The 55,422-nt window shown below is 42.4% G+C and carries 59 protein-coding genes and 8 pseudogenes (2 of these 67 cut by a window edge); 24 read left to right on the top strand and 43 right to left on the bottom strand.

From position 1 onward, the window contains the following. From MAE_RS19400 to MAE_RS19375, 6 genes are all read right to left on the bottom strand, one after another. Positions 1 to 142 carry the start of a XisH family protein gene (locus MAE_RS19400; RefSeq protein WP_004162693.1) on the bottom strand. Its footprint begins 215 nt before the window's first position, so only the first 142 of its 357 coding nucleotides appear in the window; the start codon lies at positions 140 to 142; the stop codon falls past the left edge of the window. A 108-nt stretch (positions 143 to 250) separates the two neighbouring features. Next, positions 251 to 1,690, bottom strand: coding sequence for a hypothetical protein (locus tag MAE_RS19395; RefSeq protein WP_012267084.1), 1,440 nt, complete (start codon positions 1,688 to 1,690; stop codon positions 251 to 253). Between the two features lie 141 nt (positions 1,691 to 1,831). Continuing rightward, positions 1,832 to 2,311, bottom strand: coding sequence for a hypothetical protein (locus MAE_RS19390; protein WP_012267083.1), 480 nt, complete (start codon positions 2,309 to 2,311; stop codon positions 1,832 to 1,834). Between the two features lie 237 nt (positions 2,312 to 2,548). Beyond that, entirely contained in the window at positions 2,549 to 2,827 is a 279-nt protein-coding gene (locus MAE_RS19385) for a hypothetical protein (RefSeq protein ID WP_004161315.1), read from the bottom strand. Between the two features lie 518 nt (positions 2,828 to 3,345). Then, on the bottom strand, positions 3,346 to 3,603 hold the full coding sequence (locus MAE_RS19380; protein WP_004162697.1) for a hypothetical protein: 258 nt from the start codon (positions 3,601 to 3,603) through the stop codon (positions 3,346 to 3,348). 25 nt (positions 3,604 to 3,628) lie between these two features. Next, positions 3,629 to 3,946 (bottom strand): hypothetical protein, encoded by a 318-nt coding sequence (locus MAE_RS19375; RefSeq protein WP_004162698.1) that lies wholly within the window; start codon positions 3,944 to 3,946, stop codon positions 3,629 to 3,631. Positions 3,947 to 4,138: 192 nt separating this feature from the next. On the opposite strand from MAE_RS19375, the pseudogene MAE_RS32620 reads away from it, so the two are divergent. Next, positions 4,139 to 4,402: pseudogene (locus MAE_RS32620) on the top strand (transposase family protein); the annotation flags it as partial. On the opposite strand, the gene MAE_RS34175 reads toward MAE_RS32620, so the two are convergent. Then, entirely contained in the window at positions 4,378 to 4,518 is a 141-nt protein-coding gene (locus tag MAE_RS34175) for a hypothetical protein (RefSeq protein ID WP_164516975.1), read from the bottom strand. The pseudogene MAE_RS32620 and the gene MAE_RS34175 overlap by 25 nt on opposite strands. A gap of 79 nt (positions 4,519 to 4,597) precedes the next feature. Between MAE_RS34175 and MAE_RS27965 the strand changes: the two are divergent. Both MAE_RS27965 and MAE_RS27960 read left to right on the top strand, forming a co-directional pair. Further along, positions 4,598 to 5,224: pseudogene (locus MAE_RS27965) on the top strand (transposase); the annotation flags it as partial. A gap of 198 nt (positions 5,225 to 5,422) precedes the next feature. Next, positions 5,423 to 5,743 (top strand): annotated as a pseudogene (locus MAE_RS27960) (ISL3 family transposase); the annotation flags it as partial. Positions 5,744 to 5,784: 41 nt separating this feature from the next. Here the strand turns inward: MAE_RS27960 and MAE_RS32615 are convergent. Beyond that, positions 5,785 to 5,910: pseudogene (locus tag MAE_RS32615) on the bottom strand (DUF4334 domain-containing protein); the annotation flags it as partial. A 377-nt stretch (positions 5,911 to 6,287) separates the two neighbouring features. Here MAE_RS32615 and MAE_RS19365 point away from each other — a divergent pair. Both MAE_RS19365 and MAE_RS19360 read left to right on the top strand, forming a co-directional pair. Continuing rightward, positions 6,288 to 6,518: a hypothetical protein gene (locus MAE_RS19365; protein ID WP_004162699.1), complete on the top strand. Its 231-nt coding sequence runs from the start codon at positions 6,288 to 6,290 to the stop codon at positions 6,516 to 6,518. A gap of 50 nt (positions 6,519 to 6,568) precedes the next feature. Then, on the top strand, positions 6,569 to 6,775 hold the full coding sequence (locus MAE_RS19360) for a Txe/YoeB family addiction module toxin (RefSeq protein ID WP_004162700.1): 207 nt from the start codon (positions 6,569 to 6,571) through the stop codon (positions 6,773 to 6,775). A gap of 326 nt (positions 6,776 to 7,101) precedes the next feature. Here the strand turns inward: MAE_RS19360 and MAE_RS19355 are convergent, their stop codons facing one another. Further along, positions 7,102 to 8,325, bottom strand: a complete 1,224-nt coding sequence (locus MAE_RS19355; protein WP_012267076.1) for an ABC transporter substrate-binding protein — start codon at positions 8,323 to 8,325, stop codon at positions 7,102 to 7,104. Between the two features lie 272 nt (positions 8,326 to 8,597). On the opposite strand from MAE_RS19355, the gene MAE_RS19350 reads away from it, so the two are divergent. From MAE_RS19350 to MAE_RS19340, 3 genes are all read left to right on the top strand, one after another. Further along, positions 8,598 to 8,903 carry a DUF6825 family protein gene (locus tag MAE_RS19350; protein ID WP_004162702.1) on the top strand — a complete coding sequence of 102 codons (306 nt, stop codon included), beginning with the start codon at positions 8,598 to 8,600 and terminating at the stop codon, positions 8,901 to 8,903. A 90-nt stretch (positions 8,904 to 8,993) separates the two neighbouring features. After that, positions 8,994 to 10,682 (top strand): ABC1 kinase family protein, encoded by a 1,689-nt coding sequence (locus MAE_RS19345; RefSeq protein WP_004162703.1) that lies wholly within the window; start codon positions 8,994 to 8,996, stop codon positions 10,680 to 10,682. Positions 10,683 to 10,726: 44 nt separating this feature from the next. Then, entirely contained in the window at positions 10,727 to 11,449 is a 723-nt protein-coding gene (locus MAE_RS19340; protein WP_004162704.1) for a Stp1/IreP family PP2C-type Ser/Thr phosphatase, read from the top strand. A 190-nt stretch (positions 11,450 to 11,639) separates the two neighbouring features. Here MAE_RS19340 and MAE_RS19335 read toward each other — a convergent pair whose 3' ends face one another. The 3 genes from MAE_RS19335 to tnpA all read right to left on the bottom strand — a co-directional run bounded on the left by MAE_RS19335 (position 11,640) and on the right by tnpA (position 14,711). Continuing rightward, a complete protein-coding gene (locus MAE_RS19335; RefSeq protein ID WP_331852482.1) occupies positions 11,640 to 13,040 on the bottom strand; it encodes an ankyrin repeat domain-containing protein in 1,401 nt (466 codons plus the stop codon). Between the two features lie 20 nt (positions 13,041 to 13,060). After that, positions 13,061 to 14,191 (bottom strand): hybrid sensor histidine kinase/response regulator, encoded by a 1,131-nt coding sequence (locus MAE_RS19330; protein ID WP_223210604.1) that lies wholly within the window; start codon positions 14,189 to 14,191, stop codon positions 13,061 to 13,063. A 187-nt stretch (positions 14,192 to 14,378) separates the two neighbouring features. Continuing rightward, a complete protein-coding gene (gene tnpA / locus MAE_RS30410; protein ID WP_071823414.1) occupies positions 14,379 to 14,711 on the bottom strand; it encodes an IS200/IS605 family transposase in 333 nt (110 codons plus the stop codon). A 148-nt stretch (positions 14,712 to 14,859) separates the two neighbouring features. Here tnpA and MAE_RS19320 point away from each other — a divergent pair, with 148 nt between their 5' ends. Beyond that, a complete protein-coding gene (locus MAE_RS19320) occupies positions 14,860 to 16,119 on the top strand; it encodes an RNA-guided endonuclease InsQ/TnpB family protein (RefSeq protein ID WP_012267072.1) in 1,260 nt (419 codons plus the stop codon). Positions 16,120 to 16,219: 100 nt separating this feature from the next. Here the strand turns inward: MAE_RS19320 and aat are convergent, their stop codons facing one another. Further along, the gene (aat, locus tag MAE_RS19315) at positions 16,220 to 16,801 is read right to left on the bottom strand and encodes a leucyl/phenylalanyl-tRNA--protein transferase (RefSeq protein WP_012267071.1); all 582 of its coding nucleotides are present in this window, start codon (positions 16,799 to 16,801) and stop codon (positions 16,220 to 16,222) included. 34 nt (positions 16,802 to 16,835) lie between these two features. Between aat and MAE_RS19310 the strand changes: the two genes are divergently transcribed. Continuing rightward, positions 16,836 to 17,177: a hypothetical protein gene (locus MAE_RS19310; RefSeq protein WP_012267070.1), complete on the top strand. Its 342-nt coding sequence runs from the start codon at positions 16,836 to 16,838 to the stop codon at positions 17,175 to 17,177. Positions 17,178 to 17,387: 210 nt separating this feature from the next. Here the strand turns inward: MAE_RS19310 and MAE_RS36165 are convergent. The 4 genes and pseudogenes from MAE_RS36165 to pdhA all read right to left on the bottom strand — a co-directional run bounded on the left by MAE_RS36165 (position 17,388) and on the right by pdhA (position 21,423). Next, positions 17,388 to 18,626, bottom strand: a pseudogene (locus tag MAE_RS36165) (RNA-guided endonuclease InsQ/TnpB family protein). After that, complete coding sequence (locus tag MAE_RS19295) at positions 18,598 to 19,191, bottom strand: IS607 family transposase (protein ID WP_041804227.1); 594 nt, start codon at positions 19,189 to 19,191, stop codon at positions 18,598 to 18,600. The pseudogene MAE_RS36165 and the gene MAE_RS19295 overlap by 29 nt, the downstream one beginning before the upstream one ends. A 227-nt stretch (positions 19,192 to 19,418) precedes the next feature. Beyond that, complete coding sequence (locus tag MAE_RS19290; protein ID WP_012267066.1) at positions 19,419 to 20,201, bottom strand: hypothetical protein; 783 nt, start codon at positions 20,199 to 20,201, stop codon at positions 19,419 to 19,421. Positions 20,202 to 20,388: 187 nt separating this feature from the next. Continuing rightward, complete coding sequence (gene pdhA, locus MAE_RS19285; protein WP_012267065.1) at positions 20,389 to 21,423, bottom strand: pyruvate dehydrogenase (acetyl-transferring) E1 component subunit alpha; 1,035 nt, start codon at positions 21,421 to 21,423, stop codon at positions 20,389 to 20,391. A gap of 315 nt (positions 21,424 to 21,738) precedes the next feature. On the opposite strand from pdhA, the gene MAE_RS19280 reads away from it, so the two are divergent. Together MAE_RS19280 and MAE_RS19275 are read left to right on the top strand one after the other, a co-directional pair. Next, positions 21,739 to 22,944: an RNA-guided endonuclease InsQ/TnpB family protein gene (locus MAE_RS19280; protein WP_012267064.1), complete on the top strand. Its 1,206-nt coding sequence runs from the start codon at positions 21,739 to 21,741 to the stop codon at positions 22,942 to 22,944. Between the two features lie 47 nt (positions 22,945 to 22,991). Next, positions 22,992 to 25,238, top strand: coding sequence for an IMS domain-containing protein (locus MAE_RS19275; protein WP_012267063.1), 2,247 nt, complete (start codon positions 22,992 to 22,994; stop codon positions 25,236 to 25,238). 218 nt (positions 25,239 to 25,456) lie between these two features. Here the strand turns inward: MAE_RS19275 and MAE_RS19270 are convergent. Next, positions 25,457 to 25,729, bottom strand: a pseudogene (locus MAE_RS19270) (transposase); the annotation flags it as partial. Between the two features lie 182 nt (positions 25,730 to 25,911). On the opposite strand from MAE_RS19270, the gene MAE_RS19265 reads away from it, so the two are divergent. After that, positions 25,912 to 27,126, top strand: a complete 1,215-nt coding sequence (locus MAE_RS19265) for an ISL3-like element ISMae36 family transposase (RefSeq protein WP_012263890.1) — start codon at positions 25,912 to 25,914, stop codon at positions 27,124 to 27,126. Between the two features lie 27 nt (positions 27,127 to 27,153). Here the strand turns inward: MAE_RS19265 and MAE_RS19260 are convergent. Beyond that, positions 27,154 to 27,735: pseudogene (locus MAE_RS19260) on the bottom strand (IS630-like element ISMae21 family transposase); the annotation flags it as partial. A 425-nt stretch (positions 27,736 to 28,160) separates the two neighbouring features. Here MAE_RS19260 and MAE_RS19255 point away from each other — a divergent pair. Then, positions 28,161 to 28,478: a KGG domain-containing protein gene (locus MAE_RS19255; RefSeq protein WP_012267059.1), complete on the top strand. Its 318-nt coding sequence runs from the start codon at positions 28,161 to 28,163 to the stop codon at positions 28,476 to 28,478. Between the two features lie 33 nt (positions 28,479 to 28,511). On the opposite strand, the gene MAE_RS33505 is transcribed toward MAE_RS19255, so the two are convergent. The 3 genes from MAE_RS33505 to smpB form a co-directional block, all read right to left on the bottom strand. Beyond that, positions 28,512 to 28,703, bottom strand: a complete 192-nt coding sequence (locus MAE_RS33505; protein WP_158303544.1) for a hypothetical protein — start codon at positions 28,701 to 28,703, stop codon at positions 28,512 to 28,514. Positions 28,704 to 28,710: 7 nt separating this feature from the next. Beyond that, on the bottom strand, positions 28,711 to 29,259 hold the full coding sequence (locus MAE_RS19250) for a DUF2808 domain-containing protein (protein ID WP_012267058.1): 549 nt from the start codon (positions 29,257 to 29,259) through the stop codon (positions 28,711 to 28,713). Between the two features lie 118 nt (positions 29,260 to 29,377). Continuing rightward, a complete protein-coding gene (smpB, locus tag MAE_RS19245; protein ID WP_002732921.1) occupies positions 29,378 to 29,842 on the bottom strand; it encodes an SsrA-binding protein SmpB in 465 nt (154 codons plus the stop codon). A gap of 216 nt (positions 29,843 to 30,058) precedes the next feature. Between smpB and psb29 the strand changes: the two genes are divergently transcribed. Further along, positions 30,059 to 30,745: a photosystem II biogenesis protein Psp29 gene (gene psb29, locus MAE_RS19240; protein WP_173351117.1), complete on the top strand. Its 687-nt coding sequence runs from the start codon at positions 30,059 to 30,061 to the stop codon at positions 30,743 to 30,745. A gap of 137 nt (positions 30,746 to 30,882) precedes the next feature. Further along, positions 30,883 to 32,019, top strand: a complete 1,137-nt coding sequence (cofH, locus tag MAE_RS19235) for a 7,8-didemethyl-8-hydroxy-5-deazariboflavin synthase subunit CofH (RefSeq protein WP_012267056.1) — start codon at positions 30,883 to 30,885, stop codon at positions 32,017 to 32,019. 94 nt (positions 32,020 to 32,113) lie between these two features. On the opposite strand, the gene MAE_RS19230 is transcribed toward cofH, so the two are convergent. The 6 genes from MAE_RS19230 to MAE_RS19205 all read right to left on the bottom strand — a co-directional run bounded on the left by MAE_RS19230 (position 32,114) and on the right by MAE_RS19205 (position 39,135). Further along, positions 32,114 to 35,047, bottom strand: coding sequence for an MGH1-like glycoside hydrolase domain-containing protein (locus MAE_RS19230; protein ID WP_012267055.1), 2,934 nt, complete (start codon positions 35,045 to 35,047; stop codon positions 32,114 to 32,116). 53 nt (positions 35,048 to 35,100) lie between these two features. After that, positions 35,101 to 35,427, bottom strand: a complete 327-nt coding sequence (locus tag MAE_RS19225) for a hypothetical protein (protein ID WP_012267054.1) — start codon at positions 35,425 to 35,427, stop codon at positions 35,101 to 35,103. A 147-nt stretch (positions 35,428 to 35,574) separates the two neighbouring features. Further along, complete coding sequence (locus tag MAE_RS19220; RefSeq protein ID WP_012267053.1) at positions 35,575 to 35,784, bottom strand: NAD-dependent epimerase/dehydratase family protein; 210 nt, start codon at positions 35,782 to 35,784, stop codon at positions 35,575 to 35,577. 204 nt (positions 35,785 to 35,988) lie between these two features. Continuing rightward, positions 35,989 to 37,014: a phosphoribosylformylglycinamidine cyclo-ligase gene (gene purM / locus MAE_RS19215; protein ID WP_012267052.1), complete on the bottom strand. Its 1,026-nt coding sequence runs from the start codon at positions 37,012 to 37,014 to the stop codon at positions 35,989 to 35,991. Between the two features lie 104 nt (positions 37,015 to 37,118). Next, complete coding sequence (gene radC, locus MAE_RS19210) at positions 37,119 to 37,850, bottom strand: RadC family protein (protein WP_002753303.1); 732 nt, start codon at positions 37,848 to 37,850, stop codon at positions 37,119 to 37,121. Positions 37,851 to 37,947: 97 nt separating this feature from the next. Beyond that, positions 37,948 to 39,135 (bottom strand): aspartate aminotransferase, encoded by a 1,188-nt coding sequence (locus MAE_RS19205; protein WP_012267051.1) that lies wholly within the window; start codon positions 39,133 to 39,135, stop codon positions 37,948 to 37,950. A 377-nt stretch (positions 39,136 to 39,512) separates the two neighbouring features. On the opposite strand from MAE_RS19205, the gene MAE_RS19200 reads away from it, so the two are divergent. Next, positions 39,513 to 40,799 (top strand): FAD-binding oxidoreductase, encoded by a 1,287-nt coding sequence (locus MAE_RS19200; protein ID WP_004162731.1) that lies wholly within the window; start codon positions 39,513 to 39,515, stop codon positions 40,797 to 40,799. Between the two features lie 9 nt (positions 40,800 to 40,808). Then, a complete protein-coding gene (locus MAE_RS19195) occupies positions 40,809 to 42,164 on the top strand; it encodes a (Fe-S)-binding protein (protein WP_012267049.1) in 1,356 nt (451 codons plus the stop codon). Positions 42,165 to 42,216: 52 nt separating this feature from the next. On the opposite strand, the gene MAE_RS19190 is transcribed toward MAE_RS19195, so the two are convergent. Next, a complete protein-coding gene (locus tag MAE_RS19190) occupies positions 42,217 to 43,650 on the bottom strand; it encodes a phosphoglucomutase/phosphomannomutase family protein (protein ID WP_012267048.1) in 1,434 nt (477 codons plus the stop codon). Positions 43,651 to 43,893: 243 nt separating this feature from the next. Beyond that, a complete protein-coding gene (locus tag MAE_RS19185) occupies positions 43,894 to 44,238 on the bottom strand; it encodes a hypothetical protein (protein WP_004162734.1) in 345 nt (114 codons plus the stop codon). Between the two features lie 69 nt (positions 44,239 to 44,307). Here MAE_RS19185 and MAE_RS35840 point away from each other — a divergent pair, with 69 nt between their 5' ends. The 4 genes from MAE_RS35840 to MAE_RS19170 all read left to right on the top strand — a co-directional run bounded on the left by MAE_RS35840 (position 44,308) and on the right by MAE_RS19170 (position 47,254). After that, positions 44,308 to 44,442, top strand: coding sequence for a hypothetical protein (locus MAE_RS35840; protein ID WP_269453933.1), 135 nt, complete (start codon positions 44,308 to 44,310; stop codon positions 44,440 to 44,442). Between the two features lie 311 nt (positions 44,443 to 44,753). Further along, on the top strand, positions 44,754 to 45,587 hold the full coding sequence (locus MAE_RS19180) for a photosystem II manganese-stabilizing polypeptide (protein ID WP_004162736.1): 834 nt from the start codon (positions 44,754 to 44,756) through the stop codon (positions 45,585 to 45,587). Positions 45,588 to 45,716: 129 nt separating this feature from the next. After that, entirely contained in the window at positions 45,717 to 45,929 is a 213-nt protein-coding gene (locus MAE_RS19175) for a hypothetical protein (protein WP_012267043.1), read from the top strand. A 242-nt stretch (positions 45,930 to 46,171) separates the two neighbouring features. Continuing rightward, positions 46,172 to 47,254, top strand: coding sequence for a DNA methyltransferase (locus tag MAE_RS19170; RefSeq protein ID WP_012267042.1), 1,083 nt, complete (start codon positions 46,172 to 46,174; stop codon positions 47,252 to 47,254). Here MAE_RS19170 and MAE_RS19165 read toward each other — a convergent pair. From MAE_RS19165 to MAE_RS19155, 3 genes and pseudogenes are all read right to left on the bottom strand, one after another. Continuing rightward, a pseudogene (locus MAE_RS19165) lies at positions 47,240 to 47,605 on the bottom strand (transposase); the annotation flags it as partial. The gene MAE_RS19170 and the pseudogene MAE_RS19165 overlap by 15 nt on opposite strands. A 470-nt stretch (positions 47,606 to 48,075) precedes the next feature. After that, the gene (locus MAE_RS19160) at positions 48,076 to 48,273 is read right to left on the bottom strand and encodes a hypothetical protein (protein WP_012267039.1); all 198 of its coding nucleotides are present in this window, start codon (positions 48,271 to 48,273) and stop codon (positions 48,076 to 48,078) included. A gap of 131 nt (positions 48,274 to 48,404) precedes the next feature. Continuing rightward, a complete protein-coding gene (locus MAE_RS19155; RefSeq protein ID WP_012267038.1) occupies positions 48,405 to 48,794 on the bottom strand; it encodes a helix-turn-helix domain-containing protein in 390 nt (129 codons plus the stop codon). Positions 48,795 to 49,278: 484 nt separating this feature from the next. Here MAE_RS19155 and MAE_RS19150 point away from each other — a divergent pair, with 484 nt between their 5' ends. Continuing rightward, complete coding sequence (locus tag MAE_RS19150; protein WP_012267037.1) at positions 49,279 to 51,090, top strand: proline--tRNA ligase; 1,812 nt, start codon at positions 49,279 to 49,281, stop codon at positions 51,088 to 51,090. Positions 51,091 to 51,450: 360 nt separating this feature from the next. Here the strand turns inward: MAE_RS19150 and MAE_RS19145 are convergent, their stop codons facing one another. The 10 genes from MAE_RS19145 to MAE_RS19100 form a co-directional block, all read right to left on the bottom strand. Next, entirely contained in the window at positions 51,451 to 51,723 is a 273-nt protein-coding gene (locus tag MAE_RS19145; RefSeq protein ID WP_004162743.1) for a type II toxin-antitoxin system HicB family antitoxin, read from the bottom strand. Between the two features lie 95 nt (positions 51,724 to 51,818). After that, the gene (locus MAE_RS30395) at positions 51,819 to 51,992 is read right to left on the bottom strand and encodes a type II toxin-antitoxin system HicA family toxin (RefSeq protein ID WP_002763541.1); all 174 of its coding nucleotides are present in this window, start codon (positions 51,990 to 51,992) and stop codon (positions 51,819 to 51,821) included. Next, positions 51,985 to 52,221, bottom strand: coding sequence for a type II toxin-antitoxin system HicB family antitoxin (locus tag MAE_RS19135; protein WP_004162744.1), 237 nt, complete (start codon positions 52,219 to 52,221; stop codon positions 51,985 to 51,987). The genes MAE_RS30395 and MAE_RS19135 overlap by 8 nt, the downstream gene beginning before the upstream one ends. Before the next feature lie 47 nt (positions 52,222 to 52,268). Further along, entirely contained in the window at positions 52,269 to 52,478 is a 210-nt protein-coding gene (locus MAE_RS19130) for a type II toxin-antitoxin system HicB family antitoxin (protein ID WP_002763539.1), read from the bottom strand. Positions 52,479 to 52,629: 151 nt separating this feature from the next. Further along, positions 52,630 to 52,887, bottom strand: a complete 258-nt coding sequence (locus MAE_RS19125; RefSeq protein WP_041804226.1) for a type II toxin-antitoxin system mRNA interferase toxin, RelE/StbE family — start codon at positions 52,885 to 52,887, stop codon at positions 52,630 to 52,632. Continuing rightward, complete coding sequence (locus MAE_RS19120; protein ID WP_041804225.1) at positions 52,884 to 53,135, bottom strand: type II toxin-antitoxin system Phd/YefM family antitoxin; 252 nt, start codon at positions 53,133 to 53,135, stop codon at positions 52,884 to 52,886. The genes MAE_RS19125 and MAE_RS19120 overlap by 4 nt, the downstream gene beginning before the upstream one ends. 133 nt (positions 53,136 to 53,268) lie before the next feature. Further along, a complete protein-coding gene (locus tag MAE_RS19115; protein ID WP_012267033.1) occupies positions 53,269 to 53,565 on the bottom strand; it encodes a DUF4926 domain-containing protein in 297 nt (98 codons plus the stop codon). A 371-nt stretch (positions 53,566 to 53,936) separates the two neighbouring features. Continuing rightward, positions 53,937 to 54,146 carry a type II toxin-antitoxin system HicB family antitoxin gene (locus MAE_RS19110; RefSeq protein WP_002737731.1) on the bottom strand — a complete coding sequence of 70 codons (210 nt, stop codon included), beginning with the start codon at positions 54,144 to 54,146 and terminating at the stop codon, positions 53,937 to 53,939. Then, on the bottom strand, positions 54,143 to 54,361 hold the full coding sequence (locus MAE_RS19105; RefSeq protein WP_002737958.1) for a type II toxin-antitoxin system HicA family toxin: 219 nt from the start codon (positions 54,359 to 54,361) through the stop codon (positions 54,143 to 54,145). The genes MAE_RS19110 and MAE_RS19105 overlap by 4 nt, the downstream gene beginning before the upstream one ends. 60 nt (positions 54,362 to 54,421) lie before the next feature. Continuing rightward, positions 54,422 to 54,823: a tetratricopeptide repeat protein gene (locus MAE_RS19100; protein WP_012267032.1), complete on the bottom strand. Its 402-nt coding sequence runs from the start codon at positions 54,821 to 54,823 to the stop codon at positions 54,422 to 54,424. Between the two features lie 67 nt (positions 54,824 to 54,890). Here MAE_RS19100 and MAE_RS19095 point away from each other — a divergent pair, with 67 nt between their 5' ends. Further along, positions 54,891 to 55,422, top strand: partial view of an IS630-like element ISMae24 family transposase gene (locus tag MAE_RS19095; protein WP_012265903.1) — the 5' portion only. The gene runs 467 nt beyond the window's last position; the window shows 532 of its 999 coding nt (coding positions 1–532); the start codon lies at positions 54,891 to 54,893; its stop codon lies off the right edge, out of view.

Raw genomic sequence — 55,422 nt, 5'->3', positions numbered from 1 at the left:
CGGCAATTAATCTTTCCGCACCTAAGTCGATGTAAAATTCTACGTCATTGACTTTAAGATAAAGGGGATCATGAGTGATATTCCAGCCATCTTTTTCGAGGGCAATACACACGGATTGATGAAAAATATCTTTGGCTGACATAGAATTATTCTAAGTATAAGCAAGCTCGATAAACGGCTGATTTAACTTCATCAAGGGTTCATCAAAAGGTGAGTTGAGGATGGGTTTGTTTACTTCGTAGGACATATTTTAAGGATCTACAATAATTACTCTTACTTTGCCTTCTGCAATCAAATTATCCTGCTTATCTAACCCATCTATAGTAATATCGTAGGGAATTTCAGAGTTGTTGGTATTGCTCAAGGTTTCGTCAAATGACCATTTATTTTGGCTGGGAAAGGCAACCTTCTCTTTTTCAGGGAAATTTATTCCATTTTGTGATACTTTTGCTTTTATTTTCTCAATATGTCCATAGGCTTTCCCTTGAAAAATAATGGGGTGATTTGCGAAAAACTTTGTAGTATTATTTGCTGGATTTATAATACATAGTCTTGTATCTAAAAATGCTGAAGCAACAAATATTAAAACACTAAACCAAATCAAGCATAAAATAACTACATAAATAGGTTTATTTACTGAGTTGTTACTGAAACATAATCCAAGAACTGCTCCAAGAAATGCCCCAAAAAATGCTCCGAACACCGCACTGATTAATCCCCTAGAACCGAGTCCTAAAAATAATCCAAAAACTGCTCCAAAAAGTAGTCCAAAAACTGCTCCAAAAACTGCTCCAAAAAGTAGTCCAAAAACTGCTCCAAAAAGTTGTCCAAGAACTGGCTGCCATGTTGGATCACTCAATCCAAACAATAGTCCAAACAATGCTCCAAACAATGCTCCATTAGTTGTTCCCAAAAGAAATACTAAGACTGCTCCTGTTTGTAACCAGCTACCGAATTGGCTAAAGCTAATAGAGCTAAATATTCTGGGAAGTACTACGGGAATTCCTTCGATACCTGCTCCTAAAATTGCTCCTAAAATTGTCCCGAAAATTGCTCCGAAAATTGCTGCTTTGAAAATTGCTCCGACATTTATTATCCCAGAGTTTCTCTTATCATTTAAAATAGCTTTTCGGGTTTCATGAAGTAATTCAACGCTATTCAGAGCTTCATATAAGAGATATCCGCACAAGGATAATAATAAAGGTAAACCTACTAACCAAACGTAGTTTATCGGATCGCAATTCAAATGCCATATCCAAACTAGACCAGGAAAAGCAAAAAGTATCGCTATAAACATTCCTAACTCAAACTTCAGCCGAAGGACAATTGAGTTAATACAGTCTTTAGCTGTTTCAGTAATATAAATACCTGTCGGGGGAGGTTCTAAATCCTTTAATTCTGAGTAAGCTGGTTTTTTTAGATAATTATTCCAAGTGGTTCCTGTCGGATCAAACTGATCTCGATAGAATTTTTCGATTTCTGCGCCAATATCTTCTAAAAGTAATCCAACTGCTAAAGAAATGACTAGCAGAAAGAAAATCATCGCTACTTCATGGGTTGTCCAAAAACCACGAACTGTATCGTTGCTATGTAATAAGTAAACATAAGGAGCGATCGCCACTCCTCCCGGAATGGCAAGGGTGATTAAAGGACGTATAATCTCACGACTGAGAAACTCGCTAGGATTCATGGCTTGACGGTTTTGATGTTAAGTGGGAAGTAGTAGGAAAAAAAGAAGGACACCCCGATAAATTGTCTTATTGCGAAAACTAACCATCATATACCGGGTTATTCTCAATAAGCATCTTTAGTTTTCGAGGTGTCCAGAAAATTACGCCTTTTTCCAAGGCTCAAATATCGTCTGATCTTCAAATAATTCTTGAGGATCTATTGTTGCATCTAGCTTGCTTAGTATTCCCTTGTCTTTGTATTCTGGCTGTTCATCTAAGCAATGAGCAGCTAATTCACTGCAAATCCACTTGTCATCTCCTTCATGAGCCAGAGTAATACGGTTTTCGTAGCCACCTCGGGTTAGCTTATTAATTGTCCACCCTACAATGCTGTGGACTTCTACCATGTGTTCAATTAAATCAAGGTCATACTTACAGCCTTTTTGCTCCTCGGCTTTTTCGACAATTTTTTTGGCTATATCCGAAGTTAATCCTTTGGGTTTTCTGAAAAAGATTTGACAGTGCGGATCATTAAAATATTCACTCAAATCTTTTTCAGCAACTCCGGTTTCAAGATGAGCTTCAACACATTTATTGTCTCCGGTGACAATTAAAGCATGAGAAACCTTTATGTCGCTCATTCGATGCCAACGGGTAAAATAGGCGATTCCTTCAGAGATGATAAGCTAAACGGCTTTTACTTCGGATCACCGATATAGACTCCAAAAGGGTTATAGCTGTTGGATCATGCAGGTTAAGCGCCGTTTAGCTTATTTCCTTCACTGTAGGTAAATCCAATATAGCCTACATGGTAGTTACCATCAGGTCCAAATTTAGGAACTAGAGATTTAATTTCAATTGCCATAACGACCTCCAACTCATTTTAATTGCTTAACCACTAGCAATTCACTCCCCCGGTCATCAATCACTTTAACGGCAATTTGCCGATGTTCTCTCACTGCAAAAGGTGCGCTGGTTGTCCCTGCTAAATGTTTCTGGACCGACTCCTCATAGGTTCCCTTTAAAGCTTTCTTAATCGAATCCCAAGCGCCGGTACGGGGAAAAAATGCCTGATTGACGTGGAAACATAAGCCATTGTAGTTAGTATAGAGAAACCGAGCGGGGACATTCTTACCCGGTTCTGAGTCCACTTTCATTGTAATCGGGTCAAACCAGAAAATTAACACAGGGTAAGTGCATCTTAAAAATTCTTGACAAAATGAACTTTATGTAGGGCTTGCTGAATAAATCTAAAAACCTTGTTGGGTAAGACTTTTAGACCTTTTGTCAATCAAAAAGTAATGGATATGGGAGTGATCGGGGGGAAATTTAGGCACTTTTTCCCTGAAAATTAGGTAATTGGCCACCTCAAAACTGGTAAAACCCCACATCCCACACCCCACACCCCACACCCTGCCCCCAGGAAAAACTTTTTCAGCAAACCCTATGTAGGTTGCCTACCCACAATTTGGGCATATTTGGGTAGAATTTGCCTTCTCAATTGTTGAGCAACAATCGACCAAATGGATCGAGTTCGTAACTATTCTGATTGACTGGTATCGCTTGAAATGCTCACACAGCAAACGGATAACAAAATTGGTCAATTGTCAATGGCGTTTGAGATGCGCTCACCCTGGATCATTAATTGCCTCTTGGGAGAATTGATAAATTGCCATTATTTTAAGCCATATTCTTCTCTTAATCTTGTTTTTAACTGCTCAAAAACTAATTCCCCATCGGTTACATTACCCGCTAAAATTTGCTCGGTTGCACTATCAATTTTTTGCCGTAACTCCTCTAATTGAGGGTTAGTTTTCTGACCATCTTCTGCTAAAATAATAATTTCTACTCTTTGACAGGCTCGAAAGGGTAAATCGGATAAAATCAACTGATGCGATCGCTCAATTGTCACATATTTTTTGTCAGCATTCATATTAGTTTTCCTTTTTTTAATTCGGCTAATTTAAACTTTTAAGCACTAATAACTCATTCCCCCGGTCATCAATCACCTTAACGGCAATTTGCCGATGTTCTCCCACTTCAAAAGGTGCGCTGGTTGTCCCTGCTAGATGTTCCCAGACTGATTCCTCATAGGTTCCCTTTAAAGCTTTTTTAATCGAATCCCAAGCGCCGGTACGGGGAAAAAATGCCTGATTGACGTGGAAACATAAGCCGTTGTAGTTAGTATCGAGAAACCAAGCGGGGACATTCTTACCCGGTTCTGAGTCCACTTTCATGGTAATCGGGTCAAACACATCTAACCCCAATAACTCCACTTGATATTTACGGCTCTTCGGAAATTGTTATGCAAATAATTAACTTAAAATAAAATTCGATGAGAGCGCCTACGCTCAAAAGTAGCTGAAATCCATATAGGGAAGGACTTAAGGCATCAACAGGTTAATACCAAAAGATAGACAATTGAGTTAAGATTTGATATAATAGCCAAAAACGAGATTATTTTACTTATGATACTTGACAAATTTTTGAACCTAGAAGGAACCTGTATTCAAGGCTATCGACACCTAGAAAATATCGGTATAGTTTGACCAGTCGAATCGAAAAATAAAAAAGCAACCTGTCCTCGTTGTGGGTTAGAGAGCGATAAACTCCACCAAAATCATCGACATTTAGTCAAAGATTTACCAATCTCAGGACAACCAGTGTACCTACAGGTTAATCGTCGTCAATTTAAGTGCGGTAATTGTCAGAGACCCTTTAGCGAAGAGTTAGATTTTGGGTTCTTCGTTACTTGGTATGGTTCGATAGGGGGGCATAAATCGACTAAATCCTTATCTGGCAAGAGACTTAATTGATTAGTTCGCTCTAGATAAAAAACAATTGACAAAAATCGCTAAATGCCTTTCTATATAAGGGTTCCATCCCTTATAACCCCCGTCCATTGCATAACAATTACCGAAGAGCCAGATTTTGTCGCCAAGAAACGAACCTATACGAAAAGACTAGCCGAGAATATACTCGAACAATTAAAAGAAGGAGATATTTTAAATGTTAGCCGAAGAAATAACGTAACGGAAGAAGAGATTCAAAGAATGGTAGAGGACATCGCCGAAGAAATTACAGAGCCAGATTTATCGAAATTAAAAAGGCTAGGAATTGATGAAATCGCTCTAGTCAAAGGACAAAAAAATTACTGTGCGGTTTTAGTAAATTTAGATACGGGAAAACTAATAGCTATTCTAGAGAAGCGAACACAAGAAGAGTTGAGGGAAACGCTTACTGGGTGGGGAAAAGAGGTGTTAGAGCAAATTGAAGAAGTGAGCATAGACCTTTGGTTGCCCTATAAAAATTTGGTGAAAGAATTGATGCCATCGGCCGAGGTAGTCGCCGATAGATTCCATGTAATGAAACAAATTAATCAAGAGTTAGACGAACAGAGAAGAGCGGAAAAAAGAGCCGTAGAAGCGCAGAAAAATAAAAAACAGAAAGCGGAAAAAGAAGCAAAGCTAGAAGTTTTAAAGCGAAGTAAATATAGCCTGTTAAAAAATGAAGAAGATTTAACGGAACCCCAAAAAATTAAACTAGAAGCTATCAAAGAAAAATTGGTTCTTCGTTACTTAGTATGGTTCGATATGGGGGCATAAATCGACTGAATCCTTATCTGGCAAGAGATTTAATTGATTAGTTCGCTCTAGATCGAAACCAATTAACAAAAATCGCAGCCATGTCTTTCTCTATAAGAGTTTCATTCCTTATAACCCTGTACGTTGCATAAGACAAACCGAAGAGCCGAAAAATTCCCAAATTTGAAAAAGATGCAGGAATTAAAGGAAGAATTCAGAAAGATTTATGAAACCTCAGAGAATCCGACAGAGGGAATGCTATCCATCTCGGAATGGTTGGCAAAATCCTCCAGTGTTTTTACCAAGAGTTGTCAAACAATCCGAAACTGGTTTGGAGAAATAATTAGTTATTTCGAGCGAAGGACAACGAATGGGGTGGTCGAGGGAATCAACAATAAACTTAAACTAATAAAACGGAGAGGCTATGGCTTTAGAAACTTTCGGAATTTTTGGGTTATAAGTATGTTATCTTGGCATCTTGTATGTTGATTTAGCATAAAGGGTAACGAAGAGCCATAACTACTAACGTTTCAATCTGGTCTTTGACATCGCTTGAGAATAAAAAAGAAAGGTCGGGGAAAGTTGTTAAAATCCATAATTACTGGCACGGTATTGTCCTCTAATTTCCGAAAAGAGTCATTAATCGGCAAATAATCCTAGATCATCAGCACAAGCTTCCAGTCTGGTCTGTCAGGTTAACGGCGATCGCTATTTTGTCGGTTGGGTTAAGACACCGCACTACCCAACACCAAAGACTGGCGCATTGTTAATGAACACACTTTCCTATCCAAAGTTGTACTTACAAATACAATTTAATAAAATCTTCATATTTCTCTGATGCCAAGGTTCTACCTTGGTACGAGACAAGGGAGGATCTCCCTCCCTTCCCTGATCGGTTACACAAGAGCTAGAACCTCTGGAAAGCCTTACAAGGGATACTCTGGCAACGAGGTAAGACTATACAGAAACGAGAAGAGCCAAGTTATCTTTGAAACTGCTATAATTAATAAAATCTCAAGAATAGCAAAATTATATGAATGCACTAAAATACCAAACAATCATCAAAAATGGTCAACTTAGTTTACCTCCCCTCGACTTACCAGAAGGAACAGTTGTCGAAGCGATTTTATTGATTAAAGAAGCTGCTGAAATGGATGAAACGGACTATCTGCTTTCCACAGAAGCTAACCGTCAACATCTCCAAGAGGCAATAGAATCCCTGAAAAATCCTGATAGTTATATTTATGTAAATGCTGCTAACTGATCAGGAAAGTCGCCTTTCTAACCCGAAGTTTTGATTAGTTTAATCAATGGGTGATCGCAGATAAAAAAGTTGACGCTAAAATTGTCAGCCTTATTAAAGATGTTCAAAGAGAGCCTTTTTCTGGATTAGGAAAACCAGAAGCATTAAAACATGAACTATCAGGATTATGGTCACGACGCATTACAAAAGAACACCGCCTAGTTTATAGCGTGTCTGATCAAGAAATTGTTATTATTTCCTGTAAATTTCACTACTAATAATCGCCAGAAATTCCAGAACTAGCTTAGAGCAAGAATTAGGGAACACGAAAACTTAAGAAGAATTTCTGAAGAAAGGGAAAACCAACCTACATTTTTCTTTTATTCTTGTCCAACACCACCATCGAATACTGTCCTATCCCTAGATAAATTAATTGAATAGAACATTGCAAGTCAGAACAGAATTATGTTGATTTTGGACTCGACTTTAACACTCTTGAACACTTTAAACAGGATTTAGTATTACACAAGAGCTATAACCTCTGGAAATGCGTTGCAAGGGAGACCCTTGCAACGAGATAGAAATGAGAAGAACCCTTTACTGATTAATTTTTCACAAAAGTAAATTTACCATTTTTACCATCGGCATCCATTTTAATTTGTGCCACGGAGAATTTATCCTGAATGATTTCTCCTTCGGGAGTAAAAGCAATATCTCCCAAGACAGTGACATACTTACCCGCTAAAATTTCCTGATTTAATTGTTGGCGAATTTGTTCGAGGGAAAGTGTACTGAGTTTATTTTTATCATCTACCCGTTTTAAGGCCTCGACAAAAACTTGAATTCCCGTAAAAGCTTGAGCGGTAAATTGGGGCGGTGCTTTTTTATTTTCTGCTGTATAAGCGGCGACAAAATCCCGATTAATAGGACTATCTAATTCCGGGTTATAAGCTTGAGCAATGATAATGCCATCACATTGAGCTTGACAAACCGGGAAAATATTAGAAGTATTTAAACCATTGCCACCAATAATTAATCCCTGATAGCCTAATTGTCGCAACTGTTTGACCAAATTGCCCCCGTCAGCAACCAAACCAGAAATAACCACTAAATCCGGTTTAATATTAATAGCGGCGGTGGCTTGGTTTTGAAAATCTGTATCGGTGGTTTGGAATTTCTGCACGGTGACAATATCGAGATTTAAACTCTTCAGGGTTTCTTGAAAAGTTTCCGTTTCCGATTTACTAAAAGCATCATTTTGGGCAAAAAAGACAGCCACTTTTTTAATCTTGGGATCGATTTTTAAAGCGGTTTTAACCGCATTGGGAGCGACCACAGCCACAGGAGCGGACACCCTACCCACATATTCACCGATCTGGGGGATACCTTTAGCCGTGTTAGACGGGCCGAGAATGGGAACTTTGGCTCGATCGGCGATCGGACTAGCGGCAAAAGCTTGTTGGGACAGGGACGGACCGAGAATACCCACCACCTTATCTTGAGTGATGAGGGTATTGATGGCGTTGATCGCTCCCTGTTCATCCCCGGCCACATCCTGGATAATAACTTTAATCGGTGTTCCATTGACTCCGCCCTTTTTATTAAAATATGTTTCAGCCATCTTGACACCGATCACCTGTTCCTGTCCCAATAGGGCGAGATTGCTGGTTTGAGCCAAAGCTGCGCCGATGGGAATAGCGGCAGTGGCGGCGTTTTCTGCGGGACTGGGGTTAGTTTGACCGGTGGGAGTGCCGGAATTACAGGCCACCACTAGACCAAAAGTGACTAGGGATAAGATTAAGGGGATTAATAAACGTTTTCTGAGCATCTTAACTCTCCAGGAGGATGATATTGTTGATGACACTATTATTTCGCTAATCGGGTTGATTTCAGCGATAATTCTCGACGCAATCGGACCGGATTCTGCTCCCTTAGCGCCCTTTCTTTCCTCTAATTTTGTTGATTAACCTCCCCGTCTCACCTCCGTTTTCAGAAAAACGATTTGCCTTTTCTGGTTCTGTCGCCTAACCTAGTAGTTAGGGAATCTATTATCGCCTTTCCCGTCCACAAACCCCGAAGCGAAAACATCCATTTAAGATTATGACTAACCCCGTTATTCACGCCTTTTTCCTCGGACGAGCGATCGCTGAAGTGATCGGTGAACAGCTAGAAGATGCGTTTACCAACGCTTTAAGCGAATTAGGCAAATTTGATGCCGAACAACGGGAAAACCTGCGGCAATTCGTCGAAGAAGTGCAAATGAGAGCCGATCAAGCCATGGAAAAGGGAGTATATACTGGTACAGAGTCCGGTGGTTCCTCCAGTGCCGATGTGCAGGAAAACATCGACGAAATGCGCGCCGAAATCGCCCAATTGCGCTCGGAACTAAAAAACTACCAGAATTAACCCAAAACCCTCTTTTAGTCGCTTTAAAGCCCCAAAAATTGCGTGTCAGCCTTTCTACCCGTCCCCGTTACCCCAGAGTTAAACCCAGCAATGCCGGCCCTCGAAGTCGCCAAAAATAGCTATCGTTGGAATCGAGAAAGCTATTCCATCAATCGTCGTCGTCTAGATATTTGGCGATTCGTTCTGACTGTACTTTATCAATTCTGGCTCAACGGTAAAAAATGGAGCTATAACGGCGGCTATAGCCAAGAAAAACTCGCCGGCAGACGCAGAAAACAGGCCGCTTGGATTCGGGAAACCATGCTAGAATTGGGACCGACTTTTATTAAAGTCGGTCAACTGTTCTCCACTCGCGCCGATCTTTTTCCCCTCGAATATGTGGAAGAACTCTCGAAACTACAGGATCAGGTTCCCGCATTTACCTACGAACAGGCCAGCAAAATTATCGAGGTATCCCTCGGTAAACCCCTGAATAAACTCTTTAAAAGCTTCGATCCCATCCCCCTAGCAGCCGCTAGTTTAGGGCAAGTTCACCGGGCCCAACTGAACACCGGGGAAGATGTGGTGGTCAAAGTCCAACGGCCCGGATTGAAAAAATTATTTAGTATCGATCTGGCCATCCTGAAAAAAATCGCCCAATACTTCCAAAATCATCCCAAATGGGGTAAAGGTCGCGATTGGACGGGTATTTATGAAGAATGCTGTAAAATTCTCTGGGAAGAAACCGATTATCTCAACGAAGGTCGTAACGCCGACACTTTTCGCCGTAATTTTCGCGGGGAAGATTGGGTCAAAGTACCAAAAGTCTATTGGCGCTACACCTCTCCCCGGGTTTTAACCCTAGAATACCTCCCCGGCATCAAAATCAGTCATTATGAGGCCCTAGAAGCGGCAGGACTCGATCGCAAATTGTTGGCTAAACTAGGGGCAAAAGCCTATCTAATTCAACTGCTCAATAACGGCTTTTTTCACGCGGATCCTCACCCCGGCAATATCGCCGTTGATAGTGATGGCTCCTTAATTTTCTACGATTTCGGCATGATGGGACAAATTAAAACCAACGTGCGCGAAAAATTAATGCAGACTCTCTTGGGAATTGCCCAAAAAGATGCCGATCGCGTGGTCACTTCTCTGGTGGATTTAGGAGCATTAACTGCTAATGGTGATATGGGAGCAGTGCGGCGATCAATCCAGTATATGCTCGATAACTTCATGGATAAACCCTTTGAGGAGCAATCCGTAGCCTCTATCAGCGATGATCTCTATGAAATCGCCTACGATCAGCCTTTTCGCTTTCCCGCTACCTTTACCTTCGTCATGCGGGCATTTTCTACCCTGGAAGGGGTAGGCAAAGGACTCGATCCCGAATTTAACTTTATGGAAGTAGCCCAACCTTTTGCCCTGCAATTAGTACATGATATGACAGGAAATAATGGCAGTAATATCCTCGATGAGTTAGGACGGCAAGCGGCCCAAGTGAGCAGCACCGCCCTGAGTTTACCCCGACGCATCGATGATACGATCGAAAAATTAGAACGGGGTGATATCCGTGTCCGGGTACGTTCCAGCGAATCCGATCGACTTTTACGGCGATTGGGTATGATTCAAATGGGAACCAACTATACTTTACTCATAAGTGCTTTGGTTATCTCGGCGACGCTTCTATTTGTCAATGGTTTTGGTTGGTTAACTTTAGTACCGATGGCGATTTCCCTGCTTCCGGGGATAGCTCTTGTGAGACTTTGGCAAAAAATTGAACGTCAGGATCGTATGATGTAATCGAGCGCAGGATAATAAATATTGTGTTAGTAGCAGAAATTTCAATGAACAATCTTTCTTTTGGGGGAATGACCGATCCTGGTGTGGTGCGATCGGTTAATCAGGATAGTTATTATATCGACCCCGAGCGCCGCTTTTTTATCGTTGCCGATGGTATGGGGGGTCATGCGGGAGGCCAGGAAGCTAGTCAAATCGCCACTGAAACTATCCAAGCTCATCTAGAAGAACACTGGAATTCGCCCCGGGCTGCCGGGGAATTGCTGCAGGAGGCAATTACTGCCGCTAACGAGAAGATTATTGAAGATCAACTGAAAAATCCCGAAAGACAGGAGATGGGGACAACCCTAGTCATAGCTATCTTCCGAGATGATGGCTCTTGGTACACCCATATTGGTGATTCCCGTCTCTATCGCTTTCGTGAGCAAAAATTAGAACAGGTGACGGAGGATCATACTTTGATCGCTAGGGCGATAAAAATGGGCGATATGTCCGAAGAAGATGCGAAAAACTCCCCTTATCGGCACATTTTATTAAAATGTCTCGGTCGTCCCGGTTTGCTCCCAGTGACGGTATCTCCCCTTGATGTGCAATCCGGCGATAGTTTAATTCTCTGTAGTGATGGTTTGACGGAAGAAGTGTCCGACGAGGAAATTAGCGATTATTTGCAAACCGGTGCTGATTGTCAGGAAATTGTCGAAAATTTAGTGGCAGCGGCCAAAAAAGCTGGCGGTTCCGATAATATCACCGTGGTCATGGTAAGCTGTTGACTATCTAGGGTTTGCGGCAAAAAGTTTCTCCTGGGGAAGTGGGGAAGTGGGGAAGTGGGGGAATTTCAACTAAAACCCTAACACCCTAACACCCTAACACCCCCCGCAACGCGCACGCAGTGACCACCCTATCTCCTGCCTCGCAGCCTCGGAGCCTCATCTCAACAAGCAATTTAAATTCGCGGGCAGCTTACTCGATCGCTCCCGCTTGTTTTAATAAAGAAACGATCGCCTGATGGTGATTAAATTTAGCTAACATTAAAGCGGTCATTCCCCCTTGATTTTTCTGATTTAAGTTCACCTTTCCCCCGTCTAACAAAACTTTAACCGTGTCGAGACAACCGTGATAACTCGCCCACATTAAAGGGGAAGCGCCGCTAAAATCGAGTTTATTGACATCAGCACCGATATCGATTAACCGGCGCACCAGTTGACTATTATTGCCCTCACAAGCTTTCATGAGGACGGTTTTGCCATCGGGATAAACGGCGTTGGGATTAGCCCCGTAGTCGAGGAGATAACGACAGATTTTCGTAAATTTGCGCTGTAGAGCTAAAGTTAACGGTGTTTCTCCCTGCTGAGTTAGGTTAGGCTCCGCCCCCTGTTTTAACAATTCTAAAACGATCGCTTCGTATCCTTGCACCGTGGCGATGATCAGGGGTGTATCACCAAAATGATTGCGGTGATTGACAAAAGCGCCGGCTTGTAGTAAGGCCTGGACGATCTCTAAATGTCCTTCGATCGTCCCTAAATGCAGGGCCGTTTCCCCAGCCTGATTTTGATTGTCAACACTGGCCCCCTTAGCGAGTAAAAGTCGGACAATATCGAAATATCCCTCAGCAGCGGCGATCATCAGGGCAGTTTCTCCCTCCTCCGTGCTGATGTTCGGATTTGCTCCCGCTTGCAGTAAAGTTTGCACGCTGCCGAGATTTCCCCTCTCTACAGCCAAAATTAGGGGAGTTTCCCCGGATAAAGTGGGAGCATCGAGGGGCATACCACGGGTAATAAACAATTCGAGGATTTCTGGGCAATTAGCGGTGAGAGCCTGTAACCAAGCTTGTTGACGGATTTCTTCATCTACACCACTATCGAGCAGTAAACGGACGATTGCGGCGTAATTTTGTTTGATCGCTACAGATAAAGCCGTATCTCCATCCCGATCGCGCACATTGACCCGAGCGCCGGCGATTAATAACTGTTCTGCGATCGCTATATGACCCTTATAAACGGCGATCATTAGTGCGGGTGTACCATCTTGATTGACCTGATTGATATTAGCACCGGCAGCGATTAGTTGAGGGAGGATTTGACTGTGATTGAGGGCAGCCGCTAACATGAGAGGGCTTAAACCTTGAGGTTGTTTACTTTTGTTGATATCAGCCCCAAATTCTCGCAAAATTGCCACAATTTCCCTATGACCCCCCTGCACGGCATAGATTAAAGCCGTAGTATTTTGCCCATCAGTGGCGTTGACATTTGCCCCCTGACTCAGTAAAGCTTGAACCCGCGCGAGATTGCCCTGACGCGCCGCTTGTATTAACAAGATATCCCAATTAGAAGCCATTAACAGTGACCGATCGGCAGAAAGTATTTTTTCTATTATCGATCTTTCTAGACAGGTAAACGGACAGAAAAGCTACTACCCCGTTCTAATTCTGAGGTGACGGCAATAGTTCCCCCATGAGCATCGATAATGCGACGGGAGAGATAAAGTCCTAACCCATTGTTGGAACTGTCTGGGGAACCGGAGTACAGGCGCTCGAAAATCCGGGGTAGTTCTTCTGCTGAAATGCCTATACCAGTATCCTCGACCACAATGGTGACAAAAGTATCTTCCTCTGTAGCGGGGATGAGATGAATTTTCACATCACCCTTTTGGGTAAATTTAATCGCATTGCCGATGAGATTGGTAAAAACGCGCCGCAGTTCCAAGCGATCGCCAGTTAGGAAAATTTCCCCGGCATTTTCGGCATTTAAGCTTAATTCTAGTCCTTTTTCTCGGGCAAGGGGAGTTAACTGCTGACAGACTTCTTCGAGAATATCGATAATCTTTAATTTAGTAAAATTAAGTATCTTTTCGCCGTTTTCATAACAATAAACTTCCAAAAGATTATTAACCATTTCCAAGAGATTTTGATTACTGCGAATAATCACATGAATGACTCGACTCATTTCGGGAGTAATCTCACCGTATAAACCTTCTTGAAATAGTTCTAATATGTGATTGACAGACACTAAGGGAGTTCGCAAATCGTGGGTCATCCTCGAAACAAAATCTTCTTTTTGTCTAGCCAATTGCTCTTTTTCTTGTTTGGCAATCGCCACTTCTTGTTCCGCTTCATAGATGCGTAGGGCGTTTCGCATCGCTTGATTTAAGCGCGAGGCAGAAAGACGAAATTTACTCAGATAATCGGAAGCACCGGCTTTCATCATATCTACGGCAATTCCTTCGTCTCCGTGACCGGTTAAAACAATTAGGGGTATTTTAAGTCCCTGTTGCCGAATTTCCCGCACCAAAGTCAAACCATCTCCATCGGGTAGAAGATAATCGATAAACATACAGTCGAAAAGATTATTGGACATCTTTTCTTTAGCCTCTTGATAGTCAGCGGCTTCTGTTATTTCTATCGCCATCTCCGATGTTCTTAAGAATCGGCGCACGGCGATCCGATCTACTTCATTATCATCAACAATTAGAATTCTTAACTGGTTTAACATTGCCAATTTAAATCTGAATTTCATTACTGTCTAATCTACCCTGATATAATACCTCGAATCGGGTTCGATGGTCAAGACATTTTCGAGGTCGATTCTTACAGCTTTTTTCTTAAAGATGAAGTATAACCTAATTTGCTATCTCAAGGTCGCGATTCATCTCCCGTTAAACCGCTACGCAGTTAACGGGAGATGAATCGCCACCGGAATGAAACTAACGCGGTAGGGTTTCCACTTTTGGGGAGTTTTGGTTCTCAACGTATTTTTTTAGTTGTTCGACAGTAACGCCGCCACAACTAGCCACGAAATAACCTCCCGTCCAAAAATAAGGTTTATTGTCGAAATACTTGGCCGCTAAGTACGGAAATTCCTTTCTAATTAAGCGACTACTAACTGTTTTAAGGTTAGCGATTAATTTGGATAAAGCGATGTCAGGTTTGTCATCGATAATCCGGTGAACGTAATCCGATTCACCGTTGAAATCAAGCAACACGCTTTCCCATTTCGTCAGCGTTGATACAAAGATTTCTTGACGTCGGGCTAAGATTTCATTGTTAATAGCAATGGTCGGTATTTGATGACAAATACGACGTGAGCGGTAAGTCTATAAACGGAGCAAAATCCATGATTGTAATCGGTTGACATATTAGGCAGTAAGTGTTACAATTCAATTGTACATCACGAAACGAACGACAGTGATAACGCTTACCTACCAGTACAAACTAAAGGTAAACAGGCGACAGGAACGGGAGATAATCCACATTCTTGATGTTGCCAAAAGCGTTTACAATTACGCGCTGGCGGAGCGAAAAGATTGGTTGAACTCTCGAAAGTGTCTTGCGGATCGTTGTTCGTTAGTTTCCGAGTACATAATTCCTGCGGATGAACCCTATCCTAATTACTTCGTTCAAGCTAAAAATCTAACGGAAGCTAAAAAAGTTTACCCGATATTAAAGACGGTTAACGCTCAAGTTTTACAGCAAGTCTTAAAAACTGTAGATAAAGCTTTTGACCAGATAAAATCGAAAGGCTTCGGCTTTCCTAGATTTAAGAAAAAGATGCGGAGTTTGGTTTTTCCTGCGCTGTCAAAAAACTTTCTAGGGGATGGATGTTTGAATTTTCCACAATTGGGAAAAATTCGGATTAGGAAATCTAGGGAGTACCCGTCTGGGTTTGAGCCTAAACAAGCTCGAATTATCCGCAAAGCGTCGGGATTTTACGTTTCGGTTTCTTTCCAATCTACGGAATTAGTTCCCGATATGACAGTTGGGAAGACCTGTTTAGGAATCGACGCGGGGATTGAAAGTTTTGTCGCTACTTCACGGGGAGATTTAATCAAAGCCCCTCGATTTTTGTTGAAAGTACAGAGTAAGCTTAAATTGCTACAAAGACGCTTGAAACATCAAGTCAAAGGCTCGAACAATTGGTTAAAACTTCAGGAGAAGATAGCAAGATTACATGAAAAAGTGTCTAATACTCGTAGAGATTGGCATTTTAAGTTAGCTCATTACCTTTGCGATCTTGCTGATAATATCTTCGTTGAGGATATTAACTTCGTTTCCTGGTCTAGAGGGATCGTTAGAAAACAATCTCTGGATTCGGGTATCGGTAGTTTTATTAACGAGATACTACCGTTTGTTGTTTGGAAACGGGGAAAATATTATCTTAAAGTCGATAAAAACGGAACTTCGCAAGAGTGTCCGAATTGTGGCGCGATTACCGGTAAAAAAGCCTTATCGGAAAGAGTTCACCGGTGTGATTCTTGCGGCCACATTGAACCGAGAGATACGGCATCAGCGAAGGTAATCGAGAACCGAGGAAAAAACGCGGTCGGACTGACCGTGTTAGAAAACGCTCGCGGAGGCGATTTGACGGGGATCCTCCAGTTAAACCAGGTCGATCTAGTTAAAAGCCTAAGAACCGAGAATCCCCCGCTACACCGCGCGAGCGGTTAGCGGGGGAGAGTCAATGACGACCGAATCGTGACGACTGGCCCCCCAAAACGAAAAATTAGTACCTCACTATTAAGATGACTGCCACAATCGGAAACAATACTTAAACAAAATGGCAATGCTTCAACAGAGCGCTTTCCAGTCGGGCATGATATTCTTGTTCGGGGATAGTATAGGCCCCAAATCTAGCCAGATGGGGATTTTGCATTTGGGCATCAAATAGACAGAAATTCCGTTCTCTGAGGTGTTCAACTAACTTGACCATGGCTACCTTAGAACCATCGGGAATTTTATAGAACATCGATTCCCCGATAAAAACCCCGCCAATGGCCAAACCTAAAATCCCTCCCGCTAATTGATCCCCTTGCCAAGTCTCGAAACTGTAGGCCCAACCGGCCTGGTGTAATTGCTGATAGATTTGCATTAACTCCGGGGAAATCCAAGTCAGCGAGCGATCGGCACAACCAGCACAAACCCCAGCAAAATCGCGGTTAATAGCGACGCTAAAGCGATTTTGATTCAAAACTCGTTTTAGGGACTTGGGATACCTAAAACGCCGATCAAGAGGGATAAGAGCGCGATTTTTACTAGAATACCAATCCAATCGCCCCCCCTCATCGGCCATGAGAAAGTAACCGCGTGCGTATCCTTGTATAATAGAGGCGGTATCCACGACTCCCCCCAAGAATTCAGTCTCGTAGCCTGATCATTCTCTAATTATGCCCGATCATCCCGCACCAATTCCACCTATTACTTTACCACCGATCGAAAATCCCCAACAGGAACAAACTTGGTTGCGCACGGCTTTACATCGTTGGTTAGATGCGGAATTTATTCCCGAAGCTATTAATGAAACTATCGCTGAACGCGCTAGTCAAATTTTTCTGCGTCAGCGTTTGGAAGGGGAAAACGATCTCGGTTGTCTAGTAATTGCGATCGTTACCGAGATGCAAGCTTTTGATTTTCGCGAAAGTTTTTATAGTGAATTTGCCATCGCTAACGCCGTCAGTGATTTAATTTTAGATAGTTTAGGGATCGATCGCTGTTGTGGCCAAAGTTAGATTGTTTTTCTCTGCTATTGGAGTGAACTACTCTCAACTCCGTTGAGAGCTTCCTGCTTCAATGGGATGTGCTTTCTACCTCGAAAGATAGCAAGTCTTACCTTCCCGACCCGGGCAGGAGTCCTAGTTCCTAAGACCCATACTTTTTCTGGCAACAGGACTCGTCGAAGCTCGGTTATCGCTTCAGGAATAGTGACCAAGATATAGTTACTAATTCTGTACGCAAATATTGCATCTAGAATTAGCTTTGTACGCTTTGACCCGTACTGGGTTAACTACGAACCTCTCTATCGGATTCCCGCTAAAGGCGGCCTCTCCGACTACCTTTCTTCCAATATTTAAGGAACCATTAATATCTGCTCCATAGAAATAACCCGACGAGCTTCTGAATAGTCCTCTTTTAATTCTCTTGCCTAAATAGCTTTTTTGCTTTTGAATAGACTCTAAGTCCAAGAAACTACATTTAGAGGTATAGCTTTCATTAGTTGTTTTGACCTCTATTCCTACTAAATTTGCTTTATAGGTAAGTTGTTCGATCAACCTTGAATGAGGAATATTTACGAATGACTGGTTATTTCTATCTCCAATATTAATGTTTTGTTTCCAGCCTTGATTATGACCAATAACTAAAAGGTTAATTTGATGAGCTAGTAATTTATCAATAATATATTTACTAGCGGTGTGGAGGTAATAATCCACCTGGCAATTACGCTTTAAAGTTAAACCTTGTATTCTTTTACTGGTCTTCTGTAGACTGGGTAATTCCGATTTGAGTTTAGCTAGTGTCTTGTTGTACTTTTGATTGGAGGATTTTCAGGCTTTTCCACATACTAAAGTTGGCTGAAATTCGGGAATATTAGAGGTAACAGCAGCTAGGTTATTTAAGCCTAAATCGATAAAAGCATATCTTTCTCCCTCTTGACTTGATGAGGATGGTTGTTCATAGACAATCTCTAAACAATAAGCACCCAATTTAGGAATAATCCTGACCTCTAAGACTTTCTTTAAATTAGTTTTAAATTCTCAATTAGTCCCTGATAGCTTGATTAAACCTTGCTTCAACGCTTTTTTAGAAATGGCTTGATAGTTATAAGTTAAAACGTTTCTACCTTTTTCCTTGTCTTTGTATCTTGGCAACTTAGGCTCTCCTGTAAATTTATCTGGCGATTTTTTGGATTGTTCTTTCGCTTTTTGGTAAGATTTAAAGGTTTTTTCTACTTGCTTTAATACTAACTGACTTACTTTGGCGGGTAAGGCTTGATAATCTGGACTCATTTTTAAGGCATGATGTAACTCAGTCATTGTTAAAAATGGTTGATGTGAAAAGAAAACTTGACGGTTTAAATAAACAGCACAATTATACAGATTCTTCGATAAAAATCCTAATTTATCAATTACTGAATAATTTTTGTGATTAAATTTAATTAGATGTTTTTGAACTAATTTCATCATTCTCCTCAAGGCATTTAATTAAACATTCTGTCTTTCTATTTCGTCGTCTTAATGAGTATAATCGAGCGCAAAATGAGGTAATTATGCTCACGAAGTCTTGCCTTAAATCGTCTTTTCTTTCTTCTGCTAGATTAACGACCTCTAGCTCTCTATTTGTTTGAGTTAAAAGAACTTTCAGATAATTAAACCCTACTCTGCTTAAACGATCTTTATGTTCTACGACAATCAAATTATAATCAGTTTGTTCTAGAAGTTTTAATAATAGCTTTCGATGATCATTGACTCCACTTCCTACTTCTTTAACTACTCGAACAATTTGATAGCCTTTCGCAATACAATAAGCTTCCAATCTTTTTGCCTGAGTCTCTAAGTCAGATTTATTTTCTGAACTAGAAACTCGCGCATAAATAGCTACTTTATTTTCACCGCAAGAACGGTCATCTTCAAAAATAATAATTGTTCCTGTAGGAAGACGTTCTCCTTGTAACTGCCCTCGATTCCACATTCTCCAAGCAGTGTCATAACTGATCCCTTTTTTCTTAGCATAATCTGATAGTTTCATGTGAACTGCAATGTAAACTTGTACTAACCATATTAGCAGTTGTTTGCAGTCATTTGCATATATTTTTTACAAAACTTTACAATACTTATTATAGCATCGGTTTTTGAGAATTGTCTATATACAAAGTCAGCATTCATGAGTGAGGGGAACCCTGGGGCGAATTACTTCGCCCCTTTAAAAGCCCCGTCCCATCGCACTAAGCGCGAGGGACTTCTGCTGACACTAAGTTAAATTGCCAAGGAATGATCGAGCATTGCTTGCCGACGTAAACAATTCCAGTAGGCTGCATAAAGATCCGTCTGTTGACCGCGCAGGGAAGCGATCGCAGGTGCAGCAGGAAAAGGCCAGAGACGATCAAAAACCACTTCTCGATGAGCCAGACGAAACTGCAGCAAATAAACAGAAGCAGGAGCCTGTAAATTATCCAGTAATTGCGCTGCCAGCCGATGTAAAGACTTAAGACTCTCTCTTTCCAGACTAATCGGTTGACTGTAGGCGTTGGGGATCATGCCTTCTCCGATTACCTCACCGTATTCTAAACCCTTAGATGTCACCGTGATCGGCAACCAAAGATCCCCAAAAGAAGAATCTCCCTGACTGGTTTTATAGTGCAGGGTATGGGCAACCCAAGTGCGTCTTTCCTCGATATCCCGACAAGCTTGATAAACTTTTTTACCAGGAAAATTCACCCAATTGGGTAATTGAATTGTTAAGGGACACCAGATTAAATTATTCTGGCTGGTTTTACCCGACTCCATTTTTGACCACAAAGAAGCCGTCCCCGTCACCTCCACCGCCAAGGATTTAGGAACCGCATTTTTTAAGGCAATCACCATCTTTTCGGTAACGGGCGATAGCCGAGACATCTGACCACTGGCTTGAGCTTCGGCATTAACGAGAATGATAACTTTGTCCATTTCTTGTTGTGGGTTGGGTGAACTTGAACGATCAGCGGTGAGGTTGGTTAAGAATGCGAACTGACTGGGGTTCAATGCTTCTGTAGTCGCCATGGCAAAAGCTATTTCTCTGGATTTTAGCGGATTATACAAGAGCGCAACTATTTTTTACGGATTTTTTCAACAACAACCATCTTCAAGGCGGGATTTTTCTGCTCCCCCTCATAGAATACCTTAAGTAATCAGTGATCACTGATTACTGATTACTCAAATCTGAATAACTGGTAACTAATCACTGAAATTACTCGTCTTCAGCGAAAATAAAGCGAGTTAGTTCACTAGGATCGGGTTCGGGGCTAGATTCGGCAAATTTAACCGCTTCCTCGATTTCAGCTTGAATTTTCTGCTCGATTTCTTTTAATTCCTCTCTCGTGGCCAGATCTCGCTCGTAGAGGTAGGCGGCAAAGCGAGTAATCGGATCTCTTTCGCCCCAGAATTGTTTCTCGTCAGCACTGCGTAACTCGTCGGGATCTGCCAGAGAGTGACCCCGGAAACGATAGGTTAAGGCCTCAATTAAAGTCGGTCCCTCACCAGCGCGGGCCCGAGCCACGGCTTCTCTGGCGGCGGCATGAACGGCGACCACATCCATACCGTCCACTTCCACACCGACCATACTAAAAACACTAGCTTTTTTATAGATTTCCGGTTGAGAAGTGGCTCGATCGTGGGCCATACCGATCGCCCACTTATTATTTTCCACCACATAGATAATCGGCAACTTCCAGAGGGCGGCCATATTCAGACACTCAAAAAACTGGCCATTATTACTCGCCCCATCCCCGAAGAAACAGACCGTTACCTGATCGGCACTGGCATCACCCATGGCTTCGCGACGGTACTTACTTTGAAAAGCCGCCCCGGTTGCGACGGGAATCCCCTCGGCCACAAAAGCGTAACCCCCTAAAAGCTTATGTTCGGCGGAAAACATATGCATGGAGCCGCCCCGTCCTTTACTACAGCCGGTAGCTTTTCCGAATAACTCCGCCATTACCTCTTGAGCGGGAACTCCGGCACTGAGGGCGTGGACGTGATCGCGATAGGTACTAGAAACGTAATCTTCTCCCTGACGCAAGGCTTTAATAATACCGCTAGATATCGCTTCTTGACCGTTGTAGAGGTGGACAAAACCGAACATTTTGCCCCGATAATACATTTCGGCACATTTATCTTCAAACATCCGCCCCAAAACCATATCCTCGTATAGGCGAAGACCTTCAGCTTTGGTAATAATGATGGAAGCAGGATTAAAGGTTGGTAAAGTACGTTCGGAAATCATAGGGTCTGTAGTATCATTTAGACAACAAAAAGGCAAGGGGAGAGGAAGCGGTAGATTTTTCGAGAATTCTGGCAGTGAATTTTTTGGTCTTAAACCAAGGGGTTCTTGGTATTTTCTCTCTCAAATCTAATCTTAGTCAGTCAGAGATTGGCTAGGATAAGATGGTATCTTGTTATTTTACTCGCTCCGCTCTCACTTACATCACTTAATTCACCTTAGATGTCGGCAGGATGCCCCCGTTACACCCTACGGGTTGGCGGCGGAGGAATGCCGACCAGTATAAAACGCGCGTAGCGCATCGACTCTAAATATGTTATGCTTCCTGTTGGTGAGTTTTTTGAGGCCGTGGAACAAGTCCTGACGCTAGTGATCAAGCTTCAAGTATGTAGCGAACAACAACAAGCGCTGTCCGATACCTGTACGGCTTTTGCGTCGGCTTGTAGCTGGATTAACGAGAACGTCAATCCCCGGCTGACTAACCGGAACTCGATTCAAGCCGTCTGTTATCAGGACGTTAAGGATCGGTTCGGATTGACGGCTAACCACGTTGTCAGAGCTTGCGGTCGGGTGGCGGCTAATCGTTTGACAGCAAAACTTCAAGGGAAGAAGGTCAAGAACTTTGCTCCAACAAGTTTCGACTGTGACGCTCGAACCTTCCGTTTCGTCGAGAAAGATTGGGCGATTACTGTTAGCACCACGGGGAAACGGTTAACCATTCCCCTGAGAGCGAGCAATTACCATCGGGGGAAACTTACCTGGCAAAATCCGACCTCCGCTCAAATCTGCCTACATCGTGACGGCGGTTGGTATGTCCACATCCAACTAAAATCGGAACCGCCGAAACCTATCAACGCGGATAACATTATCGGGGTCGATTTCGGCCGTCGTGACATCGCGGTAACATCAACCGATCAATCGTGGTCGGGGGATGGAATCAAGGAAACGAGGGATAAATACAGTCGCGTTCGAGCTTCTCTGCAAAGGAAAGCGTCTCAAGGCACTAGATCCACCAGGCGTAGGTGTCGGGAGATATTGAAACGGCTATCGGGGCGGGAGAGAAGATACCAAGCGCACTTAAATCATGTAATCAGTAAAGCTATCGTTGCCGAGGCAAAATCAACCAACTCGATTATCGCTATTGAAGACCTAACCGGTATTCGAGAGAGAACCAACCAACAACCACGAAATAAGACCGAGAGAAGACGGTCTAACTCTTGGGCTTTCTATCAACTTCGACAATTTCTCGAATACAAAGGCATTAAAGAAGGAGTTGAGGTTATCGCGGTTAATCCACGATATACCTCTCAAACCTGTCATTGTTGCCTACATATCGGAATTAGAAGCGGAAAATCGTTTAAGTGTAGTAATAAGACTTGTGGTTGGATTGGTGACGCAGACGCGAACGGTAGCAAGATGATTAGACTTTTGGGGCTGAGTGTAATCCAGCCCAGAGAGCCGAATTTATTGGCTTGCCCGATAAGTTTAGGGTTACAGAAAGCTCCCGTTAAGCTGACGCTTTAACGGGAGTAGATTACTAAGGACTCTCCAGAGTTGAGGTACAGCTAACCGTGCGCATTCCTCTTGACTACTACAGGATATTGGGAATCCCCTTTCAGGTGAGTGCCGAGCAGATTGATTTGGCCCACGCCGACCGGGGACGGCAATTGCCACGTCAAGAATACAGTCAAACAGCGATCATTGCCCGTCAGCACTTGTTAGATGAAGCTTACCAAGTGTTAAGTGCTGCGGATCGCCGTCGTGATTACGATGCCCAATTTTTCGGACCCAATCCCTTGCTTCTCAACCCAGAAAGCAGTGCCGAAAACCTAGATTCTCAGGGTGGGGAGGCGGCCGCGGCTTCGCCGGAATATCCCACTCCCCAGATTACCATTGCCCCCGCCGATCTGGTGGGAGCTTTGCTCATCCTGCAAGAGTTGGGAGAATACGAGTTAGTGATTCGTTTGGCCGAAACTTATCTAGATTTAGAGCCAACTACTCGCCCAGACATGATCTTAACCTTGGCTTTGGCCTACGGGGAATTAAGTCGGGAATATTGGCAGGATAAAAATTATGAACAGGCGGCCAGCACCGCAACCAAAGCCCTGACTTGGTTGGAACAAGAACAAATGTTCCCGCAAGTGGCCAGCGAGATTCGCCATGATTGCGATCGCCTGCGTCCCTACCGGATACTGGAATTGTTATCCCAAGAAAAAAAACCTAGTCTTGCCCGTCAGCGCGGCTTAAATCTCTTGGAGGAGATGTTGGCCGCTCGCGGCGGCATCGATGGCCAGGGCGACGATCGCTCTGGGTTGGGGGTGGATAATTTTTTACGCTTTATTCAACAGTTACGGGTTTATTTAACTCAGGCCGAACAGGAGAAAATCTGGGCTAAAGAGGCACAACGCCCCTCGGCGGTGGGTAATTATCTGCTGGTCTATGCCTTGATCGCCCGCGGTTTCGCCCAAAAACAACCCGCCGCTATTGTCGCAGCCTGCGAGCGCCTACAGCAATTACAAAAACATCAGGATGTCTCCCTAGAGCGATCGATCTGCGCCCTACTGCTCGGTCAGACGGAACGAGCAAGCACAATTTTAGAAAAAAGTCAAGAGCAAGAAATATTAAATTATATTAAGGAACAATCCGGGCAATCTGCCGATCTTTTACCCGGGTTATGTCGTTACGGTGAGCGTTGGTTACAAACAGAAGTTTTCTGCCATTTTAGTGATTTAGTCGAGCGGAAAGCCTCACTCAAAGAGTATTTTGCCGAGGAAGAAGTACAAAATTATTTAGAAGAATTGTCAGGTTTTCCTGACGAAAAAGTTCCCGTCGAGGTTCGAGAAAAGGCCAGCGAACCCTTAGAATCGGAAGTAAATGTTCTGAAAACCCACACCCCCCCCACCCATTTAAACCCAGTGCCAGGAGTGACACCGATGAGGGAATCTGCTTATTCTTCTTCCCACTCTCGTCCCCAAAAACCGTCTTTAGCTAGAGCTAACGGTGAGCGGACAAGCACTGCTGTACCTGCCCTGAGAGCCACCGCTCAGGAGGAAACGCTCACCCCCTATACTCAGGGTAATGTGGTGGTGACAGCAGCCTATCGTCAACCGGCACTTAATCCCCCCCGTCGTCGTCCTAGTCGCCCGCGCCACCAAGCAGCAGGCAACTCCGGGCCGGCAGCCCTAGAAACGGCAAAAACTGCCCTAGTCGCACCGAAACGGAGACGACCAGCCCGCAGAAAACTGCGACTCGATCGAGTGGCGATATTAGGGGTAGGATTAGTGGGAACAATCGCGGTTTTGGCCCTGGGGGTAAAGGCAATTGTCGATAGTCAATCTCCTTTGGCAGCCTTGCAAGGGGAACAGTTACCGATTTCTTTAAATACTCCCATACTAGAAATTCCCTCGGCTAATGCGGAAGTGATGGAAGGGATTCCCTTGGACAAGGAAACAGCAAAGGAGACGATTCAAGCTTGGTTAGAAGCAAAATCGGCGGCTTTTGGCAGTGAACACCAAAAAGAGCAATTGAAAGAGGTTTTAACGGGTTCAGCCTTGGAACTTTGGCAAAAACGAGCGGCGGCTTTACAAGGAAATAATTATTGGCGCTACGATCATCAAGTGGATGTGCGCTCGGTTACTAATAATGTGAAAAATCCTAATTTAGCGACGGTGGAAGCGATAGTCAACGAAAAGGCCATGTATTTCCATAATGGCAAGGAAATTGTCAATCGTTCCTATAATGAGTCCTTGAACCTGCGCTATGATTTGGTACGGCAAGGAGATAAATGGTTGATCGAAAAAACCCAAGTCTTACCCTAATTTTTTCCGATTAAATCCCCAAAAACTAGGCTTTAGGCTGCCCGCACACCCAATTAAGGCTGCATGGCAGCCTTTTCAGTGGGAAGTGGGGAAGTGGGGAAGTGGGGAGAAGGGAGCAGGGAGAAAAAAGCTGATAACTGATAACTGATAACTGATAACTGATAACTGATAACTGATAACTGATAACTGATATAGTTATTTCAAATAAGAACGAGACACTAGGCGACACAATAAGTACGAATAATTTCATCAAGGGGTGTCCCCACAGGAGCATACATTCTTGCCCTCTTTAATGCACTAAAATCATGTTCGATATCATTTAAATCAGGAGAGTATTTTGGCAAAAACACGACCTGATGACCTGCTTCCTCTACCAGTTGTTTAATGACTGTCTTCCGATGAATTGGTGCATTATCCATAATTAATACTGATGTTATGGTTAGAGAGGGCAACAAATATAAAGATAACCACCCTTCAAAACCTTCGGCATTCGGCTCTTCGGGAATTGTTATGCAAATAATTAACTTAAAATAAAATTCGATGAGAGCGCCTACGCTCAAAAGTAGCTGAAATCCATACAGGGAAGGACTTAAGGCACAAACAGGTTAATACCAAAAGATAGACAATTGAGTTAAGATTTGATATAATAGCCAAAAACGAGATTATTTTACTTATGATACTTGACAAATTTTTGAACCTAAAAGGAACCTGTATTCAAGGCTATCTACACCTAGAAAATATCGGTATAGTTTGCCGAATCGAATCGAAAAATCAAAAAGCAACCTGTCCTCGTTGTGGGTTAGAGAGCGATAAACTCCACCAAAATCATCGACATTTAGTCAAAGATTTACCAATCTCAGGTCAACCAGTATACCTACAAGTTAATCGTCGTCAATTTAAGTGCGATAATTGTCAGAGACCCTTTAGCGAAGAGTTAGATTTTGTCGCCAAGAAACGAACCTATACGAAAAGACTAGCCGCAAATATACTCGAACAATTAAAAGAAGGAGATATTTTAAATGTTAGTCGAATAAATGACGTAACGGAAGAAGAGATTCAAAGAATGATAGAGGACATCGCCGAAGAAATTACAGAGCCAGACCTATCGGAATTAAAAAGACTAGGAATTGATGAAATCGCTCTAGTCAAAGGACAAAAAAATTACTGTGCGGTTTTAGTAAATTTAGATACGGGAAAACTAATAGCTATTCTAGAGAAGCGAACACAAGAAGAGTTGAGAGAAACGCTTACGGGCTGGGGAAAAGAGGTGTTAGAGCAAATTGAAGAAGTGAGCATAGACCTTTGGTTGCCTTATAAAAATTTGGTGAAAGAATTGATGCCATCGGCCGAAGTAGTCGCCGATAGATTCCATGTAATGAAACAAATTAATCAAGAGTTAGACGAACAGAGAAGAGCAGAAAAAAGAGCCGTAGAAGCGCAGAAAAATAAAAAACAGAAAGCAGAAAAAGAAGCCAAGCTAGAAGTTTTAAAGCGAAGTAAATATAGCCTGTTAAAAAATGAAGAAGATTTAACGGAACCCCAAAAAATTAAACTAGAAGCTATCAAAGAAAAATTCCCAAATTTGAAAAAGATGCAGGAATTAAAGGAAGAATTTAGAAAGATTTATGAAACCTCAGAGAATCCGACAGAGGGAATGCTATCCATCTCGGAATGGTTGGCAAAATCCTCCAGTGTTTTTACCAAGAGTTGTCAAACAATCCGAAACTGGTTTGGAGAAATAATTAGTTATTTCGAGCGAAGGACAACGAATGGGGTGGTCGAAGGAATCAACAATAAACTTAAACTAATAAAACGGAGAGGCTATGGCTTTAGAAACTTTCGGAATTTTTGGGTTAGAAGTATGTTATCTTGGCATCTTGTATGTTGATTTAGCATAAAGGGTAACGAAGAGCCCGGCATTCAGGCTTCTCGTAAATACCATCGGTGCAATAAAGTCTTTTTTTCCCTTTCTTCTACCAGCGACAAGGTTCTCTCTTTTTCCTCGTTTTCCTTGTCTATCTCCAAAGACTTTCTTCCCTTTTTTTGACCAAGCATAAAAACAGGCTTGAAATTCTTCAAACCCTGACTCATCAATAAATACAAGGCTTTCACTTCCATATATTTTAATCAATTCTCTCAGCACTCTGTAGTATTTCATTCTTTCTTCTCGGTTTCTTTCTCTATAACGAAGTTCCTTCTTTTTTCTGGTAACTTTCATGTTTTTTAAGGCATAGCAAATGGCACTTGGTCTCACTCCAAATTTCTCGGCTCTGTCTCTTAATCTTGCCTCGGGATTTTCTTGGACATCTTTTGACAGTGCTTTCCAGTCCAGCTTTCTCTGACGGTGTTTTACCTTTGTTGCTTCCAGTTTTTCCCTACCTAGCCATCTATATATCGTCGCTCTTCCTATATTAAATAGAGCGGCGGCTTTGGTTATGCTTCCCCCATTCTCTACATAATCGATTACTTTTTTTCTCAAGTCTAGGCTATAAGACATTTTTCTGTATGGGTTGCTCGTTTCTCTTGATTTTACCTTATTTTTCCCTCGTCTCACACTTATTTGAAATGACTATAACTGATAACTGATAACTGATAACTGATAACTGATAACTGAAGACCGACTCCTGCAAAGGCAAACTTTGTACCTCACCATTAAGATAATTTCTATATCTTTAGACTGATAAATGCTCGATTCGCTTAATATTTTTTAACATAAAATATGCTCTTTGATTGCTGTAATTAGTTCCCTAGAAGTCAAGCTAATGAGTTATGATACTAGGTAGGAATCCATAGTTCTTAGAGGAGGAAAGCGGGGCAATCTCAATGTTTTGCCCACCGACAAGACCATGATTTTGATGTTTTAAAAATCTCGCATAAGTCTTTAAGAACTTTTAAAATCAGCATTCACACAGGAGGGATATTATGACAGGTAAGAGTAAACGCGGTTTTGCCTCTATGGATCAAGCTAAACAACGGGAAATCGCTAGTAAAGGTGGTAAAGCTGCTCATCAAAAAGGTACAGCCCACGAATTTACCTCCGAAGAGGCTCGCGAAGCGGGACGAAAAGGTGGTGAAGCGGTTAGCCGAGATCGCGCCCACATGGCCGCTATCGGACGGGAAGGGGGCAAAAATTCCCACAAAGGCAGTCGCAAAAACTCAAACTCCGAGGAAAATTACCCGGCCAACGAGTCTATAGGTGAAAACTCCTCAGATTTTAGCAACTCGGAGGCAAATAGTTGACTTTGGTTGACTTTTTCTCAGACTGAGAGGGTGTTAGGGTTTTGGGGTTTTAGTTAAATTCCCCCATTCCCCCATTCCCCCATTCCCCCATTTCCCTATCCCCGTTAACGAAGGCAGGAGGCAGAAGGCAGAAGGCAGAAGGCAGCTTTTATTTATTATCCCCACACCCCACACCCCACACCCCACACCCCACACCCTACCCCCACGAAAAACTTTTTGCCGCAAACCCTACTTAAGGTTCGATACTGACAATCCAAGTCCCAACGTAGAGACGGACGGGAATATTGCCAGAGGCAATCACATCACAGGTAAAGTAATAAGTGCCTAATTCGGGATTTCTGACATTAGACATGACGATTTCAACTTTGCTGGTCGGATCGATCGGTTGTTGGGGGACAATTTGAATAATGCGACTATCCTTATCCCAAACCACTTCCTTTAAAGGTAAAGATTTGCCGTTGGTGCGTACCTCGATTTTATTAGTGTCAAACTGGCCGTTAAAATAATCGGGATAGGAAATAAAAAAAGCTGCGGCCCCTTGGGAGAGTTTTTTCGGGGGGATATAGAGTTTATAACGATCCATTTGCTGGGGACGACCGCCAAATTGCAAGAAATAATCTAAGATATCCTTGCGATCGACTCCACTAAAAATGGTTAGGCCGGGGTTGCCATTGGCTAAAGTTATTTTTGGTAAAATAATCCCCGCACCCACAGCTAAAGATAGAGCAATTAAAGCGGGTGCTTTAGCATATTTAATTACTTTTGTCAAGACTTTTAACATAAATTTTAACCCAAAGTGAGGGGGATGGTGACGGCCGCAAGGAGCCTAATACAGTTCAACTGTAACAAAACCCGCTCGTTTCTTACCTAGACCTTTGCCAGTCCGATAAGTGTCTTGGTTAACGCTTCATCGCTCGCGCCATATCCCGTTGATCCTGACGACGTTTCAAATCTTCGCGTTTATCGTGTAATTTTTTGCCTCTACCGAGGCCAATGCTGATTTTTACCCAACTACCTTTAAAATACATCTTCAAAGGCACAAGAGTTAAGCCTTTCTGTTCCACTTGACCGATGAGTTTGCTGATTTCCTTTTTGTGCATCAACAATTTTCTCGTCCGGCGCGGATCGTGATTAAAATATTCGCTACTCTGTTCGTAGGGGGAAATATGAACATTAATTAACACCGCTTCACCATTGCGGACTAAAACGTAACCATCCCGCAGGTTTACCTTACCGGCACGCACGGATTTAACCTCGGTCCCCAGCAACTGCACCCCCGCTTCAAAAGTCTCTAAAATCTCGTAGAGATGGCGCGCTTGCCGGTTATCAGTGATAATTTTGATTTTGTCGTCTTGATTGGCCATATAGTCAACTGAAAAGTGAAAAGTAAAAAAGCGATTGGTAGAGGCAGTATCGGCTAATTATCTCGATTTTTCCATGTCCTTATCTTTATATCTTACTCGCTCTTTTGCTCTCTCTGGACTGACTGCTTGCCGCTCTTTGGTGATCACCGGCCTTGTCAGGGGGAACGAGAAAGGGGAAAATGAGAGCAGTGTTAAATTTTTATGAAGTTTGGTTCTGTGGACAAAATTCGTACTGTTTCCGATAGTAAGCGTGATTTTTATACTCGCCACACCCGCCCCATCAATTCGGTGTATCGGCGCGTGGTTGAGGAATTATTAGTCGAGATGCACCTGCTCTCTGTTAATGTAGATTTCCATTATGATCCAATTTATGCCCTTGGTGTGGTTACTTCTTTCGAGAAGTTCATGGAAGGCTATCGTCCGGGGGAGGATAAACCGAATATTTTTAATGCTTTGTGCCAAGCGGTTAACGGTAATCCCGAAGTCTATCGTCGTGATGCCGAAAATATGATCGCTATTGCCAAAGAAACTAATATTGATTCCTTGCTTTCGCAACTGCAAAACCCTGCTCTAGGTGCTAACAATCAGTTGTCTGATAGTCTAGTTTCGTTGATCAACGCGCCTAAGTTTAAGTATAGCCGCCTTTTTGCCATCGGTCTTTATACTATTTTAGCCGAAGCACAACCGGACATAATCAAGGAAAAAGAAAAACGCGAACAAATTTTGCAAAAGTTCTCAGAAATTCTCCGTCTCTCCAGCGAGAAACTGCAAAAAGACCTCGATGTTTATCGCGGTAATCTTGATAAAATGGATCAGCTGCTCAAGGTGATCGAAGATGCCCTAGAAGCAGAAAAGAAAAAACGTCAACAAAAAGAACAGGAAAAACAAACCACCCTGCAATAAAGGCTCTCAACCGGAAATTACCGCGTGCAGACAAGGGAATAGGGAACAGAAAAAGGATTAAATTGGCTCTCTTTCTTTACTGTTCCTTCTGACCTCGTTCTACAATTAGGATCGGCAACCCTTAATATTTATCTCCCGTGACTAACTCCTCCATCACCGCACCCGTAACCGATATTTTGGCAAAAGCGCGGTCAGGGGCGAATTTATCGGCAAAAGAAGCGATTATCTTGCTAGAAACTACCGATAACCGTTTAATTGCCTGGATTCGGGAAACGGCCGACTTTTTGCGTCGTCAACAGACGGGAGATACCGTCACCTACGTTATCAATCGCAATATTAATTTTAGTAACATTTGTGAGCAGCATTGCAGTTTTTGTGCATTCAGACGCGATGAAGATGAAGAGGGGGCTTTCTGGCTTAATTTAGAGGAAATTATCGCTAAAGCGGCCGATGCTGTCCGTCGTGGGGCCACAGAAATTTGTATGCAGGGAGGATTAAACCCAAAAGCCAAGATTAAGGGCAATTCCTTAGACTATTACCTCGAAATTGTTAAAAACCTGAAGCAAGCCTTTCCTGACCTGCATTTACACGCTTTTTCGCCCCAAGAAGTCCAATTTATTGCTAGAGAAGACGGTTTAAGTTACGAAAAAGTTATCGCTTCTCTGCAAGAAGCAGGAGTGAATTCTCTCCCGGGGACGGCTGCCGAGGTGTTGGTGGATGAGGTAAGACGGGTAATTTGTCCAGAAAAAATCGATGCCGCCACTTGGTTAGAAATAGTCGGTACTGCCCATCGCTTGGGGTTACATACCACCAGTACCATGCTCTGCGGTCATATTGAAACCCCTAGCCAACAGGTGCAGCACCTTGAAAAAATTAGAAAACAACAAGAAATCGCCCTAGAAAATAATTATCCGGCTAAAATCACCGAATTTATTTTATTGCCTTTTGTGGGACAATCGGCCCCCAAACCCCTGAGAAATCGAGTCGGACAAGATCAACCAATTTTAGCCGATACATTAAAGTTAACGGCAGTGGCGCGGATTTATTTGGGCAATAGCATTAAAAATCATCAACCCAGTTGGGTAAAATTGGGCTTACAGGGGGCGACAGAAGCTTTAAACTGGGGTTGCAACGATCTCGGTGGCACTCTCATGGAAGAACATATTACCACTATGGCCGGAGCCCTGGGCGGTACTTGTTTGACCGTCGAGGAATTAGCAACGGCGATTAAATCCCTCGATCGCCCCGCCCGTCAACGGGATACAATCTATTAGAGTCTATTTAACCCGAATCCTGGATTAGCTGAAAGCTTGATCCTGTCCCGGGTTAAAACTTTCCTTCTCCCGTCCGACTGAAGTTAATTGAGTATTAAGAAGGTGCGCTATTGAGATAGTTATATTCTCCGACCTGATAGATCAAATTAGCTACGAGTCCTGTCCAACCTGTTTGATGGCTTGCTCCCAGTCCTTGACCCGTATCTCCGTGAAAATATTCGTAGAACAGTATTAAATCCTGGCCATCATGGGTTTTGAAAAGCTCACGAAGTTTTGGGTTATCTCCATAAACTGGTCGTTTCCCTGACTCATCAGGCAGGAAAATACGTATTAAGCGTTTGGATATTTCTACCGCTACTTGTTCAAGAGTATTTCTTCCACGTTCTCCAGTGGGAAACTCCACTTTAAACTCATCTCCTAGACAGTCATGAATGTAATCATGAAACTTATAAAGCGAATCAATGATTAGAAAATTCACAGGAAACCATATTGGACCGCGCCAATTAGAATTACCTGTATGTACAGGAGAGTTACCTGCTTCTCCCGGTTCGTAGAGAATTCTGGAAGGTAAAACACTGCCATACATATCTTTCATGAAGCAAGGAATCGAGTAAGGCGAACCAAACTCAGAATTAGGATCGTGAACTTTTGAAAGACTGCGAATACCATAGTCGCTCAAAAACTCCCGTTTATCCAGTAGCTTTTTGACGATTAATTGCAACTTATCAAAGTCAACAATTGACAAATACATTTCTAGGTTATTATTATGATTGTGCTTGTCTGCGATGTAGAAACTTTCATATTTTCCTCTCAAGTAATCAAAGTCGGTTCCTGGCAAGAACAATTGGGACAATGAATTAGGGTTAGAGAACTTAGATTGAAAAGCATCGATTATCTGGTTTTGATATTCCTGACTTTCGGATTCAAAAATATCAATCGCACATAGGGGAATTAAACCGACTAATGAACGATACTTCAAGGGAAACTCTAGGGTCAAATTTTCCTGAACAATACTGAGTATATCGTAATAGAATTCATCCTTCTGATCCCACAAATGCGTTCTATTTTTTTCAGTAATATCATTGATAGCATTGGCGATATTAAGGAATTCTTTGAGGAACTTGGTTGCAGCTTCCATCTCTTCGCTAGATGGGTCTTGACTTCCTAACTCTATGGCAATTCTCAGCATATTTAAGCAGAACATAGCCATCCAGCTTGTTCCATCTGCTTGTTCAATTTTTACATCATCAGTTTTAAAGTGACTGCGATTTATGAGACTGATATTATCTAGTCCTAAAAAGCCTCCACTAAAAAGATTATTTTCAGGTATTTTTTGAACTTCTAACCACCAATTAAAGTTACTATTCAGCTTGTGAAATATTTTTCTTAGGAAATCTTTGTCCGAAAAACCATACATATCTTGCTCAATTTGATAAACTTGCCAAGCTCCCCAAGCGTGAACAGGTGGATTACCTTCACTAAAGTTCCATTCAAAAGATGGTAACTGTCCATTAGGATGGATATACCAGTCTTCTAAAAATAGACACAATTGTTCTTTAGCAAAATCTGGGTCTATTAAAGCAAAAGTAACAGCATGAAAAGCTGAATCCCAGACAGCATACCAAGGATATTCCCATTTATCTGGCATAGAAATTATGTCTTCATTATGTAGATGAGTCCATTTGGAGTTAAATTTTCTAGTGTCGGATTGTGCTTTATCTGGTAGGCTATCTGAGGGGTATATTTTATGCCACTTTCTGTCTTGATATGACCAATCTCCTTTGAGCCAATCTTGAACTATATAGTAATAAAACTGCTTGTTCCATAGCATTCCTGCAAATGCCTGTCTTTGAACTTGTCGTTCCTCATCTGAAATTGGAAAATCTGAAGGAGTAATAGCTTGATAAAATGCGTCAGTTTCTTCTTTGCGCTTGTCAAAAACCTCCTTAAAATCACTTCCAAAAGGATTAGCATCAGGTAGTTGATCTGGCGCAATATCTGTCAAGCGCAACCATATCACTTGAGGTTTATTAGCTTTAATAGTGAGGTTATAGTGAGCGGATGCTTTTGTCCCTTTCTGTTCAGGGTTGACTTTATCTAGCTCTTGATTAACTACATAATTGTTGATTCCGTCCTTAACATATTTACTCGCATTAGGAGTATGGAAAATGCGTTCGTTGTTAGTTTCATTTTCAGTAAATAACAGAGGAGTATCTCCTTGACAATAGAGATAATAATCACCTAACTCGCTATGATGGGCTTTAATAGTAGCTACATTATTGGCAACTTTCTGCAAACTTGGTTTTTGTTTTTCCCTTTCTGCATCTCCCAACCAAGACCAAGTGTTACGAAACCAGAGAGTAGGTAAAATATGTAGTGGATGAGCTTCAGAGCCTCGATTCCAAACAGTAATTTTAATTAAAATATCTTCAGGAGTCTTCTTGGCATATTCAATAACAACATCAAAGTATCCCTCGTCGAAACAATTAGTATCAATTAGCTCATATTCAGGGTGTTCTTCTCCTCTATACTTAGCATTTCTTCGTTTTTGATTCTCTTCAACGAGATCATCATAAGGAAATTCATAAGGATACTTATACAATGCCTTCATATAAGAATGAGTGGGGTTATTATCTAGATAAAAGTAATATTCCTTGACATCTTCTCCATGATTTCCTTCGCTTCCTGTTAGTCCAAAAAATCGCTCTTTAAGAATAGTATCTTTACTATTCCAAAGAGAAATAGCAAAACAAAGATGCTGACGCTCATTAGAAATTCCCAATATTCCATCTTCTCCCCAACGGTAGGCACGAGAACGGGCATGATCATGAGTAAAATAGTTCCAAGCATTACCATCCTGACTATAATCTTCTCGGACAGTAGCCCATTGGCGATCGCTTAAATAGGGACCCCATTTTTTCCAAGGGATATTTTGTTCACGGACTTCTTGCAAGCGTTTGTATTCTTCAGTTTGTTTCCGAGCTGCCACGAAGGAATTATCTTTTTGGGTATCTTGAATTGTCAACATGACTTTTCTCCTTTATCTTCATTTTTTGTCCTGTACTTAGCTTTTTGCAGTCCTTAGATTTTTTGTCCTGTACTTAGGTACTTGGTATGATAGTAATCAAGAATCTGTGTTGCCATTTCATCCGCTAATTCTCTTGCAGTACGGAGCGAAATAAACTTATTTAAAATGTTATTTTTTATCCATTCTGCCATGTAGTAAATCAATGTGTTGTCAAAGCCATCTGCTCTTTTCCAGTATCCATTTGTACAATTAAGTTCATAGATTTCTGCATAAGCTTTTCCAGCCTGTTCATAAATATCTGGTAGAGTAGATTCCCAAGTTGTTCCACTAAATAACCTCATATATATTTGGTTGATTTTACTTTGATATTCTCTAGACATGATCTTTAACTCCTTATGTATTTTTCGACGTTCTGATGTTCATACAATTTTGTAATGTACTGGCTAACAGTATCTTTCCATAAGAACCGAGATTTTTCTGCTTGCTGGCAAATTTCTTGCCATTGAGATGGATTATTAAGTTTGACTTCAATCGCTTTTAAACATCAGATCGAAAAGTTGGTAAGCTGAGTGGGGGTGTCTGACGTTGTGAATGGGAATAGTAGCATAAACCTGAGTGCCAAGCTCCAAAAGTGCTTTACATAACCAACTGCCTTTAAATCCCGAAGCTCCAGTCACCAGAACCTTTTTCCCAGACCACTGGTCTCCTAATAGTTGGGGGATAGGCGTTCCTTGCATGGCTATAACCTCCTTTTCTCTGAAAAAGTGTCTTATCAGGTTCTGACCTAATTCTATCGAGAAGCAAACTAAGTATAACTACTTAAGTAAAAAAACTTAATATAAATTGGGTTGGGGATAGGCCGAAACTCTGCTGCTATCCCAGCCAGTCAACCTGATTTTTTGGTGGAATTCATGGCAAAATCTTCTTAGCCTGAACTAACTTTAATCAAGCCCAACAATCTCCCCCTTACCGGCAATCACTTCGCCGATTTGGTAGGCATTAATCCCAGAGGATTGGAGTTGATTAATAGTCGATCGAGCCAGATCTGATGGGACAATGATCACAAAACCGATACCCATATTAAAAGTATTAAACATGGCTTCGGCATTAACCGAACCCATCTGGGCTAACCAGTGAAAAATCGGCAAAACCGGCCAACTTTCGCAGTAAATCTGCACGGAATGCCCTTTACCTAAGCAGCGGGGCAAATTTTCCGGGATGCCCCCCCCAGTAATGTGGGCCATGGCGTGAATATCTAACCCAGAGCGCAGCAGTTCTAGCACAGGTTTAACATAAAGTCTAGTGGGAGTTAACAAAACTTCACCTAAGCTAGAGCCGGCCAAAATTTCGGGGCAATCTTGCCAATTTAAGCCCTGGGTGTCGATAATCTTACGAACAAGACTAAAACCGTTACTGTGAACCCCACTACTGGCTAAACCGATAGCCACATCGCCGATTTGCACCTTACTGCCGTCGAGTAATTGACTTTTTTCGACAATACCGACGCAAAAACCCGCTAAATCGTACTCTCCGGCCGAATAAAACCCCGGCATCTCCGCCGTTTCCCCTCCCAAAAGAGTACAACCACTATCACGACAGGCCCTAGCGATTCCCGATACCACCGCTGCTAACTGTGACGCTTCCAGTTTACCGGTGGCCAGATAATCCAAGAAAAATAAAGGTTCAGCCCCAGAGGTTAAGACATCGTTGACGCACATGGCCACGAGGTCAATTCCCACCGTATCATGGCAATTGAGACTATGGGCAATTTTCAGCTTGGTTCCCACACCATCAGTTCCCGATACTAACACCGGTTGCCGATAACCGGAAGGTAACTGAAAATAGCCCCCAAAACCGCCTAAACCGCCGATAACTTCGGGACGGAAGGTACTTTCCACATTTTGGCGAATTTTCTCGACAAAAGCGCGTCCCGCTTCCACATCCACGCCCGCTTCTTTATAATCCATGCCCAATTGACCGATTGTATCTCTCAAATTTTACCCAGATTTCGGTCGCACTCGCTCCCTTTTCCAGCTAAACCCAACAACAATTTTTGATTGTTGCAAGAGGTCTAATCTTCTTGGGGATATTTTTCCCAAAGATCCGTGATTTGGCGAAGACTTTGGAAGTTGCCATTACCGAGGATCAAATGATCTAGGAGAGGAATGGCTAGATAGGTGGCCCCCTGTAATAATTGTTCTGTGAGTAAAATATCGTCTTGACTAGGCACAAGTGACCCGGTGGGGTGATTATGGGCGATAATTAACTTAGTAGCTGATTGTTTAACCACTTCTCGAAAGATTTCTCGCGGATGTACCAGTGTTTCCGTGGCTGTGCCGATAGTAATCACTTTGAGTGCGATTAACTGATTTTTGACATCGAGTAAAATAACGGCGAAACGTTCCTGAGACTGATACATTAGTTCGTGGCCAAGGATAGCGGCAGCGGTATCGGGACTATCGATAACCATTTTTTCCGTCGGTCGTCGTTGAAAAGCCCGTTTTCCCAATTCGATCGCCGCTAGAATAGTAGTAGCCTTAGCCGGTCCAATGCCATGAATAGCGGTTAATTCTTGGGGGTGAATATCCCTCAAAACGTCCAAAGGATCCCGGCGATATTTACTCAATTCGTTGAGAATATGCTGTCCTAAACCCACCGCCGAGAGTTTCCCCTTACCTTGACCTGTAGCCAGTAAAATCGCTAATAATTCGGCGTTACTGAGGTTTTTTGCCCCGACACTGATTAAACGTTCCCTTGGTCTTTCACTGACAGGAATATCGGCAATTCTTAAGCTGTAGGTCATGGAAGTGGCAAGCTACCGCGATAAAATTCCATCATAATCGCAATTTTAGCCAGTGCCTAGAGGGATTTGGCGGGTAAATCAGGGGGAAAAATTCTCCTTACTGATAGCGAATTCCCGCATCTTCGAGGCGCTGTAAAGCTTCCCCTAATCGCGGCATATCGGCGATTAAACTGACGCGCACATAACCTTCCCCTCCCTCTCCAAAAGCATTGCCCGGAGTGACAACGACACCAGTTTTTTGCAAAACAGTAAGGGCGAAATCCGTGGAAGTCATACCGACGCTACAGGGGACCCAGAGATACATTGTCGCCTTAGAGGGGGGAATATCCCAACCTAATTGCCCCAAACCTTTGATGAAAAAATCTCGTCGCTGCCGGTATCTTTCCTGTACTTGTTTGACGTATTCATCCGGCAGTTGTAGGGCGGTTTCGGCCGCCTTTTGGATGACGGAAAAGATGCCATAATCGAGATTGGTTTTCAGGGTGCGTAACCCTTGAATAATATCGGAATTGCCCACGACAAAACCGACGCGCCACCCGGCCATATTATAGGTTTTCGAGAGGGTATGAAATTCGACACTAATCTCTTTTGCCCCCGGAATTTCTAATAAACTGGTGGGCTGATAACCATCAAAACTCAATTCAGCATAACAGAGATCGTGGACGAGCATAATCTCATAGTGCCGGGCCCAAGCAACGATTTTTTCAAAAAATTCCCGGGGGGCAATGGCGGCGGTGGGGTTACTGGGATAGTTAAAATAGAGGATTTTCGCCCGTTTAGCCACATCTTCGGGGATAGAATCGATATCTATCAGCCAATCCTGTTCCGCTTTTAAAATGATCGGGTATAGCGTCGCCCCGGCAATCAAGGGACCGCGAAAATGGGCGGGATAGGCGGGACTGGGAACCAAGACTACATCACCTGGGTTAACATAAGCCAAAGCCAGGTGAGATAGGCCCTCTTTGGAACCTAGCAGCGGTAAAGCTTCGTTATCGGGATTGAGTTCCACACCATAAGAGCGATCATACCACTTAGCGATCGCCTCTCGGAAGCTGGCGGTTCCTTCAAAGGGTGGATAACCGTGAAATTGGGGGGTTTCAAAAGCTTGAATGGCCGCTTCGATAACTGGACGCGGGGCAGCACCATCCGGGTTGCCCATGCCTAAATCGATTAAATCTAGTCCTTCTTTGCGGGCTAAGGCTTTTAATTCATCCAAGCGGGCGAAAACGTAGGGGGGTAAGGCACTTAATCGCTTGGCGCGGCTATTCGTCCAATTTACACTCATTACTTCTTGGCTTACTGATCGAGGTAATCTACCATTATGGCACGAGTGTATGGCTAATTTTGCAGTTAAGCTGTTCGTAATTTAAATTGCTTGTTGAGACGAGGCAAGAGGCAAGAGGCAAGAGGCAAAAGGATAATTTTCCCTTTAACCTTTCGCTTTTTCCCTACATTTGCCGAAAATTTTTTGATTTATGCAAGAGAGCTTTTTTACTGCTTCAGTATGGCTGGAATTGCCCGACACCGGAGATGGAGGGACAAACTAAGGTAATCTGATTAACAGAGGCTGAAAATTACTGATTAGCCCCAGCATTACCCCCATTCTTCGCCATTAGCGGCCGGTAAGTCCTGACTCCTCACTCCTCAATTATTTTGTAAAATATGACTGCGATCGCTGTTCAGATAACTTCTATTTTACCCCCCGACACGACAGTTATCACCTGGCAACAAGTGCCAAAAGAGGAACAAGAAAGATTATCAAGGGCAATTAGGGGCAAAAGTCCTGAAATTATAGTTTATCCCGCTAATACAACCGCTTTATCCTCTCTGGTGCGTTTTACCAACGAAAATCGTCTGTCTTTACTGGCCTACGGTCAAGGCAGTAAATTAGATTGGGGTGGGTTAGTCGAGTCGCCCGATATTTTAGTTAGTACCCAAAATCTCAACCGGATTATTGACCATGCTAGGGGAGATTTAACTATAACCGTGCAAGCTGGGCTTAAACTAGCGGATTTACAGGTTTTTTTAGCTCCTAGCGGTCAATTTCTTCCTCTTGATCCCAGTTACGCCGATAATGCCACGATTGGCGGTATTATAGCCACAGCCGACGCGGGAACATGGCGGCAAAGATACGGTGGTGTCCGGGATCTGATCCTAGGATTCTCCTTTATCCGTCACGATGGCGAGATTGCTAAAGCTGGAGGGCGTGTGGTCAAGAATGTGGCGGGATACGACATGATGAAGCTATTTACGGGTTCCTACGGCACTTTAGGGATTATCGATCAGATTACCCTACGACTGTATCCCGAAACTGCTAACTCAGAAACCCTGATAATCACTGGAAATAGCGAAAATATTAGCAAATTGAGTCAAGTTATTCGGCAATCGGCCTTAACTCCCACCGTGGCTGAATGTTTAAACCCAGGGATGACGCAAGCACTAGGATTAGGGGAAAAAGTCGCTTTACTGCTGCGTTTTCAAAGCATTCCCGAAAGTATTAGCGAACAATCGCAACAGGTGAGTTATTTAGGGCAACAGTTAGACTGTCAGACTAATTATTATCGGGATGAGGAAGAAATTTCTCTATGGCAAAGATACCGAAAAACAATGGATAATTCCGGCCAAGAGGGCAATTTTTTCGGCAAAATAGGATTATTACCTAGCAATTTAGCTCTAGTTATCGACCAAATTAACGGACTAGCCTCGATTAATATTAGTAGTGGGGTGGGTAAAGTTATCTTAAAATCGGAGGAAAATCTTGACAAAATTCGCTCTTTATGCAGTGCAAATCACGGTTATTTAACGGTGTTAACCGCACCCCCATCGCTAAAAGAAAAAATTGAACCTTGGGGCTATACAGGTAACGCGATTACCATGATGAAAACCCTAAAAACTAAATTCGATCCTCACGGTATTTTTAGTCCTGAACGCTTTCTTAACAAAATCTAATTAAAAATCATGCAAACCTCCGAGCATTCCGTTAACTTTCAAGAATTAATCGACCAAAAAAATCAAGGATTTGACCCCAAGAATCCCCCTGCCCAAGAATTAATCGATAGTTGTGTTCACTGTGGTTTTTGTCTATCTACCTGTCCCAGTTATCGAGTCATTGGCAAAGAAATGGACTCCCCCCGGGGCAGAATTTATCTGATGAATGCCATCAACAAAGGGGAAGCAGTTTTAGACGAAACCACTAGCCAACATTTTGATACTTGTTTAGGCTGTTTAGCCTGTGTTAGTACCTGTCCATCGGGAGTACAATACGATCAATTAATCGCCGCAGTTCGTCCGCAAGTGGAACGCAATCAACCCCGCAGTTTTAAAGATAAAATTATTCGTTTTCTCATTTTTAATCTCTTTCCCTATCCCCTCCGTCTCAAATTATTTTTACCCTTCCTCTGGTTATATCAAACCCTGGGATTACAAACCCTAGTCAGGAAATCGGGTATCTTAAAAATGCTCTTTCCCCGTCTAGCGGCGATGGAATCAATTTTACCCAAAATTACCCTGTCCTCTTTGTTTAAAAACTATGCCGATGTTATTCCCTCCCAAACTGAAAAACGCTATCGAGTGGGAGTAGTTTTAGGTTGTGTGCAGCGCCTCTTTTTCTCGCCGGTAAATGAAGCAACAGTGCGGGTTTTAACTGCCAATGGTTGCGAAGTGGTTATCCCAAAAACCCAGGGTTGTTGTGCCGCTTTACCCGCACATCAAGGACAGGAAAAACAAGCACAAAGTTTAGCCAGACAAATGATCGATAGTTTCGCAGAAACCGAGGTTGATTATATTATTATCAATGCGGCGGGTTGTGGTCATACTCTCAAGGAATATCATCATATTTTAGCCGATGATCCTGAATATAAAGATAAGGCTAAGGAGTTTGTGGCTAAAGTACGCGATGCCCAAGAATTTTTAGCCGCAGTGGGTTTAACTGCTGATTTATCCGCGATTACCGAGACAGAATTAACCCTAGTTTATCAAGATGCCTGTCATCTTTTACACGGACAAAAAATCTCCGTGCAACCACGGCAATTATTGCAAAAAATCCCCAATATTAACTTAAAAGAACCTATCGATGCGGCCTTGTGTTGTGGCAGTGCCGGAGTTTATAATATGCTACAGCCAGATACTGCCGATGAATTAGGTCAGCAGAAGGTACGCAATTTATTAAATACTGGGGCTGCGGTGATTGCTTCTCCTAATCCGGGTTGTTCCCTACAAATTAAAAAACATCTACAATTACAGGGAAAAGATACACCCGTTATTCATCCCATCGAATTATTAGATTATGCGATTCGCGGGCTGAAAATTTCCTAGTTCATCCCCGTTTAAAATAGAAAACGGGTTTCTTCAAGAAACCCGTTTTCTATTAGATATAGATAGCCCAAGATTTTGCCCAGGCGAGAATTTCATCAACTCGATCGAGGGTTGAAGATTCACAGTAGAGACGCAAAACCGGTTCGGTGCCACTAAAGCGAATTAACAACCAACTGCCATCTTCTAAACGGAATTTATAACCGTCCATAGTATTACAATCAGTCACTTGTTTACCAGCAATTTCCCTTAAGGGTTCCTTATCCAAAGCAGTAATTAACTGATTGCGAGCTTCCATATTAGCTAAGGGTAAATCAATGCGATCATACTCAGAATGAAACCCGGTTTTATCCTGTAATTGCGCGTAAAGATCGCTTAAATCTTGGCCCGATTCTACCACCGCTTCCAAAACGTATAAAGCTGATAATAAAGCATCCCGTTCGGGAATGTGAGTACCATAACCGACACCTCCCGACTCTTCCCCACCAATTAACACAGGAGTGGTCAACATTCGATCGGCGATATACTTATAACCGATCGGGGTTTCAAAGACCGATAAACCGTATAAACTGGCTAATTTGGGGATTAAATCGGAACCGCTCACCGTTTTCACAATTTCCCCTCTCATTCCCTTTTTGCCGGCTAAATGCTCGATTAAAATCGGGATGAGATTTTGGGTGCTTAAAAAATTCCCCCGACCATCGATCGCCGCTACTCGATCGCTATCCCCATCGAAGACCAAACCTACTCGCAAAGGGGCTAAATTTGCGCTGTGAGCCAGTTTATCGATGATTTCCCTCAAATTTCTCGGTAAAGGTTCTGGAGAGCCGCCACCGAACAAAGGATCGCGATTGCCGCGTAATTCCGTGATCCCCACCCCCAAAAGACGCTCTAAACCGGTAGCCGCCGCACCGTGCATGACATCGGAATAAACTTTTAGTTGTCCCGATTCGATCGCGTTGGCAATAGCGGCAATATTAACTTTTTGGCGTAAACCCTGACAATAACCTGACCATGGCTCAAAAGTGTTTAATTTACCGGCAGCTGCGTTAAATTGCGGCGGATTAGACAATAAAGCTTCAATTTGTTGGGTAATTTCCGGCGAGACAGAACCACCAAAATAACCTTTAACCTTCAAACCGAGATATTTGGCTGGGTTATGACTGGCGGTTAACACGATCGCACCGAGAGCATTTTCTGCTCGAGCTGCCCAACTAAAAGCGGGAGTCGGAGCGTAGGATTGGGAGAGAAGCACATCAAAACCGGCTTTTTGAAGCGATTCCGCCGCAGTTTGAGCAAAATCCTCCGCCATAAACCGCCGATCATAGCCGACGATCATCGTCCGCGAACCTGTGATCTGACCATAATTATCCGCTAAAACCTGAGCCGCCAAGGGAGCGAGCAGAGCGACTCGATCGAAAGTAAAATCGGCGGCGATAATCCCGCGCCAGCCATCGGTTCCAAATTTAATCGGGTTCACGGTGGTCATGATTTACGAACTACCCCTAAAATATCCATTTTCCCAATACTGTAACCCGCTCCGTACCCCTTGGCGATAGGCAATGGGGGGATAGGGGAAATGGGGAGATGGGGAGATGGGGAGATGGGGAGATGGGGAAATGGGGAAATGGGGAAATGGGGAAATGGGGAAATGGGGAAATGGGGAATTTCAGCTAAAACCCTAAAACCCCAAAACCCCAACACCCTAACACCCTAAAAACCCAATACCTTTTCAGGTTTCTCGATCATCGGTTTTTGCCGCCGAATCGAGCGCGCCGACTTCACTGGCTAATAATTTTTCCATTAACATTTGTAACTTCATCCGTTCTATATAGGGCCATCCCCCGGTTTCCTCGATATCCCGGAGTAATCCGTATAAGTCCTTACGGGTATTGGGTAAAGATGGCTCGAACATCTGCTCGCGAATTTGCCGATGTAAATTTTCTAAAGTTCGCAGCAACATTAACAAACCGTTACAATCTCCCTGCTGTTCTTGGGCGATCGCTGTCACCGTCGTTACAAGGGAATCTAGTTGGCTATCTAATTGGCTGTTATCTCCCGGCAATCGGCTATTCATGTTCCTATTTGAAAACAGTCACACCAATCATATCAGTCATCAGCTATCAGTTACTTAGAGCCTCCTGAGTTGAAAGAGGGTGTGGGGTGTGGGGTGTGGGGTGTGGGGAAGTGGGGAAGTGGGGAAGTGGGGAAGTGGGGTGTAGGGTGTGGGGTGTGGGGTGTGGGGTGTGGGGAAGGAAACCTCTTTCATCTGTGGTGGTGAAAATTTTTTCATCGGGACTGACTCCTAAGCTAAGACGTATTTAAACTGCTTATTCTTCGATTAGCCGAATCTCCTCCAATCTCTTTACTGTTGCCTCTTGCCTCCTGCCTCTTGCCGGCTGCCTCCCGTCTCCTGACTCCTATCTCCTGACTCCTATCCCCTGCCTGCCGTCCCCTGTCTCCCATCTTCTCAATGGTCACTGATCTTTGATAAACTGAGTTTCGGTGAATTGGCCCGACCGATTCGATAATTCATCAGGCTATGGATCAAGGGTAGTAATTGTAAAGATTGACAAAGAGAGGTTGACATAGATGAGATTTCGTGCCTTGTTAGTTGCCTTTTTAGCCTTGTGCTTAGGGGTGTTGACAGCTTGTAGCGACGCGCCTAGTGCCGTCCTGAATAGAAACGAGCTAACCTATGATGAAATTTTAAACACGGGATTAGCTAACAAATGTCCCCAGATTTCCGAGTTCACCCGGGGTACTCTCCCCTTAGAACGCGGCGAAAGTTATGTGGTGACAGATTTATGCTTAGAACCCCAAGAATATTTTGTCAAGGGTGAACCCGTTAATAAGCGGGAAGCAGCCACCTTTATACCGGGTAAACTCCTAACCAGAGATACCACCAGTTTAGAACAGATGACAGCGAGTTTAACCGTAGGCGAAGACGGTGTTTTAACCCTCAAGGAAGAAGACGGTATCGATTTCCAACCCGTTACCGTACAATTACCCGGAGGTGAAAGAGTTCCCTTGTTCTTTACCATCAAAGGTTTCACTGGCAAAACCGAAGCCGGATTTAACTCGATTAACAGTTCCACGGATTTTGAAGGCGACTTTAAAGTTCCCTCCTATCGTGGCGCTGGTTTCTTAGATCCCAAAGGTCGGGGTGTGGTAACCGGTTATGATAATGCTGTCGCTTTACCCGCTAGTGCTGATAGTCAAGATTTCCAGCGCGCTAACGTCAAAGCGACGGAACTGGGTAAAGGTACTATGTCTTTACAGGTAACTAAAGTTGACGCTTCTACTGGCGAGTTTGCTGGTGTTTTTGAAAGTGAGCAGCCTTCCGACACCGATTTAGGCGCAAAAGATGCTGAAGAAGTGAAAATTCGCGGCATTTTCTACGGTCGTCTCGAAGCTCGTGCCTAATTAATAAATTCAGAATTTCTGGAAATTAAGGCGAATTTCTCCCCAGAGAAGTTCGCCTTTTTTTGGCTCTCTTGGGGTTGTTGAGCAGTTACAATAAAGATTGACCTCGCCTTGGAGGAAGAGTTGCTAATGCCCAAGAAGACGAACAAGCAAACGGAAGCCAAAAGTTACAATCATGGCGAGGAACATCCCCAGCGTCCCGATATTGGCACGGAACCCCACTTCAAGAAAAAGAAACCCCCTGTCACCTATCGTTATGATTCCTCCTTGTCCCCGGAGTTAAACTGGGATGAAAACCCCGCACGAGAACAAGCTGAGGCCTTAATTAGACCTCTTGCATAAATCCGAAAACAAACGATAGAAACAATAATGGGAGGGACTTTCAGTTAATTATTTATTAGTAGTTGATAATCTTCAAAAATGTTGCTGTACAAGGATCGACTTAAGACTTTTGCAAGAGGTCTATTGAGCAAATTCTCGCGGCAGAAGATTTAGAAACCGCCAAAATAGCAGCGCGTAAACTCAAGGCAATCGGTGAACCGTTTTTAAATTGGACAGGAAAGGCCGAAAGGTTATCTTTTCAAGTGCCGACTTTACCCCTATTTGTCCATGAACGTTTATCCACTAGGGCAATTATTGAAACCCTGAAATCCCACAAGGTGGAAAAAGGGGAACAATTGAATCTATTTGAACTATTTAATGACCCTAAATGGTCAATTACTGACCAGATTCTCCGAGCTTACGAGTACCACGATAAATGGGTAAACCGGATGATTCTCGGTGACTCGTTGGTGACGATGAACTCCCTACTGCAATACGAGGGGATGGGGGGTAAGGTGCAGATGATTTATATTGACCCTCCCTACGGGGTAAAATTTGGTTCTAATTTTCAACCTTTTGTCAGAAAACGCGACGTTAAACACAACGATGACGATGATTTCACCCGCGAACCGGAGATGGTGCAAGCTTATCGAGATACTTGGGAATTAGGGTTACATTCCTATCTGAGTTATTTACGCAATCGTTTGTTATTGTCCCGGGAGTTTTTGACTGATAGCGGTAGTGTTTTTGTGCAGATTTCCGATGAGAATGTTCATCATGTTCGGGAATTGATGGATGAGGTTTTTGGCGGGGAGAATTTTGTAGCAAATATTACTTATAAAACAAAAAAAATGACAATGGGTAATACATCTACTATTGAAACAATAGGGGATCATATTATTTTCTATGCAAAATGTATTAGAAATTTAAAATGTCATTCTTTATTTACTTTTAAAGACTGGAGAGAAGATCATCATTGGAGATATATCGAGTTACCTAATGGAGAAAGACGCACAATGACAACAGAAGAAAGAAATAATCCTGATACAATACCTGAAGGTAGTAAAGTTTTTATCCCTTTAGATTTAAGGCCAAGTGGTTATTTTACTACTGGTGATTTTGTTTTTGAATTTAACGGAACTAAATATTCACCTGGTACAGGAAAAAGCTGGCGCACTAATAAAGAGGGAATGGATAATTTAGCTAAATATAATCGTCTTTATGAAACAAGTAAAGCCTTGACTTATGTTTTATATCATGATGATTATCCAGTTTCAAGAATTACTAATTTTTGGAATGATACAGAAGGTGCATATCAAGCTAGTGGTCTGTCAAGATGTTATTGACGGATACAAGCTTTTTAATTTAATTCGGGCATCTTCAGTGGTAAATCGCCAATCTACAGGAGCAGAATTTTCATTTCTGCGTTTTTCCCAAGCTGCTACTTCTTCTGTTAAGATTTCCTTGTCTTCAATAGGCCGCTCAAGGCACTGTCGGCTTAAAACACTCAACTCAATTTCAGCCCTATTTAACCAACTTCCATGTTTAGGAGTATAATGAAACTCCAATTTATCCAGAATGCCTCTTGCTTCGACTGGGGTAAAAGCTTTATAAACAGATGCTTTGACATGAGTATTCAGATTATCTTGAACTACTTTAATTTTCTTGGCTTGAGGATGACGTTGATCAACTAAATAGGGTCTGCTGAAAAAGTTTTTCGGTGGTGGCAGGGTGTGGGGTGTGGGGTGTGGGGTGTGGGGTTTTACTCATTTTCAGGTGGTCAATTACCTAATTTTCAGGGAAAAAGTCCAGGAATTTTACCCCCGATCACTCCAAGGCTAGGCACTTTTTGAGGTCAAAAAAGCCTAAAAACCTTATCCAACAAGCTTTTTAGATTTATTCAGCAAGCCCTAAATACTTCATTTGTTGGGCATAGTCAACACTCCTACGTTGGTCAGTGACTTCCACATGTCTCCAACCCGTAAACGGCTCAAAAAACATGAATAAATTAGAAACTCCGGTTCTTCGTTACTTGGTATGGTTCGATCAGGGGGCAGAAATCGGCTAAATCCTTATCTGGCAAGGGACTTAATTGATTAGCTCGTTCTAGATTGAAAACAATTGGCAAAAATCGCAGCCATGTCTTTCTATATAAGGGTTTCACCCCTTATAACTCCCGTCCATTGCATAACACAAACCGAAGAACCGAAACTCCTTCTCGCTGATATTCATAATCAAAACGTTCGGACTTACCCGGTTCGGCAGCAATTGGCGAATTGATTTCTGAAATCAGTTGTTTTGAGGTCTCATCAAAACAAACTAAGGGATAATCTGGGTCATAGTTGCTGGTGTAAAGTTGTAACACTTCTGACCTTTGACAGACAAATTCGGCATTGGCTTGAGGTGGAATTACCCAAGATTCTTTTAACCAAGGTTTTAGCTCGTTTTTTTTAAGACCTGTCGCACTGTTTCAGAAGAAATGCTTTCTATGTATTCTCAAGTTACCATTTCCTCTGCCAGTAGTCGTAATGTCCAACGGTTATAACCTTGAGGCACTTGTGAGCAAGCCAGTGCGATTAAATGGGCTTCTGCTTCTCCGTCTATCTTTTTGAGCTTTAATGACTTTTTCGGACGAGGGTTAAGTGCATTTTCTAGGCTTTCTTCCACAAATCTTTGTCTGACTCTCTCAATGCTTCTGGTACTGATATTCAAGGCTTCACTGATTTGTTGATCTCTACAACCTCCATCGGGTTGATTGATATCTGCTTTCAGTAAAATTCGAGCATGATTAATTTTTCTAGCGGAAGCTTTACCTGTTGTGGTTAGTTTGTTGAGACTCTTGCGTTCATCTTCAGTTAAGCAGACAATGTATTGTTTGGCTGGCATTGTTTTTCGGGGTTAGCTTATTTACATTCCTATTATCCGACATAATTGCTTTGACAGACTACTAGGCTTTTCCTTGATGCTGGCAATGTAAACTTTGATTAAGAGAAAGACTTCTAGCTCCGATCCGATGTTATATTAATAATTGAAGCTAAAGAAAAAAGCTTCCCTGACAGATCAACTGGCAAGGTTATAAGGTCAAGTTCACAAAGGAGTAAACCCTGTTAAAGTTACATTCTGTCTCGATAACGACGATAACAGCGATCAACCTGAACGCTCATATTTCCTAGAGTAGAGAACAAGGGAGTTAGGCAATTGCCACTAAGGTTCAATGCGTCTCCAACCAGTCTCAAGTTGTGAGGGGAAATACCTGAGAATCGGTAAACTGATCGCTGTTATTGTTTGTCAACACAAGTAATTGATCATTGCAGTCGCTCTCCTTTGATGAGATAATAGAAAGTCTTCTGTTCAAAAGGATATCGATAGGATGCGACTCTCTCAACAGCTTTTTGTCACTCTCCGGGAAGACCCAGCCGAGGCGGAAATCCCCAGTCATAAATGCTTGGTGCGTGCCGGTTACATTCGTCGCATTGGCAGCGGTATTTACGCCTATTTACCCCTGATGTGGCGGGTTTTGCAGAAAGTCTCCCAGATAGTCCGGGAAGAAATGAATAAAGCCGGTGCCCAAGAATGTTTACTTCCCCAACTGCAACCGGCGGAACTCTGGCAAGAATCAGGCCGTTGGGACACCTACACAAAAGCAGAAGGGATCATGTTTGCCCTGACGGACCGGCAAAACCGGGAGTTAGGATTAGGACCGACTCACGAAGAAGTAATTACTGCCGTCGCTCGTGATTTAATTCGTTCCTATCGACAATTACCGGTTAATTTATATCAGATTCAAACTAAATTTCGCGATGAAATTCGCCCTCGTTTTGGTTTAATGCGGGGACGAGAATTTATTATGAAAGATGCCTATTCTTTCAATCTCGACGAGGAATGTTTAAAGAAAACCTATCAAGCGATGGATATAGCTTACCGCAATATTTTCCGCCGTTGTGGGTTAGCTTTTCGGGCAGTAGAAGCCGATTCTGGAGCGATTGGCGGTTCCGCATCCCAAGAATTTATGGTCTTAGCTGATGCTGGCGAAGATGAGGTTTTATTTACCGCCGATGAAAAGTATGCGGCTAATGTGGAAAAAGCCGTTTCTTTGCCGGCAGATAAAGTGGCTTCTCCCTTTAAAAAGTTTGCTAAAAAAGAGACTCCTAACACCAACACTATCGAAAGTTTAGCTAAATTTCTCGATTGTGCTGCCACCGCTATCGTCAAAAATGTTCTCTACGAAGTGGTTTATGATAGCGGCATAACTGTTTTAGTTTTGGTGAGCATTCGGGGAGATCAAGAGGTTAACGAAGTTAAACTACAAAATGAATTAGTTAGACAGGCGAGCCGTTACAATGCTAAAACAATTTTGGCTTTAAAAATACCCGATGCTGCCGCTCAACAGAAATGGGCAACTAAACCTTTACCTTTAGGTTATATTGGTCCCGACTTAGAAGATAATTTGCTCAAAAAAGCCAGCGATATAGCTCCTCAATTTTTACGCATAGCAGACAACACGGTGACAGACTTAGAAAACTTGATCACCGGTGCAAATGAAACGGGGTTTCATTTAGTGGGGGCGAATTGGGGTAAAGATTTTATCTTACCGGAATTAATCGTCGATCTACGCAAAGCCCAGGTAGGCGATCGAGCTATTCATGATCCTAATCAAACCTTGCAAAGTGCTAGAGGAATTGAAGTCGGTCATATCTTCCAATTGGGCTATAAATATTCTCAAGCCATGAATGCTTTTTATACTAATGAAGCGGGAGAATCTACCCCCATTTGTATGGGTTGTTATGGCATAGGAGTATCGCGTTTAGCACAGGCAGCCGTAGAACAATCCTACGATAAAGATGGCATTATTTGGCCGGTAGCTATTGCCCCTTATCAAGCGATTGTGGTTATTCCCAATTTAGCTGATGCCGAGCAGGTAAAAACCGCCGAAAGTTTATACAATGAGTTAAATCAAGCGGGCATTGAAACCCTTTTAGATGACCGGGATGAACGTGCAGGAGTTAAGTTCAAAGATGCGGATTTAATTGGGATTCCCTATCGCATTGTCACGGGTAAATCTCTCAAATCGGGTAAGGTGGAATTAGTTGAAAGAGCCAGTAAAAAAGCGTCAGAAGTAGCAATTAATGAGGTGGTTTCCTATTTAAAAACTGCTATTTCAAAGGTAAATGCTTCTGATTAAGTGATTAAATATACAGATAATTTTGCCTGTTTATGGTTTTGATGATCGAGGATGGCTGGTTTAAGGCATCAAAAACTGTTCCCTGTTGCCACTCAAAGACTTTTTCAGCATTACTGTTTGAGTGTTGGGGGATTTTTCTCTAAAGCAGCTAATAATTTGCTTAATTTCTTGAAAAACTTCTTCTAAAAAAGGAGCTTTTGAGATTACTATATTATCTTCCTGTCGATTTCTCTCAAATTAGGTCTCAATCAACAAATTCAATCTCCTTAATGATGGCGATTTTTTGCTGTATTTTCTCAAGCATATAGTACTGACGACCGACTCCTGACGACCGGCTCCTAACCCCACCAACAAACTTTTTCAGCAAACCCTAATTAAGACTTGCTCCAGTGGAATATGAGTCAGAAAAAATGTTTCTCCTTCCGAATCTCGCAAAGCTTCTAGATAGGCATCAATTCCTCGCGGTTGGGGACAATTTTCAACATCTGCTAAATGCAAAGCCAAAGCCGATCGCATTTGCTCCGTTGTTTCTTCTAAAGTCGCCCCTGTTGGTACACACCCTACTACATCGGGTGAATAAGCGGAAAATCCCGTTTCACTTTTTTCGAGAACAATTAGATATTTGTCGATCATTTTAACCCCGCTTCACTTAACTTTTTCTATAAATCATAGAAATAAGGATAAAGCTCTGATTCTAGAATATATTGACTTGCTTGTTTGAAAATTGCCTAACAGGTTCCAGGATCAAGTTTTCGATGATTGGGAATAGTTAAAGTCTCTCTTCTCTGGGAGATAACACGACGCAATTTAATGTGACTTCCTCGTTGACTGTGAATAGTAAAGCCAAATCGAGCGAGAATCTTGATCACGTCTTTGCCTGATAGTTGTTTCAGTTTAGGCATATTCAGGCTGTAACTCAACCGTAATCTGTAGAGAAGGTTTGGCAACTAGACCAAACTCACTAGGATCTTCCCCTTCTAAATGTAATAAGACAGCTTCTTTGAGATTATTAACCACCTCATCCAAGGTATTTCCTTGGGTCACAACCGAAATTTCCACGCATTCGCCTACATATCCTTGTTGTTCACCAGAATAAATAATTGCCGTAATTTTTGAACTTAATTCAGCCATAATTGCTCAGATAAAATACGTTTTGATTGTAATAGAGTATATTTTAGCTATGGGGAAATAGCCTGAAAAATTGGGAGAGATTTGTCTCGTGCAGTGTAGTCTTCGATAAGGAAATCTAGAACTTCAAGGGCATTTTGTAGCGCTTCATTGTAGGTTTCGCCGTGAGTATGAGCATAGGAGACAAATTCAGGGAGATGGGCGATAAATTTGTTGTCTTCTTGTGACCATTGAATATAAATACTATAGTGATAATTCATGGGTTGTCTCCTTGATTTAATTTGGCTAGTTCCTGAAGTGCATTTCTTCCGTCTTTTTCCTGGTAGTGATCGGCATCACTACTATTTTTGCCTAACAGGATCAAGCTATATTATAAACGGGGATGAATTCAGTGGTTATGACCGCTATTACCTAATCTCCATAGTGTGTTTTTGTACGAATAATCAGAATAGTTTTATCGTCTTCATAAATTTCATAAAGCAGACGATCTTTTCGATTTAGGCGATAGGAATACAAGCCTTCTAAATCGCCTTTTAAGGATTTGCCAATATAGGGATTAATTGCAATTATGTTAGTTAAAATTTCTTGAAGTTTGACTTTCTGTTTTTGGGTGAGTTCGTCGGGATCTTTTCGCGCTTGTTTAGAAAAGACAATTGTGTAGGTTGTCATCCAAATACTTGTTCCATTGTTAGGGTTTCTCCTGCGGCATATTCTCGTCGTGCTGATGCAATGTGTTGTAATAGTTTGGGATCTTGCATGAGTTCGCTGGTTTCAGCTAAGGATTCCCATTCTTCTTTAGTGATGAGAATATAACTGCGATTTTCACGAACGATCACTACTCCATCGGGTTCTTTTTCAGTGCGATCGCAGAGTTCTTCTAGGTTGGCTTTGGCGTAATCAACGGTAACTTGATACATAAATCGCTTAAGGTTTTTGGGAATTACTCTCATAATAAAGCAAAAATTGCTTGTTGGCTGACGTTTTCATTATTTATTTTGGGCTTTTCAGTTCTGATCGAGAAGAAGGCGATATGACAACTTTAGTAATGATCTAAGCCGTAACTTGCATAATCTCTTTAGCGGGAACAGCTAACACTAATTGATTAGGATAAACAATTTCTACGCCAATTGTCTCCATAAATGCTTCTTTTTCTGCTTGAGTGGTTGAGACAAAATTTCCTTGTTCATCATATTTAACCCAATTCCCAAATAATTCTACTAGATAAGCCTCCCCATTTTTCAGAACTTCTACAATTGCTCCAACTGTACCGATAGGCGCAATTCCGCCATCGGTTAAGGGAATATCTTCCGTTAGTTGAATATCATCAAATAATTTAACCTTACTCATTTTTATTACTCTAAACTTTTATTGATTGAAACTAGAAGGTACTGCTGTTATTTCAGTTAACAGTTAACAGTTAACAGTTATCAGTGACTATCGCCTACTGTCTCTAATATAGCTTCTAGGTCTAAACCAAGAAACCCCCGATATCAGGATAACGTAAAGTTCAATCTCCTTTATTGCTGCATGAGTTCGGCAGTTTCATCTAAGGATTCCCATTCTTCTTAAGTGATGAGAATATAACTGTGATTTTCCCAAATTATTGCCACTCCATTGGGTTCTTTTGAAGTTTATTTTGGCTTTTCCGAGATCATGGTATAAAATGTTCTATGAACGGTTAAATACTAGGAGATATTACTGAACTGAGAATATTTGGGCTATGCGGAAATAGCCCGGAGAGGTGGGAGAGATTTGCCTCGTGCAGTGTAGTCTTCGATAAGGAGATCTAGAACTTCAAGGGCATTTTGTAGAGCTGCATGGTAGGTTTCACCATGAGTATGAGCATAGGGGCCAAATTCAGGGAGGTGGGCGATAAATTTGTTGTCTTCTTCTGACCATTGAATAAAAATACTATAGTAATAATTCATGGATTGTCTCCTTGATTTAAGTTTGCTAGTTCCTGAAGTGCATTTCTTACGTCTTTTTCCTGGTAGCGATCAGCATCACTACTATCTTTGCCTGACAGGGTCAAGCTATATTCTAAACGGGGATGGCTCCAAACGGTATGACTACCTTTACCGGGGCGATAGGTAAACCCTGCTTTCAGAAGTATAGACTTGAGTTCTCGTATTTTTTTAGGCATTTACTATCTGCTGGAGTAATTTTATTGCAGTTTGAGCATTATTAAGGTATTACAAAGAATCTAGGAATGACGGAGTGATTGGATATCTTCGACCATTTCGGGGGGAAAGCGTTGGCTTAATTCCTCATCGGGAAGTTGAGAAAGCATCAGATTATAATTATTTTTTACTGTTTGAGTGTCGGGGTGATTTTCTCCTAATTTTTCCGAACAAATAGCAATCGCTTTTTGATAAAGCGGTTCTGCTTCTGTGTATTTCCCTTGAGACTGATAAAGAATCGCCAGACTGTTGAGACTGTTGGCCACATGAGGATGCTCTGCTCCTAATTGCTTTTCCCGAATCGCCAGTGCTCGCAAATAGAGGGGTTCTGCTTCTGCGTATTTCCCTTGAGCGCGATAAAGATCCGCCAGATTGTTGAGACTGGTCGCCACATCAGGATGCTCTTCTCCTAAGTAGTCATGCAAAATTAATTACCCAAATAAAAAATTAAGAAGTATAATACATAAAAAAACGAAGCAGCAGGAAAATACAATGAGATTGATTAGAGACCTAAACCCCGAGAGCCAGAAAATGCTAGAGAGAATTTATCGAGCTAGTAAACATCATCAAGTAAGAGAGCGAGCGAAATGTATACTCTTAAGTTTTCAGGGAACCACGATAGAAGAATTGAGCGGAATATTTGGAGTTACGAGAAAGACCATCTATAATTGGTTGACGGCCTGGGAAGATAGAAAACTAATTGGTTTTTATAATCGTCGAGGAAGAGGGAGAAAACCTAAATTGACAGAAGCCCAAGGTCAACAAGTTATTGACTGGGTAAAAGAAGAACCGAAAAGCTTAAAAAAAATCCAGATAAAAATTGTAGAAGAAGGGAAATTAACCGTAAGCAAAGACAAGATAAAAAGACTCATAAAAAAAATCAACATGAGGTGGAAAAGGGTGAGAAGAGGGGTCGCCAAAACCCCTGATGAGTGGGAGCTTGAGGTCAAACTACCTATTTTAGAAGAACTAAAAAAACAGGAAAAAAGAGGAGAGATTGAGATAGGATATTTGGATGAAATGG

The sequence above is a fragment of the Microcystis aeruginosa NIES-843 genome, from assembly GCF_000010625.1.
In the GTDB taxonomy this organism is placed as follows: domain Bacteria; phylum Cyanobacteriota; class Cyanobacteriia; order Cyanobacteriales; family Microcystaceae; genus Microcystis; species Microcystis aeruginosa.
Note: the sequence above shows the minus strand (reverse complement) of the source record. Positions and strands in the feature narration are given on the sequence as shown.

Excerpts from the sequence above, each read along its gene's own strand:
- MAE_RS19395 (WP_012267084.1), bottom strand. The coding sequence starts at position 1,690 with ATGAATCCTAGCGAGTTTCTCAGTCGTGAGATTATACGTCCTTTAATC.
- MAE_RS19345 (WP_004162703.1), top strand. The coding sequence starts at position 8,994 with ATGCCGGCCCTCGAAGTCGCCAAAAATAGCTATCGTTGGAATCGAGAA.
- MAE_RS19180 (WP_004162736.1), top strand. The coding sequence starts at position 44,754 with ATGAGATTTCGTGCCTTGTTAGTTGCCTTTTTAGCCTTGTGCTTAGGG.
- MAE_RS19290 (WP_012267066.1), bottom strand. The coding sequence starts at position 20,201 with ATGGCGACTACAGAAGCATTGAACCCCAGTCAGTTCGCATTCTTAACC.
- MAE_RS19340 (WP_004162704.1), top strand. The coding sequence starts at position 10,727 with ATGAACAATCTTTCTTTTGGGGGAATGACCGATCCTGGTGTGGTGCGA.
- purM (WP_012267052.1), bottom strand. The coding sequence starts at position 37,014 with ATGGATTATAAAGAAGCGGGCGTGGATGTGGAAGCGGGACGCGCTTTT.
- MAE_RS19200 (WP_004162731.1), top strand. The coding sequence starts at position 39,513 with ATGACTGCGATCGCTGTTCAGATAACTTCTATTTTACCCCCCGACACG.
- MAE_RS19115 (WP_012267033.1), bottom strand. The coding sequence starts at position 53,565 with ATGAGTAAGGTTAAATTATTTGATGATATTCAACTAACGGAAGATATT.
- MAE_RS19175 (WP_012267043.1), top strand. The coding sequence starts at position 45,717 with ATGCCCAAGAAGACGAACAAGCAAACGGAAGCCAAAAGTTACAATCAT.
- radC (WP_002753303.1), bottom strand. The coding sequence starts at position 37,850 with ATGACCTACAGCTTAAGAATTGCCGATATTCCTGTCAGTGAAAGACCA.
- MAE_RS19190 (WP_012267048.1), bottom strand. The coding sequence starts at position 43,650 with ATGACCACCGTGAACCCGATTAAATTTGGAACCGATGGCTGGCGCGGG.
- MAE_RS19105 (WP_002737958.1), bottom strand. The coding sequence starts at position 54,361 with ATGCCTAAAAAAATACGAGAACTCAAGTCTATACTTCTGAAAGCAGGG.
- MAE_RS19195 (WP_012267049.1), top strand. The coding sequence starts at position 40,809 with ATGCAAACCTCCGAGCATTCCGTTAACTTTCAAGAATTAATCGACCAA.
- MAE_RS19390 (WP_012267083.1), bottom strand. The coding sequence starts at position 2,311 with ATGAGCGACATAAAGGTTTCTCATGCTTTAATTGTCACCGGAGACAAT.
- MAE_RS19265 (WP_012263890.1), top strand. The coding sequence starts at position 25,912 with ATGATACTTGACAAATTTTTGAACCTAAAAGGAACCTGTATTCAAGGC.
- MAE_RS19365 (WP_004162699.1), top strand. The coding sequence starts at position 6,288 with ATGAATGCACTAAAATACCAAACAATCATCAAAAATGGTCAACTTAGT.
- MAE_RS19185 (WP_004162734.1), bottom strand. The coding sequence starts at position 44,238 with ATGAATAGCCGATTGCCGGGAGATAACAGCCAATTAGATAGCCAACTA.
- MAE_RS30395 (WP_002763541.1), bottom strand. The coding sequence starts at position 51,992 with ATGCCTAAACTGAAACAACTATCAGGCAAAGACGTGATCAAGATTCTC.
- MAE_RS19255 (WP_012267059.1), top strand. The coding sequence starts at position 28,161 with ATGACAGGTAAGAGTAAACGCGGTTTTGCCTCTATGGATCAAGCTAAA.
- MAE_RS19130 (WP_002763539.1), bottom strand. The coding sequence starts at position 52,478 with ATGAATTATCACTATAGTATTTATATTCAATGGTCACAAGAAGACAAC.
- MAE_RS19135 (WP_004162744.1), bottom strand. The coding sequence starts at position 52,221 with ATGGCTGAATTAAGTTCAAAAATTACGGCAATTATTTATTCTGGTGAA.
- MAE_RS19120 (WP_041804225.1), bottom strand. The coding sequence starts at position 53,135 with ATGTATCAAGTTACCGTTGATTACGCCAAAGCCAACCTAGAAGAACTC.
- MAE_RS19350 (WP_004162702.1), top strand. The coding sequence starts at position 8,598 with ATGACTAACCCCGTTATTCACGCCTTTTTCCTCGGACGAGCGATCGCT.
- MAE_RS19355 (WP_012267076.1), bottom strand. The coding sequence starts at position 8,325 with ATGCTCAGAAAACGTTTATTAATCCCCTTAATCTTATCCCTAGTCACT.
- smpB (WP_002732921.1), bottom strand. The coding sequence starts at position 29,842 with ATGGCCAATCAAGACGACAAAATCAAAATTATCACTGATAACCGGCAA.
- MAE_RS19380 (WP_004162697.1), bottom strand. The coding sequence starts at position 3,603 with ATGAATGCTGACAAAAAATATGTGACAATTGAGCGATCGCATCAGTTG.
- pdhA (WP_012267065.1), bottom strand. The coding sequence starts at position 21,423 with ATGATTTCCGAACGTACTTTACCAACCTTTAATCCTGCTTCCATCATT.
- MAE_RS19230 (WP_012267055.1), bottom strand. The coding sequence starts at position 35,047 with ATGTTGACAATTCAAGATACCCAAAAAGATAATTCCTTCGTGGCAGCT.
- MAE_RS19385 (WP_004161315.1), bottom strand. The coding sequence starts at position 2,827 with ATGAAAGTGGACTCAGAACCGGGTAAGAATGTCCCCGCTCGGTTTCTC.
- MAE_RS19150 (WP_012267037.1), top strand. The coding sequence starts at position 49,279 with ATGCGACTCTCTCAACAGCTTTTTGTCACTCTCCGGGAAGACCCAGCC.
- MAE_RS19280 (WP_012267064.1), top strand. The coding sequence starts at position 21,739 with ATGCTTCCTGTTGGTGAGTTTTTTGAGGCCGTGGAACAAGTCCTGACG.
- MAE_RS19145 (WP_004162743.1), bottom strand. The coding sequence starts at position 51,723 with ATGATCGACAAATATCTAATTGTTCTCGAAAAAAGTGAAACGGGATTT.
- MAE_RS19250 (WP_012267058.1), bottom strand. The coding sequence starts at position 29,259 with ATGTTAAAAGTCTTGACAAAAGTAATTAAATATGCTAAAGCACCCGCT.
- MAE_RS19110 (WP_002737731.1), bottom strand. The coding sequence starts at position 54,146 with ATGAATTATTACTATAGTATTTTTATTCAATGGTCAGAAGAAGACAAC.
- MAE_RS19310 (WP_012267070.1), top strand. The coding sequence starts at position 16,836 with ATGCCCGATCATCCCGCACCAATTCCACCTATTACTTTACCACCGATC.
- MAE_RS19205 (WP_012267051.1), bottom strand. The coding sequence starts at position 39,135 with ATGAGTGTAAATTGGACGAATAGCCGCGCCAAGCGATTAAGTGCCTTA.
- MAE_RS19295 (WP_041804227.1), bottom strand. The coding sequence starts at position 19,191 with ATGAAACTATCAGATTATGCTAAGAAAAAAGGGATCAGTTATGACACT.
- MAE_RS19225 (WP_012267054.1), bottom strand. The coding sequence starts at position 35,427 with ATGTCTAGAGAATATCAAAGTAAAATCAACCAAATATATATGAGGTTA.
- MAE_RS19220 (WP_012267053.1), bottom strand. The coding sequence starts at position 35,784 with ATGCAAGGAACGCCTATCCCCCAACTATTAGGAGACCAGTGGTCTGGG.
- MAE_RS19125 (WP_041804226.1), bottom strand. The coding sequence starts at position 52,887 with ATGACAACCTACACAATTGTCTTTTCTAAACAAGCGCGAAAAGATCCC.
- MAE_RS19330 (WP_223210604.1), bottom strand. The coding sequence starts at position 14,191 with ATGAAATTCAGATTTAAATTGGCAATGTTAAACCAGTTAAGAATTCTA.
- MAE_RS19155 (WP_012267038.1), bottom strand. The coding sequence starts at position 48,794 with ATGCCAGCCAAACAATACATTGTCTGCTTAACTGAAGATGAACGCAAG.